General features: G+C 32.9%; 50 protein-coding genes and 2 tRNA genes (2 of these 52 only partly in view). 22 read left to right on the top strand and 30 right to left on the bottom strand.

Annotated elements, in window-relative coordinates; genetic code table 11:
* The 4 genes from D1818_RS11380 to tsaB all read left to right on the top strand — a co-directional run.
* Positions 1-424: the 3' end of an efflux RND transporter periplasmic adaptor subunit gene (locus D1818_RS11380; RefSeq protein ID WP_118459067.1), read on the top strand. It extends 701 nt beyond the left edge of the window; 424 of the gene's 1,125 nt are visible here — the last part of the coding sequence; its start codon lies off the left edge, out of view; it ends in the stop codon at positions 422-424.
* Positions 425-614: 190 nt separating this feature from the next.
* Positions 615-2,060 carry a TolC family protein gene (locus tag D1818_RS11375; protein ID WP_118459065.1) on the top strand — a complete coding sequence of 482 codons (1,446 nt, stop codon included), beginning with the start codon at positions 615-617 and terminating at the stop codon, positions 2,058-2,060.
* A gap of 77 nt (positions 2,061-2,137) precedes the next feature.
* Positions 2,138-3,415, top strand: a complete 1,278-nt coding sequence (locus D1818_RS11370; RefSeq protein WP_118459063.1) for an efflux RND transporter periplasmic adaptor subunit — start codon at positions 2,138-2,140, stop codon at positions 3,413-3,415.
* Between the two features lie 40 nt (positions 3,416-3,455).
* Positions 3,456-4,115, top strand: a complete 660-nt coding sequence (tsaB, locus tag D1818_RS11365; RefSeq protein WP_118459061.1) for a tRNA (adenosine(37)-N6)-threonylcarbamoyltransferase complex dimerization subunit type 1 TsaB — start codon at positions 3,456-3,458, stop codon at positions 4,113-4,115.
* A gap of 373 nt (positions 4,116-4,488) precedes the next feature.
* Here tsaB and D1818_RS11360 read toward each other — a convergent pair whose 3' ends face one another.
* From D1818_RS11360 to D1818_RS11350, 3 genes are all read right to left on the bottom strand, one after another.
* Positions 4,489-5,193: a hypothetical protein gene (locus D1818_RS11360; protein ID WP_147406095.1), complete on the bottom strand. Its 705-nt coding sequence runs from the start codon at positions 5,191-5,193 to the stop codon at positions 4,489-4,491.
* Between the two features lie 571 nt (positions 5,194-5,764).
* Complete coding sequence (locus D1818_RS11355) at positions 5,765-5,965, bottom strand: dodecin family protein (protein WP_118459056.1); 201 nt, start codon at positions 5,963-5,965, stop codon at positions 5,765-5,767.
* 127 nt (positions 5,966-6,092) lie between these two features.
* Positions 6,093-6,998, bottom strand: a complete 906-nt coding sequence (locus D1818_RS11350) for a NifU family protein (RefSeq protein WP_118459054.1) — start codon at positions 6,996-6,998, stop codon at positions 6,093-6,095.
* 242 nt (positions 6,999-7,240) lie between these two features.
* Between D1818_RS11350 and D1818_RS11345 the strand changes: the two genes are divergently transcribed.
* The gene (locus D1818_RS11345) at positions 7,241-8,266 is read left to right on the top strand and encodes a type IX secretion system membrane protein PorP/SprF (protein ID WP_118459052.1); all 1,026 of its coding nucleotides are present in this window, start codon (positions 7,241-7,243) and stop codon (positions 8,264-8,266) included.
* A 54-nt stretch (positions 8,267-8,320) separates the two neighbouring features.
* Here D1818_RS11345 and D1818_RS11340 read toward each other — a convergent pair whose 3' ends face one another.
* Together D1818_RS11340 and D1818_RS11335 are read right to left on the bottom strand one after the other, a co-directional pair.
* A complete protein-coding gene (locus D1818_RS11340) occupies positions 8,321-8,833 on the bottom strand; it encodes a rhodanese-like domain-containing protein (RefSeq protein ID WP_118459050.1) in 513 nt (170 codons plus the stop codon).
* Between the two features lie 15 nt (positions 8,834-8,848).
* Complete coding sequence (locus D1818_RS11335) at positions 8,849-10,024, bottom strand: VWA domain-containing protein (RefSeq protein WP_118459048.1); 1,176 nt, start codon at positions 10,022-10,024, stop codon at positions 8,849-8,851.
* A 222-nt stretch (positions 10,025-10,246) separates the two neighbouring features.
* Between D1818_RS11335 and D1818_RS11330 the strand changes: the two genes are divergently transcribed.
* Both D1818_RS11330 and D1818_RS11325 read left to right on the top strand, forming a co-directional pair.
* On the top strand, positions 10,247-12,484 hold the full coding sequence (locus D1818_RS11330; protein ID WP_233558625.1) for a histidine kinase: 2,238 nt from the start codon (positions 10,247-10,249) through the stop codon (positions 12,482-12,484).
* Between the two features lie 64 nt (positions 12,485-12,548).
* On the top strand, positions 12,549-13,283 hold the full coding sequence (locus D1818_RS11325; RefSeq protein WP_118459044.1) for a LytTR family DNA-binding domain-containing protein: 735 nt from the start codon (positions 12,549-12,551) through the stop codon (positions 13,281-13,283).
* 12 nt (positions 13,284-13,295) lie between these two features.
* Here D1818_RS11325 and D1818_RS11320 read toward each other — a convergent pair whose 3' ends face one another.
* The 9 genes from D1818_RS11320 to D1818_RS11280 form a co-directional block, all read right to left on the bottom strand.
* Positions 13,296-13,820, bottom strand: coding sequence for a hypothetical protein (locus tag D1818_RS11320; protein WP_118459042.1), 525 nt, complete (start codon positions 13,818-13,820; stop codon positions 13,296-13,298).
* Positions 13,821-14,002: 182 nt separating this feature from the next.
* Complete coding sequence (murI, locus tag D1818_RS11315) at positions 14,003-14,791, bottom strand: glutamate racemase (protein WP_118459039.1); 789 nt, start codon at positions 14,789-14,791, stop codon at positions 14,003-14,005.
* An 86-nt stretch (positions 14,792-14,877) separates the two neighbouring features.
* Complete coding sequence (locus tag D1818_RS11310) at positions 14,878-15,387, bottom strand: OmpH family outer membrane protein (protein WP_118459037.1); 510 nt, start codon at positions 15,385-15,387, stop codon at positions 14,878-14,880.
* Between the two features lie 44 nt (positions 15,388-15,431).
* Entirely contained in the window at positions 15,432-16,289 is an 858-nt protein-coding gene (locus D1818_RS11305) for an OmpH family outer membrane protein (RefSeq protein WP_118459035.1), read from the bottom strand.
* A 36-nt stretch (positions 16,290-16,325) separates the two neighbouring features.
* A complete protein-coding gene (locus D1818_RS11300) occupies positions 16,326-18,953 on the bottom strand; it encodes an outer membrane protein assembly factor (RefSeq protein ID WP_118459033.1) in 2,628 nt (875 codons plus the stop codon).
* A 4-nt stretch (positions 18,954-18,957) separates the two neighbouring features.
* Positions 18,958-19,695, bottom strand: a complete 738-nt coding sequence (locus tag D1818_RS11295) for an isoprenyl transferase (RefSeq protein ID WP_118459031.1) — start codon at positions 19,693-19,695, stop codon at positions 18,958-18,960.
* 3 nt (positions 19,696-19,698) lie between these two features.
* Entirely contained in the window at positions 19,699-20,382 is a 684-nt protein-coding gene (locus D1818_RS11290) for a DUF6089 family protein (RefSeq protein WP_118459029.1), read from the bottom strand.
* 100 nt (positions 20,383-20,482) lie between these two features.
* On the bottom strand, positions 20,483-21,367 hold the full coding sequence (locus tag D1818_RS11285; protein ID WP_118459027.1) for an NAD kinase: 885 nt from the start codon (positions 21,365-21,367) through the stop codon (positions 20,483-20,485).
* A gap of 39 nt (positions 21,368-21,406) precedes the next feature.
* Positions 21,407-22,063, bottom strand: coding sequence for a CBS domain-containing protein (locus tag D1818_RS11280; RefSeq protein ID WP_118459025.1), 657 nt, complete (start codon positions 22,061-22,063; stop codon positions 21,407-21,409).
* Positions 22,064-22,160: 97 nt separating this feature from the next.
* Between D1818_RS11280 and D1818_RS11275 the strand changes: the two genes are divergently transcribed.
* The 8 genes from D1818_RS11275 to clpX all read left to right on the top strand — a co-directional run bounded on the left by D1818_RS11275 (position 22,161) and on the right by clpX (position 30,586).
* Positions 22,161-22,874 carry a pyridoxine 5'-phosphate synthase gene (locus D1818_RS11275; RefSeq protein ID WP_118459022.1) on the top strand — a complete coding sequence of 238 codons (714 nt, stop codon included), beginning with the start codon at positions 22,161-22,163 and terminating at the stop codon, positions 22,872-22,874.
* 9 nt (positions 22,875-22,883) lie between these two features.
* Positions 22,884-23,651, top strand: coding sequence for an alpha/beta fold hydrolase (locus D1818_RS11270; RefSeq protein WP_118459020.1), 768 nt, complete (start codon positions 22,884-22,886; stop codon positions 23,649-23,651).
* Positions 23,652-23,772: 121 nt separating this feature from the next.
* Entirely contained in the window at positions 23,773-25,020 is a 1,248-nt protein-coding gene (locus tag D1818_RS11265; RefSeq protein ID WP_118459018.1) for an OmpP1/FadL family transporter, read from the top strand.
* 7 nt (positions 25,021-25,027) lie between these two features.
* On the top strand, positions 25,028-26,611 hold the full coding sequence (locus D1818_RS11260) for a G-D-S-L family lipolytic protein (protein ID WP_118459016.1): 1,584 nt from the start codon (positions 25,028-25,030) through the stop codon (positions 26,609-26,611).
* Between the two features lie 103 nt (positions 26,612-26,714).
* On the top strand, positions 26,715-27,062 hold the full coding sequence (locus tag D1818_RS11255) for a phage holin family protein (RefSeq protein ID WP_118459014.1): 348 nt from the start codon (positions 26,715-26,717) through the stop codon (positions 27,060-27,062).
* A gap of 86 nt (positions 27,063-27,148) precedes the next feature.
* On the top strand, positions 27,149-28,471 hold the full coding sequence (gene tig, locus D1818_RS11250) for a trigger factor (protein WP_118459011.1): 1,323 nt from the start codon (positions 27,149-27,151) through the stop codon (positions 28,469-28,471).
* A gap of 101 nt (positions 28,472-28,572) precedes the next feature.
* Positions 28,573-29,247, top strand: a complete 675-nt coding sequence (clpP, locus tag D1818_RS11245) for an ATP-dependent Clp endopeptidase proteolytic subunit ClpP (RefSeq protein WP_118459009.1) — start codon at positions 28,573-28,575, stop codon at positions 29,245-29,247.
* A gap of 106 nt (positions 29,248-29,353) precedes the next feature.
* Positions 29,354-30,586 (top strand): ATP-dependent Clp protease ATP-binding subunit ClpX, encoded by a 1,233-nt coding sequence (gene clpX / locus D1818_RS11240; RefSeq protein WP_118459007.1) that lies wholly within the window; start codon positions 29,354-29,356, stop codon positions 30,584-30,586.
* Positions 30,587-30,713: 127 nt separating this feature from the next.
* Here clpX and D1818_RS11235 read toward each other — a convergent pair whose 3' ends face one another.
* Entirely contained in the window at positions 30,714-31,058 is a 345-nt protein-coding gene (locus D1818_RS11235) for a hypothetical protein (protein WP_118459005.1), read from the bottom strand.
* A 227-nt stretch (positions 31,059-31,285) separates the two neighbouring features.
* Positions 31,286-32,818, bottom strand: coding sequence for a GH3 auxin-responsive promoter family protein (locus D1818_RS11230; protein ID WP_118463673.1), 1,533 nt, complete (start codon positions 32,816-32,818; stop codon positions 31,286-31,288).
* Between the two features lie 123 nt (positions 32,819-32,941).
* Between D1818_RS11230 and D1818_RS11225 the strand changes: the two genes are divergently transcribed.
* The gene (locus D1818_RS11225) at positions 32,942-33,736 is read left to right on the top strand and encodes a DUF2797 domain-containing protein (RefSeq protein WP_118459003.1); all 795 of its coding nucleotides are present in this window, start codon (positions 32,942-32,944) and stop codon (positions 33,734-33,736) included.
* Here D1818_RS11225 and D1818_RS11220 read toward each other — a convergent pair.
* From D1818_RS11220 to D1818_RS11175, 10 genes are all read right to left on the bottom strand, one after another.
* Complete coding sequence (locus D1818_RS11220) at positions 33,733-35,187, bottom strand: aspartate aminotransferase family protein (RefSeq protein ID WP_118459001.1); 1,455 nt, start codon at positions 35,185-35,187, stop codon at positions 33,733-33,735. The genes D1818_RS11225 and D1818_RS11220 overlap by 4 nt on opposite strands.
* Before the next feature lie 353 nt (positions 35,188-35,540).
* Positions 35,541-36,173 (bottom strand): LysE family transporter, encoded by a 633-nt coding sequence (locus D1818_RS11215; protein ID WP_118458999.1) that lies wholly within the window; start codon positions 36,171-36,173, stop codon positions 35,541-35,543.
* Positions 36,174-36,313: 140 nt separating this feature from the next.
* Positions 36,314-36,760: a hypothetical protein gene (locus D1818_RS11210; protein WP_118458997.1), complete on the bottom strand. Its 447-nt coding sequence runs from the start codon at positions 36,758-36,760 to the stop codon at positions 36,314-36,316.
* A gap of 87 nt (positions 36,761-36,847) precedes the next feature.
* Entirely contained in the window at positions 36,848-38,122 is a 1,275-nt protein-coding gene (locus D1818_RS11205; protein WP_118458995.1) for a hypothetical protein, read from the bottom strand.
* Positions 38,123-38,595: 473 nt separating this feature from the next.
* Positions 38,596-39,036: a hypothetical protein gene (locus D1818_RS11200; protein WP_118458993.1), complete on the bottom strand. Its 441-nt coding sequence runs from the start codon at positions 39,034-39,036 to the stop codon at positions 38,596-38,598.
* A gap of 27 nt (positions 39,037-39,063) precedes the next feature.
* A complete protein-coding gene (locus tag D1818_RS11195) occupies positions 39,064-40,320 on the bottom strand; it encodes a hypothetical protein (RefSeq protein ID WP_118458991.1) in 1,257 nt (418 codons plus the stop codon).
* A 272-nt stretch (positions 40,321-40,592) separates the two neighbouring features.
* Complete coding sequence (locus D1818_RS11190) at positions 40,593-41,027, bottom strand: hypothetical protein (protein WP_118458989.1); 435 nt, start codon at positions 41,025-41,027, stop codon at positions 40,593-40,595.
* Between the two features lie 32 nt (positions 41,028-41,059).
* Complete coding sequence (locus D1818_RS11185; protein WP_147406135.1) at positions 41,060-42,328, bottom strand: hypothetical protein; 1,269 nt, start codon at positions 42,326-42,328, stop codon at positions 41,060-41,062.
* Positions 42,329-42,726: 398 nt separating this feature from the next.
* Positions 42,727-45,357 (bottom strand): AsmA family protein, encoded by a 2,631-nt coding sequence (locus D1818_RS11180; protein ID WP_233558560.1) that lies wholly within the window; start codon positions 45,355-45,357, stop codon positions 42,727-42,729.
* A gap of 78 nt (positions 45,358-45,435) precedes the next feature.
* A complete protein-coding gene (locus D1818_RS11175) occupies positions 45,436-46,143 on the bottom strand; it encodes a queuosine precursor transporter (protein WP_118458985.1) in 708 nt (235 codons plus the stop codon).
* A 109-nt stretch (positions 46,144-46,252) separates the two neighbouring features.
* Between D1818_RS11175 and folK the strand changes: the two genes are divergently transcribed.
* Entirely contained in the window at positions 46,253-47,380 is a 1,128-nt protein-coding gene (gene folK, locus D1818_RS11170) for a 2-amino-4-hydroxy-6-hydroxymethyldihydropteridine diphosphokinase (RefSeq protein WP_118458983.1), read from the top strand.
* Between the two features lies 1 nt (position 47,381).
* Here folK and D1818_RS11165 read toward each other — a convergent pair whose 3' ends face one another.
* The 4 genes from D1818_RS11165 to D1818_RS11150 form a co-directional block, all read right to left on the bottom strand.
* Positions 47,382-48,695, bottom strand: a complete 1,314-nt coding sequence (locus D1818_RS11165; RefSeq protein WP_118458981.1) for a dipeptidase — start codon at positions 48,693-48,695, stop codon at positions 47,382-47,384.
* Positions 48,696-48,775: 80 nt separating this feature from the next.
* On the bottom strand, positions 48,776-49,684 hold the full coding sequence (locus D1818_RS11160) for a hypothetical protein (protein ID WP_118458979.1): 909 nt from the start codon (positions 49,682-49,684) through the stop codon (positions 48,776-48,778).
* Between the two features lie 514 nt (positions 49,685-50,198).
* A complete protein-coding gene (locus tag D1818_RS11155) occupies positions 50,199-50,726 on the bottom strand; it encodes an RNA methyltransferase (RefSeq protein ID WP_118458977.1) in 528 nt (175 codons plus the stop codon).
* Positions 50,727-50,860: 134 nt separating this feature from the next.
* Positions 50,861-52,405, bottom strand: a complete 1,545-nt coding sequence (locus tag D1818_RS11150) for a fibronectin type III domain-containing protein (protein WP_118458974.1) — start codon at positions 52,403-52,405, stop codon at positions 50,861-50,863.
* 380 nt (positions 52,406-52,785) lie between these two features.
* Here D1818_RS11150 and mutS point away from each other — a divergent pair, with 380 nt between their 5' ends.
* From mutS to D1818_RS11125, 5 genes are all read left to right on the top strand, one after another.
* Positions 52,786-55,380 carry a DNA mismatch repair protein MutS gene (gene mutS / locus D1818_RS11145; protein WP_118463666.1) on the top strand — a complete coding sequence of 865 codons (2,595 nt, stop codon included), beginning with the start codon at positions 52,786-52,788 and terminating at the stop codon, positions 55,378-55,380.
* 96 nt (positions 55,381-55,476) lie between these two features.
* A tRNA-Gly gene (locus D1818_RS11140) sits at positions 55,477-55,548 on the top strand.
* A 17-nt stretch (positions 55,549-55,565) separates the two neighbouring features.
* Positions 55,566-55,649, top strand: a tRNA-Leu gene (locus tag D1818_RS11135).
* Between the two features lie 378 nt (positions 55,650-56,027).
* A complete protein-coding gene (locus D1818_RS11130; RefSeq protein WP_118458972.1) occupies positions 56,028-57,143 on the top strand; it encodes a DNA cytosine methyltransferase in 1,116 nt (371 codons plus the stop codon).
* A protein-coding gene (locus tag D1818_RS11125) for an ATP-binding protein (protein ID WP_118458970.1) crosses the window boundary here: on the top strand, positions 57,110-57,671 show its start. Its footprint extends 2,312 nt past the window's final position; the window shows 562 of its 2,874 coding nt (coding positions 1-562); it begins with the start codon at positions 57,110-57,112; the stop codon falls past the right edge of the window. The genes D1818_RS11130 and D1818_RS11125 overlap by 34 nt, the downstream gene beginning before the upstream one ends.

Here is a 57,671-nt window from a genome sequence, read left to right as displayed (position 1 = left end):
TATGCCTCTAAAAGTAAGCCTTGGTGCAATTAGGGATAAAGAATTTGATGCAAAACTTAAATTCATTGCGCCTAAGGGTAACGAAGAACAAGGTGCAGTTCAATTTAAGATTGAAGGAGAAGTGTTTTTAGATGACGAGTATTTTGTAAGAGCAGGTTATAGTGCTAACGCTTCTATTGTATTAGACGTTAAAGAAGATATTTTAGCAATTAAAGAAGCATTATTACAATTTGATAGAAAAACAGAAGAGCCATATGTAGAGATCAAAACAGGAGATCAGGAATTTGAAAGAAGAGAAATAGAGATAGGTCTATCTGATGGGATTAATGTAGAAATAGTATCGGGCTTAACAGAAGATGATGAGATTAAAGTTTGGAATAAAACTGAGCCAATTAAAATAGAACCAGAAGGAAGTGAAAACTAAAAAAGCACTGAAAATTATAATACTTATTTTTGATTTCAGTATAGGTATTTTATAAAAAGGGATTTTTTTCATAAATAAGTGTAACAACAACGATCAATAGTATACAAATAGGTGTTGTGAAATGAACTATAAAGCATTTTATTGTTTTTTGGTTAGTTTCCATCTGACCTCTTAAAATAAAGAAAAACGGATGAAAGTTAAAATTTCGATTATTTGCTGTGTCCTCTTTGGGATACTAAGTACCCAGGCACAAGATAAAAAGTGGACATTAAGGGAGTGTGTAGAATATGCTTTGGAGAATAACATAACGATTAAACAATCTGCTCTTAATTTAGAAGCTGCAGAGATTGATAAAAGTGATGCGATTGGAGCATTATTGCCAAGTTTTAATGCAAATGCAGGAAATACTTGGAGTTCTGGGTTGAGCCCAGATCCAATTACAGGAACAAATAGAACCGCAACATTTAGAAACTCTAGCTATGGTGTTGGTGTAGGTATAACCTTGTTTGATGGATTAAGAAATTTAAAGCAATTACAAAGAGCTAAGATTAATCGATTATTGAACCAGTATAATTTGGGCAAGTCCAAAGATGACATTGCACTTTTTATCGCGAATAGTTATTTACAAGTTTTGCTAAACAAAGAATCATTAAAAGTAATAGAAAAGCAACACGATATTACTTTGGAGCAGCTAAAAAGAACTAAGGATCTTGTGGATGCTGGTGTATTACCACAAGGAGATCTTTTGGAAATAGAAGCTACTTCTGCTGATGAATTAACACGTATCGTTCAGGCCGAAAATGCAGTTTTAATTGCACGAGTTGGATTGGCACAAACACTGTTAATTAAAGATTATGAAAAGTTTGACATCGCAGAACAAGAGTATTTAGTTCCAGAAAGTTCTATATTAAATAAATCTATAGAGGAAATCAGATCTAGTGCTAGAGAAGCTCGATATGAAGTTCAAATTGCAGAACAAAATAAGTTAATTGCAGAAAAGGATTTGGAAATTGCTAAAGGAGCTTATTATCCTACACTTAGTGGATCATTTAATTATGGAACAAGAGAAGTAGGAACGAATACATTTGATGTTATAGGAATTGACCCGGTTACTCCTTTCGATCCAATTGGAACAGTAGAAGGTACAGGAGATACCGTTTTTTCTCTTATACCAAATCCTGTGTTGCAAGAGGCAGGACCAACTCCTTTTATAGAGCAATTGTATACCAATGATGGAATATCTTATGGTTTATCACTAAATGTTCCTATCTTCAATGGCTTTTCTACAAGAAACGCTGTTAAAAGAAATAAAATCAACGTAAAACGTACAGCTTTTCAATTAGAGCAAGCGGAGTTAGACTTAGATAGTAATGTATATCAAGCATATGTAGATGCTAAAGGATCTGCAGAAGCTTATGAAGCATCTTTAGTAGCGGTAAAAGCTCAAGAAAGAGCATATGAATATGCTAAAGATCGATATGACGTAGGAAGAACGAATGCATTTGATTTTAGTCAATCTAAATTTAGATTAGAAAATGCGCAGAGTAATGAAGTACAAGCTAAATTTGATTATATTTTTAAAATTAAAGTGTTAGAACTTTTTTTCGGAATTAAACTAGCAGATATAAAACTATAAATAAATATCAGTGTGTTTGGGCTGTTAACCAAAAGGTTGTAATTTCATCCAATCAAATTAACTTTTTAATGTAAGTCATGAGTAGAAAAACTTTACTAATCATTTTAATCATTGTTGTAATTTTAGTTATTGGACTAGTTTTTGGTAAAAAAGCTGGATGGTTAGGTAAAGATGGAAACCTAAAAGAAGTAGAGATATCTAAAATTGAAAAACTAGATATTATAGAAACTGTTTCTGCTACAGGGAAGATTCAGCCTGAGGTTGAGGTTAAGCTTTCTTCTGAAGTTTCTGGAGAGATAATTGACTTACCTATTAAAGAAGGGCAACAAGTAAAGAAGGGTGATCTTTTAGTTAGAATCAACCCAGATATTATTCAGTCTGGATTAAATAGATCTCAAGCTGCGTTAGAAAATGTAAGAGCAGGATTAAGACAAGCAGAAGCAAGTTTAAAGGAAGCAAAATTAAGCTATGATCGTAATAAGGAGTTATTTGATAAAGGAGTGATTTCTAAAGCAGAATGGGATGGATCGGTTTCAGGGTATGAGGTGGCAGAAGCTGCGAAGCAATCTGCATTCTATAGTGTAAAAAGTGCTCAAGCTACTGTAAATGAAGCAAAAGATAACCTTAATAGAACAACAATCTATGCCCCAATGAACGGAACAATTTCTAAATTGTCCGTAGAGTTGGGAGAGCGAGTAGTGGGTACGCAGCAGATGGCAGGTACCGAAATCGTAAGAGTGGCTAACTTAAGCAATATGGAGGTTGAGGTAGATGTAAATGAGAACGATATTGTCAAGATTTCTTTGGGAGATTCTACAATTGTCGAGGTCGATGCTTATCTCAAAAAACAATTTAAAGGCTTAGTTACCGAAATAGCTAACTCTGCAGAAAGTACACTAAGTGCGGATCAGGTAACTAATTTTAAGGTAAAAGTTCGCATCCTGGAAGAATCATATCAAGATTTAGTAAAAGATAAACCAGAGAGCTATTCACCTTTTAGACCAGGTATGACTGCTACCGTTGATGTCATTACAAATAAAAGAGAAAGCATTATTGGAGTTCCAATTAGTGCTATTGTGATTAAGAGCGATACTTCTAGTAAAGTTAAAAGATCTTATACAAAGGAAAAACTGAAAGAGTCAGACGAAAAGTTTGAGTGTGTTTTTGTGAAAGATGGTGGAGCTGCTAAATTAAGAGTTATTAAAACGGGTATTCAGGACGATAGTAATATCGAAATTACTGAAGGTTTAAAAGAAGGAGAAGAAGTTATTACAGGGCCGTATAATGTAGTTACCAAAACATTAAAGACAGGCGATAAGGTTACTTCAAAAAAGGAAAAAAAGACTGAAGAGTAATTAGGATAATTAAGGGTATCTTTGCGTAAATTTTTTTAAGATGGCCTATATTCTTTGTATAGAAACTTCTACAACTAATTGTTCCGTAGCCTTAGTTAACGATAAGGAGGTAGTTGTGTCTAAAGAGGATTATGATACTAAATATTCTCACGCTGAGCGTTTACATCAATTTATTAATATTGTAGTTAATGAAGCCGGAATAGCTTTTAGAGATCTCGATGCCATATCCGTAAGTAAAGGACCTGGTTCTTATACAGGTTTGAGAATTGGTGTTTCTACAGCAAAGGGATTATGTTACGGTTTAAATATTCCGTTAATTTCTGTGGATACATTACATTCGTTAGCCTTACAGGTAAAAGCTAAAGAAGGTTTTGTGGTTCCTATGATTGATGCTAGGAGAATGGAAGTGTATTCTGCAATTTTCTCTAATACCTATAAACAACTAAGATCTACAGAGGCGGAAGTATTAACAGAGGCTTCTTATGAAACCTATTTACAAAAAAATAAAGTATATTTTATTGGGAATGGAGTTGCTAAATTTGCTGAAATTAACAAACATAAAAATGCAGAATTTATTTCAGACAAATTGCCATCTGCAATAGAGATGGCTACTGTAAGTTACACAAAGTTTTTAGAAAAAGATTTTGAAAATGTTAGTTACTTCGAACCCTATTACTTAAAAGACTTCGTGACGGGTTAGATCGATATTTTTTAAAGCATTGTATTTTGCTACTAACTTTATTAAATCTTCCTTTTTTCTTGACTTTTCTTTTTTGATATACTTTTTTAGCTCATCTTTCTAGTCAGAAAATAAAGCTAATAAATCACTTTTTTTAGTAGGCAAATCAATTATGATCCCATTCTCTTCAAAATAATAAGTTTCTGAGTTGCGCGGAGCCAGTATCTGTATCCATAGATTTTGGTTCTGCAATTATGAGATCGTACTTTTTTGTATATTCAATATTGTTTATTAAGATCTGCAAGAACATAGTATTTGTGTTTGTGTTCATAAAAAAACCATTCGCTGTGGTCGAATGGCTTTTATATATATCCGTTATGTTATATTAAAAGATTTAATTTCTCCTAGATCTAGTGCTAAGTAAACTTCTCGATGGACCACCATCGGTACTTTTTAATGCATTATATCTGGATACAAGTCGTATAAGATCTTCTTCTTTACGGACTTTTATTTTTTCCTTTTTCATATAAACCTTTAACTCTTCTTCTTTATCACTAAGAGCAGCTAAAATTTTCTTTTTATTCATTGGTAATTCCATGATAACACCACGTTCTTCAAGAAAATATGCCGTTTGTATTTGTACCTTACCTGGTGTTGAAGTTCCACTTGCCGAACCTTTTTTATTAGGTTCTGTTATTTTGACAGAATATTTCTTATATATTCTGTAGCGCTCAGTTAGTTCCACTAAAACATAGTAACCAGGTCGCTTTAGACCTCGTTGTGTTTTAAAATTACAATAGTAATAATAATCACCATCTATTCTGGCGTGTGAGGTAGGACTTTTTACAAGTTCAAATAATTTAGAACCCTTTTTATACTGTAACGCATCTGAATAAGCATTATACCTTAGTTTAGTATCAAAGGTACCTGATTTTTCATCTATAACACTTGCATCTTTATATCTAAGATGTTTAAAGATAGAACCATCATATTCATCAAATGTACTTATTCTCTCGGCCGGTTTTACTAAAGATTGCGGAAGTTGCGCAAATAAAACGGGCGACATTACTAAAAACAAAAATTGTAGTATTTTTCTCACGGTGTATTGATTTAGGTGAATTAAATGTAATAAAACGTGAGATTAAATGCAAAAATACAAGTTTTAATACAATATTTTTATCGATTTATCAAAGGATTACCTTTTTTGACAAGGTATTTACGGAAAATATTATGTTTCATTGAAAATATAACACCAGTTTTTTATGGTAAAACAGTAATTTTGATAACGAAAACGTTGTAATTTTGTAAGAATAATCTTCATTTGATTGTTTAACTGCTTGATTTACTTCCCTTCTGGAATATTTTTATACCTATTGTTTACGTAGATAATATAGTAAGGTTTTGTTCTTGAAAAATTTTATTAGGTAGATCGATTTCTGAAACCTAAAATACTTTCTATTTATAATTCATTACATATATACGATACAACAGGATCATAAAGTAAATAAGCTTAAACTATAGATTGCTTATTATGATCTTTATCAATTGTAAAGAATAAAATTATTATGATAACATAGAAATGTTTCACTTTGATGATTTCTAACAGTATTTAAAAACGTAAAAAGCATCCTAATACTATTAAGATGCTTTTTACACTAAGCAATATATTTTTAATTTATCTCGAAAGATATTTTAAGAATAACTCTATATGCAGAAATTTCATTATCCTTAATAATCATTTTTTGATCCGAGACCCACGCAGATTTAATGTTTTTCACTGTTTTACTAGCTTCTTTTATTCCATTTTTTGCTGCATCTTCCCAACCTTTTTCTGAGGTTGCTATTACTTCTATTACTTTAACAATTGCCATTTTAATAATTTTTTGGTTAATATTTTACAAAAGGTTCTCTAATATACGAGATACTTTGGTTTTTATTAAACAATAACTACTATTATTTATATGGTTTTTTCGATATCATTAAAGATAATTCGATGAACTACCCATTTATTGCTTCTACAAAGGCTACTTTATCTTTTAGCATCTCTTTTAGCATATTTTCTATACCGTTTTTTAAGGTAAAGGTAGAAGAAGGACATCCGCTACAAGCTCCTTGCAAAATTACTTTTACTACTTTACTATCTGGATCATAAGAGTCAAACATAATATTACCTCCATCACTAGCAACAGCTGGTTTGATATATTCCTCTATAATGTTTACAATATCCTTTGAGGTATCATCTAATTTCTCGAACGTTGCCTCGGCTTGCTTTTCTACTTGACTTTTGGATACGGTAGCATTTTCTGAAAGTACTTCTTTGCCTTGCTCTAGATATTCTCTCAGAAATTCTCTTATTTCCATTGTAATATCATTCCAGTCTGCCATATCATACTTACTAATAGAAATATAATTCTCATCAATATATACTTCCTTCACAAAGGGGAAATGAAACAACTTTTCTGCAAGAGGAGCTTCTTTAGTATCATCAATACTTTTAAATTCGTGTCCTGTAGCAACTAGTTTTTTATTTGCTACAAATTTAAGTACTGCAGGATTTGGAGTACTTTCCGCGTAAATGGTTATAGGTGTTTTTTTAGTAGATGTAGTTTCATTTATAACCAATTGCCCACTGTTTAAATATTCTTTTATTTGTCCCGCAACCTCTTCTTGTACATCAGCCCATTCTATAATATCATACTTATCGATAGCTACAAAGTTTTGTGCTATAAATACTCTTTTTACAAATGGCAAATAAAATAATTGTTGGGCTAACGGTGAATTTTTAGCGTGATCTATATTTTCAAATTCATAACTAGTATGTTCGGTTAGGAAATAATTAGCTTCAAATTTTATGATACTCGGATTGGAAGTGGGTTCTATTTTTATTTCAAATTTCTTTTCCATGATATATTTTTGGCAAATTTACTAAAAAGTAATTCCACTTTAGAGTAGGGTTTATAAGATTAAGATTGTTTTAATACTAGGGCGAAAAGATATGTTCTGTTAAAAATTAATATATTTGCTCCCGGCAATAAATAATATTTTAATTTGGGAAAAGAAATATTAACGCCCCACAATATAAGCAGAATTAAATAGTTTATATTGAAATAATTAACCTAGTTTTCCTTTTAAATATAATGCCTCTAATGAATTTGAAGAAATACTATTTGTTGTTTGCTATACTAACCTCACAATTTATTTTTTCTCAGGAAGGAATTCCGGTTTATGCAGATTATCTTTCTGATAACTTATATCTGGTTCATCCTTCTATGGCTGGAGCTTCTAATGCGAATAAGATTAGGCTTACGGCAAGGAAACAATGGTTTGATGTAGATAATGCGCCTAATACCCAATCAGCTAATGTTAATTTTAGAACTGGAGATAAAGTAGGTCTTGGAGCAATAATATATCAGGACGAGAATGGTCCTTTTTCTCAGACAGGAGTTTTTGCAACATTCGCATATCATTTGTTATTTTCTCGTGATCGAACCGATCTGAATATGTTATCTTTTGGTATTAGTGGTGCATTTATTCAATCTAACTTAGATACTAGCGAGTTTGACGATCCTTTGGATCCAGATCCTGCAATACAGGGTAGACTGCAAAAAGATGGATATTTTAACTTGGACGTAGGGATGTCTTATCATTACCTAGACTGGTTTGCTCATTTTACAGTAAAAAATATATTGCCAACTACAAGAGGTCTTTTTGATAATTCTAATAACACAATCGTAGAGCCTAACAATCAGAGAAGATATATTTTTTCTGTAGGACACGTTTTTGGATTAGGAAATGGAGGTCCTTGGAGTTTAGAACCGTCGATTCTTTATCAGGCAACTGACCAAACTAAGGAAAGCACTATTGATGGGAACTTAAAAGCGTATAGGAATTTTGGAGAGAGTATAGTATTATGGGGAGGATTGTCTTATCGAAGAAGTTTTGATGGAGCAGAGTTCTCTCAAACAGGTTTAGAAATTGAGAGCCAAAAATTACAATACATCACACCGTTTCTAGGTATAAATTATAGAAAATGGATGGTTGGATATACCTATAGTTATCAATCTAACTCTGTAGTTTTAACTAATGGAGGTTTTCATCAGTTAACATTAGGGTACGATTTCGGAAAACGTAAAGAACGATGGAACTGTCATTGTCCAGCTGTTAACAATTAGACAAGGATATTATCTAAATATAAAATAAAGGCCAGCTTAAAAGCTGGCCTTTATTTATTCTACTTCGGTGCCTGTAAACTTTAGACGCTCATCGCGTATTGGGACTAAAGAGGATAGTTCGTATATGTTTTTATAGCCATAACCGTAAAGATTAATAAATGTTGGGATATTCAACGCTAATGGTATGCTCTTGGTTGGAAAATTAAAAGCATCACCATCGATATTATTATTACAATAAATTAATATCCTGGTTTTTTTATCTGGAATTAGTTTGGCTAATTTTTCTTCAGTAAAATCAGAAAAATTTAAATGAATCGAACCCTTAAGATGTTTTCTCTTATAAGCTGCTTCTGATCGTGTGTCCAATAAAATGGTGCCATTGTCTTTTGCGAAATCAAGAAATTGATCCAAAGGTATTAATCTGTTTTGTCGATATTCCATAACTTCTTCCGTGATTTCTAAAAAGGAATTGTAATCGACTTTAGATTTTTTTAATTCTGATTTTTTTTGAGACAACATGGTTATGGGTGTTAAAACGATTAGCAGAACGATTATATTAGTTTTCATAGTTTTTGTATTTGGTTATTCTTTCCAGCTGAAGGATTTTCTCTCTCCTTGAGTTTTTATAGCTTTAATAAGAGCAGCTTCAAGATTAGAAGCATCTTTTTTGCTATTGTTCTTTATATACGTTATTCGTTTCTTGTTCAATTCCTGAATTTTTTTCTGGACTTCCTTTCGTTCATTACTTTTTTGAGTGATGTATTGTTTTAGCTCGGTGTTAGACTTATTCTTTAATTCTTGAGGTAACTCTTCTTTAGCTACTTCTTCTAGCTCGAAATCTTTATCTTCTGCAGCATCCACTAAATCCCAGCTTTTGTTTTTATAAAACCCAGAACTTTTACTTACAGTTCTGCTAACTGCGTTCGCCGGACTATATGATCTTGCATTACTATCTTGTTCGGCTTGTAGACTTATTTTTTTAGAACCTTCGTTTCCATAATAGATATAGGTGTTGTTTAATTTTCGATTTAATTGTAAAATGATATCATCATAAGGCGTTGCTATATGTATAGTTTCCCTATTATGATCAATAGCGCTATATTCTCCTTTAGTTAAATCCGCTCCATCTTTCCAGTTCGTTTCAATACCTTGTTTGTAGTTTCCACAAAAGATGGTATTTATCGTAATATCCTTTTCTATAGCATCGGTAGCAGCATCTTTATAGTTTACAGGACCTTGCGTAAAAGGTTCGTTCCCTGCTATAAAGATTAGTTTTAGATGATCATTGTTTTTTTTCCAATCTAATTGGTTAATAGAAGTGTTTATTACTTTTCCACAATATTCGTTTCCGCCATTAGTAGTTAAGGCAAAAAGCTCTTTCGAAATCTCATCAAGGTCGTCAGAAAAGGGTAGTACCTGTCTTATATAACCTTCCTTTGATGGTAAAAGATCATTACCATATTCATATAAAGCAATCTGTAGTTTTATTTTATAGTGACCACATTTTGCATAGGATAACTCATTTACGATTTCCCATAGTTGTGCTTTTGCTTGGTCAATTAAACCGTCCATACTATTGCTTGTATCCAATAATAGTGCTACTTGAATATTTTTGGTGTCTGGATCTGTCTTAGATGTGTAAATCTGATGTGAATTTTCCGTTTGAAAGGCTAATTCTGGACGGGAGTTATTTTCCGCTTTACATGAAACAGGAATCATTAGCAAGCATAATAAACTCCATATACATACTGTCTTCATAATTGTTACTTTTTTTATAATTTAAGCTAAAACTAACAGGAACTTTTTTAGATAAAAACTATGGATTAGGAATGGGTTGTTATGAATGAGTGAAAAGCCTTTTTCAGTTAGGGAAGTAATGTTTTATGATATTAATACTCCGAAGAAAGCAACTTATGAGTAATTTCTGATTTTATTATCCCATATAAATGGATTAAGTTTACCTTTCTTATTTAGTATATGATGAATAGATTTTGTTTCATTTTATTGTTTATGTGGTTGTTACCCAGTACTTTTTTTGCTCAAGATGATGTAAGAAGAGCGACTGAGGCTGATATAACCATACGAGGTACTGTAAAAGAAGATAAAACACTAAAACCCATAAGAGACGTAGAAGTTCGGGTAGAGGGAATAGGAGATAAGGTATACTACACTAATAGTTTAGGTGATTTTAAAATACAAGCTAAGATTGGTGATAATATTATTATTAAACATGATAGTTTTAATACAATTTATTATACGATTACAAGCCGGGAAAGAATAGATGTTAAAGTTCAGGAAAACCCATCGGTAACGAATGTTCAGAAGGTTGAAAAACAAAAAAGATCTTCTGCCGCATACGGAGCTAATCTTGCCGCTGCAAGAAATTCTTTGAAAAAAGATGCCGCAACAAGTATTGACTATGTTACAAAGGCTTTGGAAACAATAGAGGAAGACGACACTTTTGGTGATGAGAAGAAAGCTGAACTTTTTGAAACTTTAGGAGATATTTATGCTCACTGGAAACAGCCGGATCTAGCAGAAAGTAATTATGCAACTAGTCTTACTAATAAGTATAGCGCCGATGTAAAAATAAAATTAGGTATTGCTCAATTACTTAGTGAAAATTACGAGACTTCATTATTAACCTTTAATGAATTAGAGAAGTCTAGACTTAGCTCCTTACAGAAGGTGAAGGTGTATCAAGGACTAGGAGATAGTTATAAAGGACGTAACGATAATACTAATGCAATAAATAGCTATAATAAGGCATTATCATTAGCACAAAAAAAGAAGTATGAAGACATTATTGTTGAGTTAAATTCTAAGCTTGCTGAAATACTTCAAAGACAAGGAAATCTAGATGATGCAGAAGAATATTTGGGCAACTCAGTACAACTTGCTAGTAGGAGAAGTAAAAAATCATCTGCACGACAGAGAGCAAAAGCAGCGGATTTTTATAATAAGAGTAATAGTTTTGATAAAGAGATTGAATTAAGAAAAGAAGCACTTGAGGATATTCAGGATATTGAACGAAAAGAGGAATTCAGCACAACAGTAAAGGATACTATTGCATCTGCACCAGCTAGTATAGATGATCGTGCTATTACATCGCAGGTGCAGAACTATAAAATAGCGAATGCCTTTGCAGCGCAAGCTGAATATGATGAAGCGATACCCTATTTAAAAGAAAGTATTAAAAAAGCAGCCTCAGAAAATGATCTAGTTGTTCAGAAAGATGCTACAAGAAAATTAGGAGAAGTGTATCGTGAAAAAGGCGAACTTAAAAAAGCTTCTGAAGCTTTTGAAGAATATGAAGTAATTATTGATAAACTATATATTCAGAAAGAGCAGGAGATATCCCAAGCAACCAGATTTAGTAGAGAATTAGCATTAAAAGCAAATCGCATAGCTACCTTAGAAAAGGATAGAGAACTTAATGAAAGTAAATATAAACTTGCTTTTGCATCTCAGGAACTAGCTGGACAGCAAAAAATAATTATTTATTCCTTACTTGGATTATCTGTATTGTTGTTCCTTGCTGCGTATTTAATGTATCGCAATATAAAACAACAACAATATGCTAACAATTTATTAGCATTAAAATCATTGCGTTCTCAGATGAATCCGCACTTTATTTTTAATGCTTTAAACTCGGTAAATACATTCATTGCAACTAGTGATGAAAGAGCTGCGAACAAATATTTGACTGACTTTTCATTGTTAATGCGATCGGTTTTAGAAAATAGTGAAGAAGATTTTATACCATTAGAAAAAGAAATAGAATTGTTAGAATTGTACGTACAGTTGGAACATTTTAGATTTCAGGATAAATTCGATTATACTATAGAGGTAGATCCAGAAATTGATATTAAAGAATATATGATTCCGCCAATGTTGCTTCAGCCCTATGTAGAAAATGCTGTTTGGCATGGATTACGATACAGGCCAGATAAAGGGCTATTGTCCATACATTTCTCTAAAACATTCGATGATACAATTGAAATAACGATTTCTGACAATGGAATCGGAAGAGAAAAGTCTAAAGCATTAAAAACCCTGAATCAAAAGAAGCAAAAGTCGCAAGGGATGAGTAACATTAAAAAGAGGATTAATATTCTAAATACGATGTACAAGGATAAGGTAGATGTCTTTATCTCCGACCTAACTGGTCAGGAAGAAGGTACTCTGGTAAAGTTAGTACTCAAAAAAGATAAATAACATCTTATTTTTTATGCTATTAAGCATATATATGACTTATAAGTAATTAATAAATCTGATAACTGTGAATTTAACAGCAATTGTAGTAGATGATGAGGCTAATAGCCGAGCAATCTTAAAAAATTATCTTAATAAATATTGTCCAACGGTAGAAGTGTTAGGAGAAGCCGCAAGTGTTCAAGAAACATTAACGCTATTAGAATCTAATAATCCCGACCTTTTGTTTCTAGATGTAGAAATGCCATACGGTAATGCTTTTGATTTGTTGGAACAAGTGCCAGACAGAACTTTTGAAACGGTTTTTGTAACTGCCTATGACCATTATGCTGTAGACGCGCTAAACGCTCAAGCGACATATTATTTATTGAAACCAATAGCAATAGATAATCTTATAAAGGCTGTAGAACACGTAAGTCATATAAAAGAACGTGAAAAAGAATTGCAGGATAAGGTATTAACACCAAAAGTGTCTGCTGCTGCCGATGGAAAGATTACCATACCGCAACAAGATGGTTTTGAGGTATTGAAAATATCCGAAATTTTGTACTGTCAAGCCGATGATAATTATACCAAAATATTTCTCAATCAAGGACAGAAACTAGTTAGTAAAACCCTAAAGTATTTTGAAGATTCTTTGTCTGATCAAGGGTTTGTTAGAATTCATAAAAGTTTTTTAGTCAATGTAAGTACCATTGTGCGATATAAAAAAGGCAAAGGAGGCAGTGTTCAGTTATCCTCAGGAAAAGAACTTATGGTCTCCTCCTCTAAGAAGGGAGCTTTACTAGATTATTTTAAATAAGAAAGAATAATCCTAGTTGGCTAAATGATCCGGTCTGCTGTATGAATTAGTATAGGCAACCGTTTTCCTTCTTTTGTATAGAGGAGAATCTAGAAAAAGTGTCTTTACTTGATTATCCCAGTCCTTGACAATATCAAAATAACTACTGTTAACCACAGCCATTATTTTTCCGCAATCATCACAGATATGTTTTTTGTATTCTAGGAAATAATGCGCAAATTCGTGGAAAGCAACTACCTTTAGTATTTCCTCATCCAGCAAGGCTACCCAGTTAATCACTATATTTTCTACTTTGTTGTTTTTGTCTCTTGTAAGCATTCCTAAAGTGGATCCTTTTGGAGAAACGGTAAGTGTATCAACAATATCGATGTTTTTTAGTTCAAATAGCTTATCATAATATTCAATATTATATTTTTTACAATACTCAAAGAATTTATCTAAATGCGGTTTTAATCTTCCGTCTATTTGCACATTGTTTTGTGCTACAGAAAAAGTCACACAGAATAATCCAAAAAGCGTTACAATGCTTTTTTTCATAACTACAGAATTAGGGGTAAAAGGTTTAATAGTATCTTCTTTACTGTAGGAGCTTAACAATCAAGAGATTATCAAATAAAAGAAAAAAAGTACACAAACAGAGATAACGAGTGTTAAAATTCGTTAAAGAGTATTTTTTTAACATGTAATTATAAAAAAAGAAAGTTAATTCTTACGTATAGCTAAAATGCTAACATTTTTGAAATGGAAGGGATATTACTTTTTTTTAGAATCTCTTGTAGAATATGTAATGACCCATTAGTAAAAAAAGTATGTATTCCCTGCTGTGAATTAGCACTTAGAAGATCGTTTTTGGAAAGAATCACTTTAGTTTGTTTAGCTACTGCTTCACCAGAATCTATGATGTCTATATGATTGGGAAGCATTTTTTTTAAGATCGGGATGAGGTATGGGTAATGACTACAGCCTAAAACAAGATAATCAATATTTTTTTCAATCAAAGGCTGTATATATGACTCTAATAGAAGATGCATTTCTGGAGTTTGGATTTTTCCCTCTTCTATAAGTTCTACCAATCCAGTTCCAATAACTTCAATAACCTCTATTTTGTTTGCATAGAGATCTGATGTTTTAGCAAACAATTCACTGGATAATGTACCTTTTGTAGCTAAAACACCAACCTTTTGAGTTTTTGTGTTAAGAGCGGCTGGTTTTATAGCAGGTTCAATACCGATGAATGGAATATCAAATTGTTCCCTAAGTACTTTTATGGCATTTGTAGTAGCAGTATTACAAGCAACAACAATGATTTTGCAATTTAGTTCAATAAGCTTTTTGGTGTTCTTAATACTTAGTGATATAATTTCATCGGTACTACGTTTACCATAGGGAGCATATTTACTATCTGCCAAGTATATTGTATTTTCATTTGGCATTGCTAAAGCAATTTCTTTCCAAATGGAAGTTCCACCAATACCTGAGTCAAAGATGCCTATTGCTTGTTTATTCATTTTGTGAGATAGTAATGTTCCAAAAATAAAAAAAACAGTGAGTCTAGACTCACTGTTTTTTATTTTATTCTATGAAGGTATTTTTTTTAGATACCTAAATCTTTTTTTACATCTGCCATTAGATTTTTTCCGTCAGCTAGAATAACTCCTGTTCCGGTTGTAGAATCTAATACGTATTCAAATCCTTGTGCTCTTGCTACTTTTTGTATAGAAACACGTGCGCTTTCGTAGATAGGCTTTAATAGTTCAATTTCTTTCTTCTGAAGATCTTGTAAAGCATTCTGTCTGTAGTCTCCGATGCTTTTCTCTGTAGTTTGAACTTCTTGTGCTCTTTTAGCATTTTCTTCTTCAGTTTTGGTAGGAGCTTCGGCCTGATACTTTTTCATCGTATTTTGCAATTCCAAAACCATATTCCTGATTTCTGCTTCATACGTTTTGTTTAGCTTGTCAATTTCGCTTTTGGCAGCTTTAAAAGCAGGCATTGCTTCCACAAGTTCCTGCGAAGCGATATGTGCTACTTTAGATTGTGCATTTACAAAGCTTGATGCTCCTAGGATGAATGCACAGGCTACTAATAGGGTTCTAAACTTTTTCATTTCAAGTAATATTAAGTGTGTTATAAATTTAAAAATTAATTTCTCTAATTATCATCATTTTCCTTCGTCTCACCATCATCATTATTAGAAGGTGTATCGTCTTTCAATTGCTCTTTTAAAGCTTTTATTGAATCTTTCTTTCTTTTTTGAGCTTCTATTAATTTAGCTCTTCTTTCTTCAAATTCTTTTTTCTTAGCAGCTCTGATCGAATCTCTTGCAGCTTTTCTTTCTGCAAGTAATTGTTCTCTTTCAGATTGTTTACGGGATGATGCTTTTTCTCTATCCGTTACTTCTTTTTCCTGTTCAACATTTCTTTTTTCAGCACGCTCTAATGCTTTTTTCTCTTTCTTACTATTAACTTGCTTTCTTTTGGAAGCTCTATTAATTCTTAATAATATTTGATCACTTATATCGTATCTATCAGCAGAATATAGCATTACTAGGTCTGCAGATTTATCAAATATAAAATCATATTTTTTATTTTTTGCTACTTCTTGTACTGCAACAAAAACTTGATCCTGTACAGGTTGTACTAATCTCTTTTTTTGAAGAAATAAGTCACCATTAGGTCCAAATCTCTTTTGTTGATATTCAAGAATTTCTTTTTCCTTAAAGAAAATATCTTCTTCTCTTTCTTCAATAAGCTCTTTAGTCAGCAGAACACGTTCATTGTTGAGGTCTTTCCTCATTTGTTCGACTTCCTTTAATTCAGCTTCAATTTCTACTTTCCACTTTTGTACTTTGGTTTCCAGGTCAGCCGAAGCTTCATTATATTCAGGTACATTTTCTAAGATATAATCCATATCTATATAACCGACTCTTATACCTTTTTGAGCTTCTGCTGTGTTGGAGAAAGATAACCAAAGGATAGCTGCTAATACTAAAAGAACTTTTGTTTTCATGATCCTGTTTTGTTTATAGAAATAATCGTGCCAAAATTAAAATTGTTGTCCAATGATAAAGTGAGTCTCCCATCCATTATTTCCTGTCGTACCTGGAATTGGGTCAAAACCATACCCAAAATCAATACCCAGCAATCCAAAGGCTGGCATAAAGATACGTAAACCTGCTCCAGCAGAACGATTTAATTGAAACGGATTGAATCCTCTAAAGCTATCATAAGATGCTCCACCTTCTAAAAATGTCAGCATATAAATAGAGGCTGATGGTTTTAGAGTAATAGGATAACGAAGCTCTAACGAATATTTATTATAAATTGTTGCCCCATCTTCTACAAAATCTGGGTCATTTGCTCTACTTAATGGAATTAGTGATTGGTTTGGATACCCTCTAAGGGCTACAACTTCCCTTCCGTCCAAGGCTGTTGCTCCTAATCCATCTCCTCCTAGGAAAAATCTTTCAAAAGGAATATTTCCTCTATCATTGTTGTAGGCTCCAAGAAAACCATACTCTGCTCTGGTTCTCAACACTAGCGGTTGTTTGCCTATTTTAGCTAAGGTAGTATACCAAGTAGCATCAAATTTAATTTTGTAATATTCTAACCAGTCAAATCGTTCTTGATCAATCTCACCTCTTTCAGTTGATAGAGCCTGAAGTTCATCGGCACTTAATCCCGAGTTTGGATCCTCTAATTGTCCTTCGATATCAGATCTTCTTTCTGCTAATTCGCTGTAGTTCGTACCGTCCCATAATGAATATGGAAGAGAAAGTTTAGCGATAAGATTAAACTCTGATCCAGAAGTTGGGAAAATTGGATTTATGGCTGTATTATTCCTGTTAATTCCTATGGTGTATGCAAGGTTATTAGAAGAACCATTACCAAAGGTAAATAATCTGGTATTATAGTTTTTAAGGTTGTAGTGCTGAATACTTATTGCCTGAGATAGGGTAAAGTAGTTATCAGGCCAGTTTAACCTTTTCGCAATACCAATAGATCCACCGGTAATCAAAAACTTACTGTCTCTATCTACATCTCTAGTTCTGTTATTGAATAAGAACTGAATCGTATGAGAAAAAGATGTAGAAAGTTGGAATGGTCTTTTTCCACCAAGCCAAGGTTCAATAAATGATAAGCTATACGTTTGGAAAAATTGACTAGCTTGAGCTCTTACACGAAGCGTCTGACCATCTCCCATTGGTAAAGGACTATATGCTTCTTTATTGAAAATGTTTCTGATCGAAAAGTTACTGAAGGCTAAACCTAAGGTTCCAACAAAACCTCCACCACCAAAACCACCTTGAAGCTCAATCTGACTAGCTCCCTTTTCTACAACAGGATAATTGATGTCTATAGTTCCAGCTTGTGGATCAGCATTTTTAAACTGAGGTTCTAATTGTTCTGGATCAAAGAAACCTAATTGACCTATTTCTCTAACCGTTCTTACAACTAAATCTTTACTATATACTTGACCCGGTTTAGTTCTTAGTATTCGATAAACAACATGATCATTTGTTTTATCATTACCAGTAATTGTAATATGATCAAAATGAACTAGTTTTCCTTCTCGGATTCGTATTTCAAAATCAATTGTGTCATTCTTTACATTTGTCTCTACCGCATCAATGTTAGAAAATAAGTATCCATTATTTTGATAAAGATTGGTAAGGTCATTTGCATCAGGCTTAGTGTTGTCAGCAATCTGTTTCTCAAGAAGGACACCATTGTATACATCTCCTTTCTTGATAACTAGCTGTCTGGCTAATTGATTATCCGTATAAACACTGTTTCCTAAAAAATTAATATCTCCAAAATAGTACTTATTACCTTCTTCTATCGCAAGATTTAAAGATACGCTATTGTCATCTTCTACAATTAAAGAATCAGTAGTTATTCGAGCATCTCGATATCCTTTTTCTTTGTATTTGCTAATAATATTTTCTTTGTCTTCCTGATAATCATTCTTTATATATTTAGAACGTTTCCAGAATCTCCAGAACTTTTTCTGTTTGGTATTTTTCATTGCTGACCTCACCTTGCCGTCAGAAAATTGTTCGTTTCCGTTAATGTTAATCTTATCAACTTTTACACGATCACCTTTGTCAATACGAACTAGCATATTAACCTTGTTGGTAGGAACAGTGTCCTTAACAGGAGTGGTGTTAATAATAACTTTGGTATTAAGAAAACCATCTTTACGATATTTATTGGTGATAAAGTTACGTGTAGTAGTAATTAGATTTTCTGTAACCTTTGCTCCAGGGGTAAGACTATTATCTTTAATCAAATCCTCTGCTTTACGTTTTCTAACACCTTCTATCCGGGCTTGGTTTAATTCAGGAACCTCTTGGATGTTAATCTCAAGATAGGCGGTATCACCTTCAACTTTGGTGATATAAAAATTTATATCGCTAAATAATTCAAGATCCCAAAGTTTCTTTATAACCTGGCTGATGCGATCGCCTGGTAATGAAATTCGTTGACCATTCTTAAGACCTGTAAAGGTGATAATAGTATTTTTACTGTATGTAGATATTCCTGTTACCTCAATATCTCCAATAATATACTCTTTTCCGCTAGTACCTGGTAAGTTTTGTGCCGAAAGTAATACTGTATTTAATAAAAATGCAATAAATGCAAAATACGTAATAGGTAATTTTTTTGTCATCTTTTTAACTAAGCTGCTCACTAGTTTTTCCAAATCTTCTTTCTCTTTGTTGATAATTTAAAATGGCTTCAAATAAATCTGTTCTTTTAAAATCAGGCCATAATATTTCAGTAAAATATAATTCTGCATACGCAATCTGCCATAATAAGAAATTACTAATACGTTGTTCTCCACTGGTACGTATTAATAAATCTACATCTGGTAGCGTTTTGGTATACAAATGCTCATTAATGACTGCTTCATTTATAAGATGTGGCGAAAGTACATTATTTTTAACTTTATTGCTTATTTCTTGAATAGTTTTTATTAGCTCTTCTCTGCTGCCATAACTAAGAGCTAGGGAAAGCGTCATATGCTTGTTATCCTTAGTCTTTTCTATAACTTCCAGTAATTCCTTTCTTGCCTTTTCGGGTAGTGCCTGTAGGTTTCCGATGGCGTTTAGACGGATATTATTTTTTTGTAGTGTTTTTATTTCTTTTTTTAATGAACTTACCAAAAGTCTCATTAAAGTTTCTACTTCTAACTTAGGTCTGTTCCAGTTTTCTGTAGAAAACGCATACAATGTAAGATACTTTATTCCTATTTCTGCTGCTCCTTCTACAACTTCTCTAACGGCTTTTGTTCCATTTTCGTGGCCAACAGCTCTAAAGAATCCTTTCTTTTTTGCCCATCTGCCGTTACCATCCATAATGATGGCTATATGTTCCGGAATGTTAGAATTGAGTTGTTCTTTATTAATCATTTTTTAGAATGCACAATAACATGGGATTCTACCCCACGTATAGGATAATGTTATACCGGTAAATACATACCAATCATTATTATCCAAATTACCAAATCCTGTTCCAAACGCACTGTCTGGATCACTTCCATCTAAATTATCGGTGAATGTATATCTCGCACCAATCTCCGCTCCTAATACCCAATGACGTCCAATAGTTTTCTTTACACCGACTACTATTGGGATAGCGGCAGTCCATTTCTCACTATAAGAGCTAATTTGATTGCCATTATTAGGGTCAACCGCTTTGGCGCTATAGTTAAAACCAGTCAAGCCAGTGTATAAATATGGAGTAAATTGTGGTTCACCATCATATAAATACCATTCCCAGAAATTAAATTCTAATCCAGCAGATAACTCTTTTACCGAATTATTGAAGCTAAAACCTCTTTGAACTCTTCTGTCATCTCCTCTAGAATCATTTGATTTAAGGTTGGCGTATAAAAAAGATGCTCTAAACGCATGTCTTTTACTACGATTCCACTTTCCGATTGCTCCAATAGCAAAGGAATTAGGTGAAATATAGTATGTAGAACCTACATCTCCAATATAATTAGAACCACCAGCCATCAGTCCGACCTCGTAAGTTTGTGAGGTGATAGATTGCCCAAAAAACAAAATTAATACAAAGGATGCTAAGTATCTCATAGATTTTCAAAAGTTTGCAAATATAACAATTAACTTTAGTACACAAGAATTTGAGTAAAATAGTATGAATTAAAAAACACTTTTTAGTAGATTTTATTGTCTAATTACGTTTATCTTCACCCCAAAGCATTTTTTTTCGCAATGTTTTTAAGAAACTATCGCCTTCTAAAACAACCATATTTATTTTAAAAGGAGCTTTTTTAATAACAACTGTTGCTTCATTTGGTAAAGTGTGTATTCTTGAATCCAAAGAAACTAAATAGGTGTCTTCTCTTCCAGAAACTTGTAACTTGATTTCTTTATCATCAGGAATAACTAGTGGTCTTGCATTAAGGTTATGAGGCGCAATAGGTGTTAGTACCATGCTTTCTGCATCAGGCATCATAACAGGGCCGCCGCAACTTAAGGAATACCCTGTAGAGCCGGTTGGAGAAGAAACAATGAGTCCATCTGCCCAATAAGAAGTCAGAAATTCATCATTAAGACTGGTATGTACTGTTATCATAGAAGTAGTATTTCTTCTGCTGACAGCGATTTCATTCATTGCAAAATTTAGAACTCCAAACTCTTCTGTTGGTGGAACCGTATCTATAGTTACAATGGTTCTTGGAGAAATATGAAATTTTTTATCCAGTATAAGGTTGATTGTATCTTTTATTTCTTCTTTTTGTATAGTTGCTAAAAAACCTAGTCTCCCAGTATTGATTCCGGCAATTGGAATACCTAAGTCTCTAACATAGGTGATCGTTTTTAGGATAGTTCCATCTCCTCCAATACTAAAAAAAAGGTCATAGGAATCATCTAACTCCTCAAAAGTGCTAAAATGAGAGTAGCTTTTGTCAATATCATCATGAAGATTAATAAGCTCGAGAAAGTTTTTCTCGATTACTACCTCAATGTTATTTTTGTCCAGCGCTTCTAATAATTGTTGGATATATATTCCAGATTTTTCGTGATAGAACTGGCCGTAAATACCTATCTTCATTATGATTTAATTTGTTTAGGTGTTGGTTAATATTATTTCCTAAATATTAAGGTATTTTTCTAAATACTGAGACCTTTCTTTAAGATTGTTTAAAAATGAATCTTCATGGTGCTTAGAGACAATATTGTAACTATATCTTCTAAATGTTTGAACAATATTGTTTATATCGCTATCATTTATTTTTAATGTTATTTGAATTACATCATTTTCCATATTAGAGATGAAAAGACCAAGAAGTTTAGCGTTATTTGATTCTACAATTTGTGAAACTTCACTAAAAGAATAATCTAAGACACCTTTTTCTACAATTAAAATATTACCCGGTTCGCTTAAAAAAGGAGTTTCGTTAAAAAGATTCATAATATCTCTTAATTCAAAATATCCTTGGTAGTTGTTGTCATCATCAAGAACTGGTAATATATTAGAATGATTTTGAGCAAAAGATTCTAAAATATCTAGCCAGTTAGCATTAGTTCTAACAAAAAAACCTTCTAAAGCATAAAGATAGGATTCTAATATTTTTTCAGTTTCAAAACATCTAACGTCTGCCTCTGATATACATCCTACATAAATACCGTCTTTTAAGACAGGGAAATGAGTATAGGTGAGTTCGTTAAATAACAATTGTGCGTCCGCAACCTTAGCAGTTGTGGACAGTGGATCTATTTCGTTTATTATATATAAGCTTGTCTTCATATTCCCGGGGCTTTTTATGCAAATTAATCAAAAATATGTAACCGAGGCACTATCAAGTTCGTATTTTTGCTTTTTATTAAAGGTTATATCAAAAACTATGACAAAATTAAGTGTTAATGTCAATAAAATAGCAACGCTACGTAATTCAAGAGGAGGTGATACACCGAATTTGCTTAAGGTAGCTGCTGATATTCAGGATTTTGGGGGAGAAGGAATTACGATCCATCCTCGGCCTGATGAAAGACATATTAGGTATCAGGATACTTATGATTTAAAGCCAGTAGTTCATACGGAATATAATATAGAAGGAAATCCAATACCAAAATTTATTAATCTTGTGAATGAGGTTAAGCCAACTCAGGTAACGTTAGTTCCCGATGCGGTTGATGCTATTACTAGTAACTCAGGTTGGGATACTGTGAAACATAAAAATTTTTTAAGTGAAGTGATTTCGGAGTTTAAGAAAAACGGTATAAGAACTTCAATTTTTGTGGATCCCGTGAAAAAGATGGTTGAAGGAGCTAAAGAAACTGGCGCTGATCGAATAGAATTGTATACAGAATCTTTTGCATCAGAATATGCTAAAGGGAATTTAGATTCGGTCCAACCGTATGCAGAATGTGCTAAATTGGCTTTGGATTTAGGGATAGGTATAAACGCGGGTCACGATCTTTCGCTTGATAATATTAAGTTTTTTAAAGAAAATATTCCTGGATTGTTAGAAGTTTCTATTGGACATGCATTGATAAGTGAATCCCTGTATCTTGGATTAGAGAACGTTGTCAATATGTATTTATATAGACTTAAATAATGAAAGCATATGAGGTTACACGCTAACGTTTTTGGAGAAGGAATGCCATTTTTGATTTTACATGGTTTTCTTGGTATGGGCGATAATTGGAAAACCCTTGCTAAAAAGATATCGGAATCCGGATATCAAATGCACTTGATTGATCAAAGAAATCATGGTCGCAGTCAGCATAGTGATGCATTTAACTATCAACTTTTAGCTTCTGATTTGTTAGAGTATTGTGATAGTAATAATCTGAAAGATGTAATACTATTAGGTCATTCTATGGGAGGTAAGACGGCTATGTTCTTTTCTGTGAATTATCCTGAATTGCTTAAAAAATTGATCATCGCTGATATCGGACCAAAATACTATCCATTACATCATCAAGATATTCTCGATGGACTTAGTTCTTTAGACTTTGATGTATTAAAAAGTAGAGGAGAAGTTGATAAAGCTTTAAGTGCATATGTCCGGGATATAGGTGTGAGAATGTTTTTGATGAAAAATCTATATTGGAAGGATAAGAACGAGCTTGGATTGCGAATGAATTTGGATAGTTTAATACAAAATTCTTCAGAAATTGGAGTCGAACTTCCGGTAGACACTATGTATAAAGGAGAAACACTTTTTCTTAAAGGAGCGAAGTCTAATTATATTCTGAATGAAGATGAGGGTCGAATTATAGGGCAGTTTCCTCGAGCACGAATCAATGAAATTTCTAATGCAGGGCATTGGCTGCATGCGGAAAATCCCGCCGAATTTTTAGGATCGGTGTTAGAATTTATCAAAAATTAAACAAAAAATGCTATGTATGCATAATATTTTAATGATTTAGTTGGATAATTGGTATTTTCTGCTAAATTTGGTGCATTATTTTTTCAATATTCTAAAAAAACAAAAACAATTCTAATTTATTATGAAAAAACTACTATTATTAGTTCTATTCGCCTTCGTGACTTTGGTCACTTATGCTGGTGGATATAGAGTTAGTGTGCAAGGGCAGAGAGCTATGGCTATGGGGCATACAGGTGTTGCTGTGGTGAATAGTGCGGAACTAGTATTCTTCAATCCTGCGGGACTTGTGTATTTAGAAAACAAATTAAACATCAGTGCTGGTGCCAGTGGTATTTTCACAGATGTGATTTATCAAAACTCGGATTTTGGATCTTCTTCGGAGACAGATAGTTCTGTTGGTACACCACTTAATTTATATGGATCTTATAAAGTTAATGATTGGTTAGCTTTAGGTCTTGGAGTATATACTCCTTATGGTAGTGAGGTAACTTGGCCAACTGACTGGGCAGGTTCTCATCTAGTTAATAATATTGAATTAGCTGCGATTTATATTCAGCCAGTGGTTTCTATAAAGCTTTCTGATCAGTTTAGTATAGGTGGTGGTCCTATTTATGTTACTGGTTCTGTTAATTTTAATAGAAATGCTAATAGAACATTAACTGATATTGATGGTAATCGCTCTAATATTACTGTTGATGATTCTGGAGTTAGTAACTGGGGATGGAGTGTAAGTGCTATGTTTAATCCTACTGAGAATTTTAGATTAGGGTTTAGTTATCGTAGTGAAATTATTTTGGAAGCTGAAGGTGGTGAAGCTACTTTTAGTAATTTTCCGAATTCTCCGGCAACACCTGCCAACGGAACTACAACATTTGATGCAGAATTACCATTACCTGCTGAGTTAACGATTGGACTTTCATATCAGTTTCACAAAAAATGGTTGTTTGCTTTTGATTATAACAGACAATTCTGGGATGTATACGAATCTTTAGATATTCAATTTGGAAATGGTTCAACTTCATTAAACCCTCGTAATTATAAAAATTCTTCGGTTTATCGTTTTGGATTACAATATGATGCTACTTCCAAAATTTCTCTGAGAGCGGGATACTATTTTGATGAATCTCCGGTGCAATCAGGATTTTTTGCTCCAGAAACACCTCGTAATGATTCTAATGGGTTTTCAGGTGGTTTTAGCTTTGCAATCACTCCTAAGTTAGCAATTGATGCTTCATTCTTTTATTTGAGATTTGAAGAAATTAATGAATCCTATGATTCTTATCAGGAAAATGGACAGGATGTGCCTTTTGGAGGGACTTATAAATCAAGCGCATTTGCGCCAGGACTTGGTTTAACTTATAAATTATAATTTGAAGATGAAAAACAATATAAAATATTTAGCAATTCTGGCATTAGGTTTAGTGGCTTGTGAACCAGAGTTTGATAATCCAATTGATGAAGCTGGAGTATATTCTAGCGGAGAGGCTGACTTCTCTAATTATGTAGCTTTAGGGAACTCACTTACTGCAGGTTTTGCAGATAGTGCTTTGTATATTACTGGACAAGAAAATTCTTATCCTAATATATTATCTCAACAATTTGCTCTTGTAGGTGGTGGAGAATTTACGCAACCGCTAATGGCGGATAATACTGGTGGTGCTTTGTTAGGAGGAACGCAGATTTTAAGTAATAGATTCGTATTGGCGTTTGATGCTGAAGGTAATCCTGGTCCTGCTATCTATGCAGGTGCTTCGCCAACAACGGAAATATCAAATAATTTAGGTAGTTTTTTTAACAATATGGGAGTACCTGGAGCTAAAAGTTTTCATTTAGGAGCGCCGAATTATGGAGATGTTGCAGGGGTAGCTGTTGGTACAGCAAATCCATATTTTGCAAGATTCGCTTCTTCTGCAGGAACTTCTGTTATTGCTGATGCTGCTGCTCAAAATCCTACGTTTTTTAGTTTGTGGATAGGAAACAATGATATTCTTAGTTATGCTACTTCTGGTGGTGTAGGTGTGGATAGAACTGGAAATCCAAATCTTGCTGATTATGGGAGTAATGATATCACTGATCCAGGTTTGTTTAACTCGACATACCAAGCATTAATCGGTGCTCTTACTGCTAATGGAGCAAAAGGGGTAGTACTTAATTTACCGAATGTATCTACATTGCCTTTCTTTACGACTGTGCCATTTGCACCTCTAAGTCCGTTAGATCCTAATTTTGGGCCACAAATACCAACGCTTAATGCAACTTATGCAGGATTAAATGCTGCTTTTGCTTTTGCAGGTGTTCCAGAAAGAGCAATATCGTTTTCAGCCAGCGCTGCTAGCCCTGTTGTTATTAAGGATGAATCTTTAGAAGATGTTTCAGCTGATTTAGCCATAGCCTTAGCGGGTACATTTGGTCCTTTAGCTCCAATTGTTGCTGCACAATACGGACAGGCAAGACAGGCAACAGCTAATGATTTATTAGTTTTAACTAGTTCTGGTGTTATAGGTCAAGTAAATGAGGCAAGATTGGCAGAATTAATAAGTTTTGGTTTAACACCAGAGCAAGCAGGTCAATTTTCAGTTAATGGTGTAAGCTATCCAATGGAAGATCAATATGTATTGACTCCAGCGGAACAATCCTCAGTGGAGAATGCTCGTCAGGCTTTTAATACTTCGATTGCTACTATCGCTTCAGAGAATGGTTTGGCCTTTTATAATGTTGCAAATGATTTAGCACAAGCGGCAAATGGAGGAATTCTATTTGATGGAGGAGTGATAACTTCTGATTTTGTAACTGGTGGTGGATTCTCTTTAGATGGTATACACCCTACGCCTAGAGCACATGCTTTAGTAACTAATGGTATTTTGAATGCAATAGAGATTGCGTATGGAGCTACTTTGCCTTCTGTAAATCCAGGAGATTACGGAACAGTTACACTTAGTAATGAAGTAGGTGCAAACTAGTATCAAAGTTTTATAATACATTTTAAAAACCTGTTAAGAGATTAGCAGGTTTTTTTATTGCATTGTTTTTAGTTACTTTGATAATCAATCTAAACCTGTACTTATGAAATTCTTATTAAAAATGATTCTTAGTGCTGTTGCCGTTTTGGTATTGGCAGAAATTTTACCTGGAGCTAACGTCGATAATTACGTAAGTGCTCTTATTGTGGCGGTCCTTTTGGCGATTCTTAATGCAGTTGTTAAACCTTTATTGGTTATATTAACATTACCTGTAACGATCGTTACTTTAGGGTTATTTTTGTTGGTTATTAACGCAGCAATCATACTAATGGCGGATCACTTTGTTTCAGGTTTTAGCGTTAATGGTTGGTTATGGGCACTCATATTTAGTATTTTGTTATCCGTGTTTCAATCTATATTATACTCTATTTTAAAGAAAGATAAAAGCTAACTGTTTTTCAGGAAGTTAAAACTTTGTTGAGTTGTAAAAAAGTATTACTTTTGCAACCCGATTTTTAGTACAAAAAAGTAGAGATAATGAATATTTCAAAAGAGCAATTAGACGATTTAAACGCTGTAGTAACAGTAGATATTGCAAAAGAAGATTATAGCGATAAAGTAGAGAACATTCTTAAAGATTATCGTAAGAACGCCAATATTCCTGGTTTTAGAAAAGGTCACGTTCCTATGGGATTGGTTAAAAAGCAATATGGGAAGGCAGTTTTAGTAGATGAAGTTAATAAACTATTGCAGGATGCTCTTAATAAGTATCTGACAGAAGAAAAACTTGATGTTTTAGGTAATCCATTACCTAAAGAGCAAGATAATTTCGATTGGGATACTGATAATTATTCTTTCGAGTTTGAATTAGGTTTAGCACCAAAATTTGAAATCAAACTTAATGGTAAAAAAGCAATCACTCATTATAAGATTGTTGCTACTGATGAGATGATTGATAATCAAATCACCACCATCCAAAAGCAATATGGTAAGTTAGTGCCAAAAGAAAGTGCTGAGAAAGATGATTTAATCAATGGTACTTTTGTAAATGAAGAAAAAGAGATAGAGAATCAAGCAACTATTTCTTTAGATAAAATAAAAGGAAAGAGAAACTTAGATAAGTTTATTGGTTCTAAAGTTGGAGATGTTTTAACATTAAAAACGAAAGGATTATTTTCTGAGGATCACGATTTAGTAGATGCGTTAAAGATTAGTCAAGATGATGCTAAAGGTCTTGATATCGAAGTAACCTTTACTATTTCTGAAATCAATAATCAAGAACTAGCTGATTTAGATCAGGATTTATTTGATAAATTATACGGTAAAGATGGCGTAAAATCGGTTACTGAACTTAAAGAAAAAATCAAAGAAGATGCTGCTCGTCAGTTTGTACAACAATCCGATCAACAGTTGCTTAATGATGTAACTGAGAGTGTTCTTGAAAACACTAAATTTGATCTGCCAGCAGAATTTTTACAAAAATGGATTCAGGCTACAGGTGAGCAGCCTTTGTCAGAAGATCAAGCGAAGGATGAATATGAGAAGAGTGAGAAAGGATTACGTTTTCAATTAATTGAAGGAAAAATAATCAATGATAACAACCTTCAGGTTACTTTTGAAGAATTAAAAGAATTCGCGAAAGATTTGATAAAAGGACAAATGGCTCAATTTGGTCAGATGTCACCAGAAGATAAAGAGCTAGAAGATATTGCAGCTAGAATTTTATCCAATCAAGATGAAGTGAAAAGAATTTCTGAACAACTTATGAGTCAGAAATTACTTGCCTATTATAAGGAGAATGTTAAATTGAAAGAAAAAGAAGTGAGTTTTGATGATTTTGTAAAAGAAGTTTACAAATAATCAACATAAACTAATAAGGAATTTATACTTATATTTAGGGCGTTAAACCAAGATCGGATTAACGCCTTTTTTATAAAAATAAAATTTCAGAAAAAGAACATATGAATTACGGAAAAGAATTCGAAAAATACGCTACACAACATCATGGTATTAATAGTAATTACTATGATAAAATTATCAGTAGTATGTATCCAACTGGGATGACTCCTAATATTATAGAAGAACGTCAAATGAATGTAGCCATTTTTGACGTATTTTCTCGTTTAATGATGGATCGTATTATATTTTTGGGTACTGGGATCAATGATCAGGTAGCTAATATTATACAAGCTCAGTTATTGTTTTTAGAAAGTGTAGACTCTTCAAAAGATATACAGATTTATATAAATTCTCCTGGCGGTAGTGTATATGCAGGGTTAGGTATTTATGATACGATGCAGTTTATTAAGCCTGATGTAGCAACAATATGTACAGGGATGGCAGCATCAATGGGAGCGGTATTATTATGTGCGGGTGAGAAAGGAAAGCGTTCTGGTTTACCACATAGTAGAGTGATGATTCATCAGCCGCTTGGCGGTGCTCAAGGACAAGCTAGTGATATAGAAATTACTGCTCGCGAAATATTAATATTAAAAGAAGAATTGTATAATATTATAGCCAAACATTCAGGTCAGAGTTATGATAAAGTTTATGAAGATAGTGATAGAGACTATTGGATGAAAGCGGATAAGGCTCTTGAGTATGGAATGATTGATGAAATACTGACTAGAGAATAATTTATAGTAAAATAATAATAGCGGATGGAAGATCGTCTGCACCCCTAGAAATAAGTCTATCAATAAATAACACATAGGTAGACGAGTTTTGTTGAAATAGATAATTATGCCGAAAGAAGATTTAGAATGCTCGTTTTGTGGAAGAAAGAAGCCGGAAACTAATTTGCTAATTGCTGGGTTAGATGCGCATATATGTGATCGCTGTATTGTTCAGGCTCATGGAATTGTTGTAGAAGAAGCGAGAGATGAGGAAACAGGAGAACTTAGCTCAGAATTAATGCTTCGTAAGCCTATGGCTATAAAGAAATTTCTGGACGAATATGTGATCGGACAGGAATTTACTAAGAAAGTTATGTCTGTTGCTGTATATAACCATTACAAGCGTTTATTACAGCCTACAACTGATGATGATATCGAAATACAAAAGAGTAACATCATTATGGTAGGACAAACAGGAACGGGTAAAACTTTGATAGCAAAGACCATTGCTAAAATGCTTAATGTTCCTTTAGCTATAGTTGATGCTACTGTACTTACTGAGGCGGGGTATGTAGGAGAGGATGTAGAAAGTATTCTTACTCGTTTATTACAAGCGGCTGATTATAATCTTGAAAAAGCTCAAAGAGGTATAGTGTTTATTGACGAGATTGATAAAATTGCCCGTAAAAGTGATAACCCAAGTATTACAAGAGATGTTTCGGGAGAAGGAGTGCAGCAGGCTTTATTGAAGCTATTAGAAGGAACCGTAGTGAACGTTCCACCAAAAGGTGGGCGAAAGCATCCGGATCAAAAATTTATTGAAGTAAATACCGAAAATATACTTTTCATAGCAGGAGGAGCTTTTGATGGTATCGAAAATGCGATACAGAAGCGTCTAAATATGCAGGCAATGGGCTTTAGTGCTTCTAAATCTGAGGATGTCATAGAAAAAGACAATCTACTACAGTACATTATTCCTAAAGATTTGAAGGATTTTGGATTAATTCCTGAGATAATAGGTCGTCTTCCGGTATTAACACATATGAATCCATTGGATAACAATACGCTGAGAGCTATTTTAACTGAGCCTAAAAATGCAATTATAAAGCAGTATAAAAAACTTTTCGAAATGGATAATGTAGAGTTTACTATTACACCAGGAGCTTTAGATTATATAGTAGAAAGAGCTGTCGAGTATAAGTTAGGAGCAAGAGGGCTACGTTCTTTGTGTGAAGCAATTCTAACAGATGCAATGTATGAATTACCGGAGAGTGATGAAACAGAGTTGAGAGTAACGAAGGATTATGCTGAAAAGAAACTGAATAAATCGATAATAAATAAGCTGAAAGCAGTTTCGTAATTTCTAAAGGTTATATTTAAAAAATAAACTCCTTAAGTGTATAAAGCTTAAGGAGTTTTTATATTTAAAATACTTTTTATGAAAGCAAAAGTATCGATGTTATTTTAAAATTTTGAATGAATCTCGGTTAATCTTCTTCCGAGTATAATATCTCTTCTATTTTCTTGGAAATGATTTCTTCTGTATTTCTTATTACCAAATCTTTACTGTCTTTAAGGTTTATTTTAAATCCATTTTTAGCAATCAATACTTCATAAAAAGCAACTTTAGAAGTTTCTCCATAACAAACCTTGTTTATATCCATAATTGTATTTTCTGGATTAGATATAAGAGAAGAAGATTCTTTAGAAAGAGTCTTGTTTGTAGAAACATTTTCTTCAGTGGTACTGTTATTAGAAATAGTAGCTATTTCTTGAGCATTAACAGCTGCAGAACAGGAAACAAAAATAAAGATGAGTAAAAGATTTTTCATATTTGGGACGCTTGTTAAATCATAACTTACTGGTATCAAATTTAATACGAAAAGAAGGTGTGTGAAAGATATTTTTTGTTTTTTAGTTCAATCGTTTTTTTTAACCGATGAACTACACAATTTTAACGAAAAAACAAAATTTCTTACGTAATTTTTTTACGTAAAAACCGTATTTTTAAAAACACAAATGGGGAATTTTGCTATTTTTTTGATATAGTTTTAGTCAATTAAAGCGAATATGAGCCAATTTTGTTTAATATAAGTAACTCATCAAGATATTTTCTAGAGTTAGAGAGTCTAGGTATTTTGTGCTGGCCTCCAAGTTTATCATTTTTTTTCAACCAATCATAAAATAAATAAGGTCTGGCATTATTAATCTGTAGAATATTCAATGTGGTATTGTTGTATCTTTTTGCTTCATAGTCGCTATTAATGTCTTGAAGATTTTGATCAAGAATATTGGCGAAATGATCGAGATTCTTAGGGTGTTTTTTAAACTCAATCATCCATTCATGAGCGCCTTTTTTCTTTCCTTCCATAAAAATTGGCGCCACTGTATAATCAATGATTTCACTATTGGTTTCTTTTGTAGCTTTCCTAAGTGCTTCTTCTGCATTTTCAATAATAAGTTCTTCTCCAAATACGTTGATATGATGTTTTGTTCTTCCAGATACTTTTATTCTATAAGGATTAATAGAGGTAAAACGAACAGTGTCCCCAATTTTATATCTCCATAAACCGGCATTGGTAGTAATAATAACAGCATAATTTTTACCAATTTCTACATCACTTAATGGGATCACTTTTTCATCTGTTCCTCCGTATGTATCCATAGGGATGAATTCATAAAAAATGCCATAATCAAGCATTAATAGCAGTTCAGATGATTCATTACGATCTTGGATTGCAAAAAAACCTTCGGATGCATTGTAAATTTCGTAATATCTAAAAGAATCTCGTGGAAGGATCTTTTTGTATTGATCGATATAGGGTTCAAAACTTACTCCTCCGTGGAAGTATACTTCAATATTCTTCCATATTTCAAAAAGATGTTCTTGGCCTGTTGTTTCCAATACTTGATTTAATAGAACGAGCATCCAGGATGGCACTCCGGCAAGGCTTGTAACATTTTCCTGAACAGTTTCATTTACAATTGCCATCATTTTTGTTTCCCAATCACTCATTAAAGAAACTTCGTTACTTGGGGTAGAACTGAATTCTGCCCAAAATGGCATATTGTCAATGATAATTGCGGACAAATCACCGAATGAGGTGCCATTTTCCTTATATAACTCTTTGCTTCCTCCTAGGCGCAAGCTTTTTCCAGTGAAAAGTTTAGAATTTTCATTGTTATTGAGATACATACATAAAAGATCTTTTCCTGCTGCATAATGGCAATCTTCCAGTGATTCTTGACTAACAGGGATAAATTTACTTTTAGCATTCGTAGTTCCACTAGATTTGGCAAACCATTTAATGGGAGTAGGCCAATATATATTATGTTCTCCCAATCTGCTGCGTTCGATCATTTCTTCATAATCTTCATAAGAACGAATAGGAACACGCTCTTTAAAGGTTTCATAACTATATATTGATGTAAAATCATAGGTCTTGCCTACCTCGGTATTTTTGGCCGTTTCTAATAAAACATGTAATAGCTCGAGCTGCACTTCATTAGGGTATTTTAGAAAAAGCTCCATCTGATGAAAACGCTTTTTTAGAAACCAGCTAGCGATAGAATTTACTAAAGGAATTGGCATTTTTTGATGTATCTTTAGGCCGTAATTAGCATTAATATGATTGTGTGGTTGACTTTCTTCGGAAACTAAAATAATAAAAATAATATCATTCTTTTTATAGATTAACTTATAACTGAACTTTTTATGCAATATCAAGGAGTATTAACCAAAATGCAAACTGAGGTAGCGAGCCCAATTCAATACTATTTAGTTTTTGATTCTGATTTTATTCATATGAATCAATTACTAAATAAAACTCTGAGTATAAAATTTGTTGGTTATCAGTGTTTAGCTTGTGGCGAAAACAAGAAAATATATAGACAAGGATATTGTTATGATGATTTTTATAACCAACCTCAGGTGGGAGATTGGGTAATGCGCCCTGAGCTAAGTAAAGCACATTTAGATATCGAAGATCGAAATTTGGATTTTGAAAAGAAAGCACAACTTCAGCCGCATATTGTTTATTTAGCTAATTCGAGTAACATTAAGGTTGGCGTTACTCGAAAGACACAAGTTCCTACCAGATGGATCGATCAAGGAGCTCACGAGGCTATTGAAATTGTTGAAGTACCTAATCGATATCTTGCGGGGATCACCGAAGTAGCTTTAAAAGATCACGTAGCTGATAAAACGAATTGGCGAAAAATGCTCAAAAATGAGATTGAAGATGAAGATTTAACAACATATAGAGATAAACTTAAAGCATTTATTCCTGACGAAGTAAAAGAGTATTTCATAGAAAATAATAAAGAAACCGAACTTGATTTTCCTGTATTGGAGTATCCTAGTAAACTAAAGAGCTTGAATCTGGAAAAAACACCCGAATATTCGGGTGTGCTAAAAGGTATCAAAGGACAATATTTGATTTTTGAAGATGATACTGTTTTTAATGTTAGGAATAATGAAGGATATGTAGTTCAGTTAACTATTATTTAATTAACGTTTTCTATTGCTAATATTTCATTTCCGTATAATTCACATTGTTCGATAGTTTCTTTAATATGATCTAAAGTTGTTCTGGGGTTGATTAGACACATTCTTAATACTACTTGACCTAAAAGTACTGTAGTGACTAATAATGCTTCTCTAGAGTGAATCATTTTTTCAGAAATCTTCTGATTTATTATATCAATCTCCTTTTCTGAGAAATTTTTATCAATAGGGTTATATCTAAAATTTATGACTGCTAAGGTAGCAGGTGATATGACTTCCCATTTAGGACTTTTTCTTAATAAACCTTCAGTTTGGTCAGCTAATTCTATATTATATTGAATTGCCTTTTTAAAAGAATCCAAACCAAATGTCTTTAGTGACATGTAAAACTTTAATGCTCTAAACCGTCGAGTTAATTGAATACCGTGATCATAGAAGTTAATTTCTGATTCGTTACCTTCTACGTCTCTTAGGTATTCTGGTTTTTCGCTAAAGGTCCCACTAAGCCAATTATGATTCTTGACTAATAAACAGCCCATTTCATAAGGTTGGAAAAACCATTTATGAGGATCTACTGTTAGAGAATCTGCTTTTTCAATACCTTTTAATAACTCTTTTCCGTTATTGGCTAGTATAGCAGCACCGCCATAAGCCCCATCAATGTGAAACCATAATTTTTCTTCTTTACAAATTTTAGCCATTTCATCTAACGGATCGACTGTTCCTGTATTTGTAGTCCCAGCAGAGGCGATTAGGCAAAAAGGTTCTAATCCTTGAAGGCGATCCTTAGCGATAGCATTTTTTAACTTATTAAGAGATATTTTGAATTCCAGATCGGTAGGTATAACTCTTATTTGACTCTTTTTAAAGCCTATTACTTTAATCGCTTTTATATTAGAAGAATGTGCCTGGTCTGATAAATAAATTACTGCTTTAGAAAAATCATCACCACATTTTATTCTTCTGGCGGTTACTAATGCAGTAAGGTTAGCCATGGATCCTCCACTTGTAAAAATACCTCCTCCTTCTTTGGTACCAAATCCGAAAATTTCTAATAGCCAGTTCATTGTAAGAATTTCTAATTCTGCTGCTCCTGGAGATGCTGCCCAGCCACCAGAGAAAATATTAAACCCAGTAGCAATGGTATCTGCCATAGCACTGATGTAGTTACTTGGACCTGGTACGAAAGAAAAGGATTTAGGGTGTGATACAATAGTGCTTTGTGGAATAACATTTTCCATTACAAAGTTAAGAACCTCATTGGCTCCTGTCGGATGATGTGGTATACCTTCCGCTAACAAGCTGTCCATTTCTTCTCTGGTCGCTATTGCAACTGGTTTTTTGGAGTCTTGAGTATCAAAATGTTCTACGATATGATCTATAATTGTATAGCCATACTGTTTCATATCATCTTTAGATAACTCTAATTTAGCGTTGAGGTCATTTTCTTTCATTGAGATTTTTTTTACCTACTTTAATTTGCAAAAATATGTGATTTTAAGTAGTATCTACTAGTATAAATTTATTAAAAAAAGGTATTCTCCTTTTGTAATGAAACAATAAAAGGATTCTCAATTTCACTGCCGTAATAGGAGCATAGGCAATTGCACCGTTATTAAGATTGTGTTGATATAATAAAAGTACGTTAGTATTTTTTAATAAACCTTAGTGTTTGGGTATGATAGTGTGAGAATGTCGTTAAATTCCGGTTAGCTGTTTTTTGGTTACGTTTTACAGCTTTTACTTAGAAAAAGAGTGAAACTGATTAGTGGGATGTATATAAACTGCTTTAAGCAAAAATAGATAATTATGCTACTAAGAATTTTACTCCTTGCACAAAAGAAATAGCTATGAGCGCAACACCAATAATTTTAAATAATTTAGTTTTAGAATCATTGGATTTTTGAGCCATTTTGTTTCCCCATTGACTGTATAGGTACAATGTGCCGATTTTACCAAGGTATATCCCTGAAAAAAAGAGAAATAAAGCAATTATTGGAGTATAAAGTGTAAGTTCGAAAAGATGTTTGTTTGTTAAAGATATTGCTACTATCCAATAAATAATTACTGGGGGATTTAAAAACGCAAGAGAGAAGCCCGTTAGGAATTTAGATTTTCCCAACTTGATTTTAGGCGCTTTCGTATTCATTTCTTTTTTGTTTTTTCGGACTAAAAAATAAATACCAATTACTAAAAATATGGAAATAATCACTAACTGAATCCATCGGTTATTTTCGAAAAAACCTGTGAGCTCCATACTACAATGTAAAGCAAACAAGGCCAATAATACTTCTCCAATACCAGCTGCTAAAGCGATACGAAATGCTTTTCTGGTATTTTCTTTAATTGTTGTGTTAATTACTGCAATGTTTACTGCTCCCAGTGGTAAAGCACCGGCTACTGAAGTTAAAATTCCTAGGATAAGATAGAATGCGATCATAAGGCTTTAGTAGTAATTTTATAATTACCCTTACATTTATCAAGAGGATTATGCGTAATTAAAAAGAAGCGATCATTTTTATATTATCGCTTCTTTTCGTGATGTTATAATAGTTGTAGTTTGTGTGTTAAAAATTTGATTTAAAAACTTCTAGTGACTCCGATTCTCATTTTTTTTATGATTTCCTCGTAATAAAGAATCGTTAGTATAATTTTTTCGGTGTCGGCATAAGGCACAAGCTCTTCAATAGAGGTTTGTGCTGTATTTATAGCTTCTTTAGTAGCTTCTGAACTTTTCTTAAGTGATTTTATGTGACCAGAATCTTCTTTGATTCCTAAATCGCCTAATCGAACTCCAGGTTCATTTGTTAGTGATAAAAATGGAATAACCGTTACAATTTCTCTAACTCGATCCTGATATAATTTGATGAGTTCTCCTTTTTTTAAATTTTCGAGATCATTTATAGTATGAAATTTCGTGATTTGATCTCTCTTAGCAAAAAAAATGGCTTCATCTTTTTCCTGAGCATTCGTGTATTGGAAAAATAGAAAAAAGATGAAACCTATTAATAATTTTGATTTAAGCATAATTTAAACTGTAGTATTAAAATTCATTTGATGGATTTAAGGGATCCGGAACAAAAAAAAGTATTTTTCATTATTAAAAGGTGCTATTTATTGCATTACCATATAATTATTCATAGCCTTTTTAAGTTGAAATTTTGGAGCCGATTTGCTAGTAGGATCTTCAAAAAGATTATCTACGCTTACAAAATCTTTAGTGAATCTATTATACTTTAAAACATTCATCACACCATTACTTGGTTTATAGCTCACTTCTACACCTTCTCCGTGAATGTTAAAAAAACTATTGTCCATTTTAAAAGCTCTTTCGATAACCGCTAGAGACGTATAAGAGTCATCGAATTTTACTACGTTTAAAAAACCTGATATTTTGGAATTGTGTAAATACACTAAAGCAGAGTTTTTTGCCGAAATAGCTGATGACGTATGTATATAATTGGTATTGTCAGAAAGGTTTACAAAAGTAGAATTAGTAATAGTAACATCTGTAATAGCATTAGGTTTCAAGTATCCTGAATTTTTATCATACCCATCAATCTCTATTGCATAAGATCCCTTTGGACTATTAATATATGGATGACGTATTGCCATTAAATAATCCAGATCACCTTTAAAACCTTCAGAAATTTGAAAATCATCATCCTCTGCTTTGTATGAAAGCATATTTCTCATATTATTATTTCCTCCTGTCCAATTAAATGAATCCTGACCAGAGTAGCTAACCATTACATGATCTATTATTGAGGCTGTTCCTATTCCGAATAGAGATAACCCGTTAGAGTTTTTGATTCTTTTCGATTTATTACCTGGAAATTCTATTCGAACAAATCTCAAAATTGCAGTTTGTTCATCTTGATCATTTCCCCCATATACAGAATACTGAGGATTAAAATTTCCTTTAATGACACCATTACCAGATACGGAGTTTACTTTCCCCGAACCAGCTATTATTATTCCACCCCAATCTCCACTTGCTCTTGATTTAGGAGCTTTGTTGGATGTGAAAACAATAGGATAAGCTTCTGATCCAACTGCTATCAATTTAGAACCTCTTGTTATAATAAGATTTGCAGGATTTTCATGATCTCCTCGGATTACAGTCCCTTCTTGAATTGTTAGTATAGCATTACCGGTAACATAAACGTCTCCAGAAAGTAAATACACTTTATCATTATTTAAATAAGTGTCTTCTGCTATAATATTTGGAAGTTTTTCATCAGCTTCAGGGTAGTTTGTGGTATTAGGAGTAAAGTTGGTCCAGCCTTTTATCCATTTACTATCGTTACCATTAAAATCTTGTGCGTGAGAGGTTAGAAAAGTGATAGCTAGTAGGAGACATGTAGTCAAGGCGCATCTTAGTTTCATAAAAGTTTTATTTTGGGGTTATAAATTAGGAAGAAAATTCTTTCTTCCTTTTTCAGGTTACTAAGTTAATATACTTTTGGAAGAGTAGGTTACGGGTTTTCCGTAAAATATGTACGTTCGTCGTTATTTTAGGTTTAATTAGCAAAACATTAAGAGTATAATTCCTACTTATTGTGATTTTATATTGTTGATTATCAATAATTTAATATTTGTTTATTTATATTTAAAAAAAGGTAAACAAAATAACTTTTAATTCTTAATTATTTTTTTGAATGAGAACTTTTTTTTATTAAAACATTGTTTATTAGTGTTTTATGTATTTTTGCTTTTCTGTGGTTTTGCCGCAGATTTTGGTGTTTTATAGAAAGCTTTTGCTTTTTGAAAAGAAGAAAGACACAAAGTGAAAAAGTCATATGACAGTTTTTTTGTGTCTTTAGTCGATTTTTTTAATTATTATGTGTCGGAATGTAGATTCAGATATTTCCTTCCTTACCTAATCGCATCTTTTTAATCATCTCTTCAAAATACAATACAGCCCAGATAATCTTATCTGTATCAGAGTAAGGAACTAGTTCTTTTATAGTGTTTGTTGTATAAACAAATGCTCTATCCGCTATTTCATTATTTTTCTCTACTATTTTGATTTTATCAGAATCTTCTTTGATGCCTGCATCACTAAGACTGGTTCCGGGTTTATTGGTTAAAGATAAATAGGGTAGCACTACAAAAATTTCTCTAGCACGTTCTAGATATAGTTCTATTAATGCTCCTTTATTAAGATCTTGTAATTCATCAATTGTATGAAATCGGTTAATCAGTTTGTCGTTATCAAAAAATACTCCCTTTTTCTTTGTTTGTGCGCTTATGCTACTAAATGTAAGTGTTATTAGCAATAAAGTAATTATTTTTTTCATGATGTTAGTTTTTGATGCAATTGTAGCTTATTGAACTACCATATAATTGTTTAATGAATTTTTTAAAGTAAAATTTGGATTAGCTTTGTCTAAAGGATTACTAAAAACCTCTTCAGGCTGCTGAAAAGCTTTAGTAAATCGATTATATTTAAGTAAATTGAATGTGTCACCGGTTATATTATGATAAGTAATAACACCTTCACCATGCACATTAAAAAAACTGTTATCGAGCTTAAAAGCTGTTTCTATCATTTTAAGAGTAGAGAAAGACTTATCTAATTTAACTACATCAGAAAAACCTGATATATTAGAGTCATTTAAGTATAATTCTCCAAGGTTGTTTAAGGATATTGCCGCTCTAGAATGATGATAGTTACTTTCATTCACTAAGGTAATTAATGTTGCACCTGTGATATCAATACTAGAAAGTACCTTAGAATTCTCGAATCCTAAATTTTTATTATAACCATCTACTTCTATTGCGTAGGATCCGTTATTGCTTGTAATATAAGGATGTTTAATAGCGAGAATATTTATAAGTTCACCTCTATATCCTTGTGTAAAGTCAAAATCATCATCATTAGATTTAAAAGAAATAAGGTTTTTAGCTTTAGATGCTCCTCCATGCCATTCGAAGGAGTCATCTGCAGAATAACTCACCATAATGTTTTCTACTATAGACTGATTTCCCAGAGTATATAACGAAAGCCCATTTGTAGATTTACCTGCGTATTCAATTCTAACGTATCTTAAAACTGTAGTTTCCTCTTCAATATTGTTTCCACCAAATATGCTATACAATGGATTGAATTTTCCTTTTATAGTTCCTTCTCCTTCTATAGTGTTTGCCTTACCAGAACCTATAATAGTAATTCCGCCCCAATCACCACTTTTTCTAGAGTTTCTGGATTTGTTAGATGTAAATACTATAGGTAGTGCTTTACTACCATCAGCAATTAGTTTAGCTCCTTTGGTAACAATTAGATTAGTAGACTTTTCTGTATCTGCTTTTATAAGAGTTCCTTCTTGTATTGTCAATGTAGCATTGTCAGTTACATATACGTCTCCAGACATAAGATAAACAATATCACTTCTTAGGTAGGTGTCCTTGTTTATAATATTAGGTAATTGTTCATCGTGGGTAAGATAATTGGTTTTGTTTGGTTCAAAATTGGTCCAATCCCTGGTCCACTTCATATTATTAGGATTAAAGTTGCTTTGAGATAATCCCGAAATTGAAATTGCAATAAATAAAAATATGCTTAACAGTTCTCTTTTTTTCATAACTTCATTTTTTTAGTCTCACACTTTGTTAAACCCGATTGGATTGTTCATCCAAAAAATTAAAATTTGTTTGTAATACACGGTTTAGTTCGGTGGAATAGGATAAAGATTACAAAAAAATGATTTATTAACATTTTTTTTGTAAAAGTTGAGATGTTAGTAAGCTATAAGATTTCACTCTTTTTGTGTGTCTTAACTGTTGTTTTTTATAGGTATAAGCAAAAAAAAACAGCCATATGTGGCTGTTTTTATATATTTAAGGGATGTGAGTTTTAGAAATTCCCGTTTACCCCTATTCGAATTTTTTTAATCATTTCTTCATAGTATAGAATAGACCATACGATTTTTTCTGTATCTGCATAGGGTATAAACTCGGTTATTAAATTACCAGTACTTTCGAATGCTTCGGTAGTGGTTTCATGATGTTTCTTTAAGAGTTTTAGATTATCGGAGTTTTCCTTAATTCCAATATCAGAAAGACTTACATCAGCCTCGTTAGTAAGTGCTATATAAGGTAGTACCGTAATAATCTCGTTCGCTCGCTCTATATATAATTTAACAAGTTCTCCTTTTTTTAGATCTTCTAATTCATCAATAGTATGAAACTTAGTAATTAAGGTGCTTTGATCAAAAAAGACATTCTTTTTAGTTTGAGCAAAGCCTGTAGCGGTAAAAAAAATAGCTAGGAATATGGTAATTGATTTCATTATAAAGATATTAATTAAGGTAAAATTTAATTTTATTGCATGACCGTATAAGTGTCACGTGCTTGTTTTAACGTAAATTTTGGGTTTTTAGCATCTAATGGTTTTTCAAAGAAATCAGATACGTTTTTAAATTGTGTAGTGAACATATTGTATTTAAGAAGTCCATGTACCTCATTTTTCGGTTCCAATGGGACCAATACATTGGTGTCGTGGACATTAAAAATACTGTTTTCTAAAGAAAACGATGTCTCTAAATTAGTATAAGATATATAAGATTTGTCAAATTTTGCTACATTGGCAAAGCCAGATATTCTAGAATCTGTGACATGTAGCCGCGCTAAATTTTTAGAAGAAATAGCAGCTCCAGTATGTTGGTAATTACTGCTGTCTGATAAATTGATTAAAGTAGCATCTTTTATATCCACATTAGATAATTCTAGAGACGTCATACCTAATTTTTTATCATAACCGTCTATTTCGATTGCATAAGAACCACTGATATCAGAAATGTATGGATGTCTAATCGCGATAATATTATATAGTTCTCCTTGGTAACCTAAAGTAAAATCATAATCATCATCTTTAGCTTTATATGAAATAAGATTGTTCATATTTACAGTACCGCCAAAAAACTCAAAAGAATCATCAGCAGAATGACTTATCATAATATTATTAAGGATTGATTTTTTTCCTAACGCATATAAAGATAGACCATTTAATTCTTTTGATTGATTGATTTTTTTTCCTGCGTACTCAATTCGTACATAGGTCATTATAGTAGTCATCTCATCATCATTATCACCTCCATAGAGAGAGTATTGTGGGAGAAAATCACCTTCTATAACACCAGCTTTGGATGGAGAATTGATGATTCCTGATCCTGCAATGATAACTCCACCCCAATCACCACTTTTTCTCGCTTTTGGTGACTTGTCTGAAGTGAATACAATAGGTTGCCCTTTTAGACCTCTGGCAATTAGTTTAGCTCCTTTACTAACCACAAGACTTGTTTGGGTTTTGGTATCACATCGAATAATCGTTCCTTCTTGGATAGACAGTGTAGCGCCATTAGTCACATATACAATTCCAGTCAGAAAGTATACAGAATCATTTGTTAAGTGCGTGTCTTGATCAATTATCGCAGGGATGTCTTCATCTGATTCTGGATATGCCTCGTGATTCGGATCGAAATTAGCCCATCCATTGATCCATTTCATGGGATCATCGTTAATTGTATTTTGGGACAATACGATAGATGGGAAAAATATCAGTATTGTTAGGGATAAAATAGTTGATTTCATAACTGTTTTACGGGGGTTTTATATTTTGGGAATAAAATTATAACTATAAGTGTTCTACCTATTGTGTCTAACTTTATTAAATAGTTAATCCAATTTTAATAAATTTATTGTGTTGCGGTTACTATTTCTTTGATGAAATAGTCGCAAACGACAGCGAATGTTGTTTGTGAAGTTTTAATATTTTGATTTTAAATGGTTAATATTCGTTTTCGAATCCAATTAAAATCCTATACTTTTTCTGAGTTATCCCAGCACTAATGTAATAAGAAATCAGGTTAAAAAAAATTTATTACTAGTAGAAATTCACAAGAATTGGAATTTTTAGACAAAGTGTAGAAATCTACCATTTCAACTTGTAAAATGACAAAGACTAGCTGGTCTACGCTATGTAAATCTGTTTAGTTTTTGGTTTTTGTAGTGTCTTTTTTCTTTTTCTTGCCAAGAAAACCTCCAAAAATATCTTTGGCAACGTCTTTTAATTTGTCTTCAGGCTTATCCGAAGTTGTCTTAGTAGAGTCTTTATCTTTTTTAGAACCTCCTAATAAATCAGTAAGAACTTTAGTGCCTTCTCCCACTATTTTATCTTTCGCTTTTTCTTTTTGCTTATCGATGATTTGTTGCGTGAGTTGAGTAACCGCTTGTTTGGTGTTGAGATCTATTTTCGGGTTAGAAAAATTCCCTGATATGCCAATTGGTAATGCAACTTTCATTTCGTTTGCTTCTTGATCGCTAAGTTTAGAAATCAATCCGCTTGCATCACTGCCCAAGTATCTTGCAGGTACATCTAATGAAACATTGTAATCCATATTCATGTCAAAACCATGACTACCTCCTGCGGTTATCTTGATTCCTTTAATATCAAAATCAAATGGCTTTACGTTAATTTTACCATCATCAAAGGTGAGCGATGTTTTAAGATCTTTTAGATTAAGTTTATCGAGGTCTAAAAAATTTAGCTTGCTATCCAATTTAGATAGTAATGGTGTTTGGGCTGTACTTATCTGAGCATTTAATATTTCTGCCAAAGCATCCCCTTTTACAGAATTTAAAACTGGCGTAAGGTCATTTTTTAGATTGCCATTTAAGTTGATTTGTGTAGTCAATGCACCTGTTAAGGCTTTAGCAATAGGAGCTAATCCTTGTAGTAACTCTAGACTCGAAAAAGATTTGACAATATCAATTTTACTTAAGTCTAGATTCATACCAAAATTAGGGGTTTCTGATTTTGTAGATACTTTACCATTAAAGGCAAGTCCTCCATCAAAAAGATTGGATGTTACATTTTGTAAATAAGCTGTTTCATCATTTATTTTTACACTTCCCTTGGTGTTTCGTAATTCTAGATTATCATAAATTACTTTTTTTGCATCAAAATTTAAGGTTGCATCTATAAAAGAAGGGATTTTGAGCGGGTCGTTTGTTGCTTTTTCTTCAGTTTGCTCTTCTACTGTTTCATTTTCAGCTACCATAAAATCATTTACCGCAAAAACTTCAGAACTAACATCAAAGGTTCCTTTGAGATCTTGTTTTGAAAATAGAAATCCCATTAAGTTATTTATAGTTCCCTGAGCTGAAAGATCTGATTTACCCGTGGTAACTTCCATTTTATCTAAGGTAATGGTATTTGGCTTAAAATTCACATTGGCTCTTTCAATATTTATCTCACTAGGTAATTCTGGTGAAGCGTATGTGAATTTATCCAAACTAATTGTTCCAGCACTTTTTACGTTTTGATATTCTTCTTTTTCTAAAGATTGCATATCAAAATTGGTGTTTACATTTGCTTTAAGTATTCCATTGAGTTGTTGCTCTAATTCTAAAGGATATGCTTTATCTAAATTAGCAAGATTCAGGGTTCCGTTTACTGCCATATCTACGATCATATTTGTCGTTATATTTCGTAAACTACCTTTGGCTGCAAAGGTATCCTGATCTATTCTGAAAGCAAGATTTCCGATGTTTATATACATGTCATCGGCTAAACCAGTGTCGTTTTTGATTTGCGTATCTATGTTAATATTCTGAACACTTTTTGGTAAATCAGGGTATTTAAAAGAAGCATTATGCGATGCAATTTTAATATCCATTTTTGGGATATATACATCATCAGTTTTTCCCTTGATGATTCCATTTACAGAGAAATCTCCAGTGGTTTGAACCCCATCTAGATTTTTGGCATATACTTCAGGTATAACGGCTAAGAAATTTTTAAAATCCGATGAAGGGGTTTTAAAACTAAGATCTACATCTGTGTATTTTTCAAAAAGCTGTACGAATCCCTCAAATTCTAGAGGAAGTTGATTTATAAAAGCCTTATTTTCTTTGAATGTGTATCGCTGATTTTCGAGGTCTAATTCTAATTCGGCTTCAAGTTTCAGTGAATTTTTATTGAGGTATTTGGTGTTGTCTAAACTAAAAGAAACTTCAGAGCTGGATGCTGTGTCTAATACTATATTTTCTCCGGATAAAGATCCATCACCGCTATGATTTACATTAGTCATAAGTAAAGCGATCTTGCTGATATCATTCTGGTATAAAAGCTTACTATTATTTATTTCATAATGATCTAGTTCGAAGGTAAAAGAACCACTTTCTTCTTTAGTCGCTACTTCTGTTTGTTCTGATGCTTTAGCAATGTCAAAATTAGAATTCCCTATTGAGTCAGTCTTAATTCCAATGTTTGCTTCGTCTATGATAAATTTTTGAATACTGATAGGTTCTTCAGCATCTTTAAATAATTCGTTTATAGACATATCTAGCGATATCTTTTTAGCATAAGCTAACGTATCACCTTCAAAAGGAGCAAAATTAATGATCGAAAGTTCATCAATGATAACAGACGCCTTTGGGAAACTCCTAATCAAGCTAATATCTACATCGGCAAAATCAACTTTAGCATTTACATGCTCATTAGCTAAATACCGTATTTTGTCTTTTATTGTTCCTCCAAATAAGAGCGGTATCGAAATGATTACTATAATTAATAGAGCAACAAGAATTCCGAAGATTTTAAGGGCTTTTTTGATCATTTTAATGCTTTTATGTAAAGTAACGCATTACAAAGGTACGATGTTGCTATTTTTGAGTTAACTATTTGTTAGATTTTTTTAAATTTCAAGAGCTAATTCACCTCCCTGTTTTAGTCCAAACCTTTTTCTTAAGAAATAAACAGCTATATACAGCAGCGGAGTGTCAAAAGCCGCAACCAATACTTTGAATAAAAACCCATTGAGTAATAATACTCCAAAACGATCCCAATCAATAACTCCAGTAGCGCATAACAATAATAATACGGTAAAAGTATCTATAAACTGAGAAGCAAAAGTAGAAAAGTTGTTTCTGATCCATAAGTGTTTCCCTTTCGTTATTCTTTTCCAAAAATGAAAAATCTGAATGTCGATATACTGTGCAAAAAGATACGCCATCATGGAGGCAAAAACCGCTACCACAGTTGCACCAAAAACTTTGGTAAATATTTCATCATTAATAGGAGACCAGCTCGTGGCAGGAACTTCTTTAGAAACGTATATAATTAGTAAAGAAAAGAATGATGCGAAAATACCAGCAGTAACAATTTGATTGGCTTTTCTTTTTCCATAGATTTCACTAATAATATCCGTGATTAAAAAAGTAATTGGATATGGCAAAATTCCAACAGAAATTTCGAAAGTATACACTCCAAAAAAATCCCAGTAAAAAAATTTCTGGAAAATAAGATTTGATGCTACAAGAGAGGAAATAAATAAAGCTCCAAGTATCAAGTAAATCCTGTATGCCGTTATTTTATCTTTAAGATTTAGGGAAGTTTTATTCAAAATATAATTAGTTCATAATACTTCGCCCAAAAATAAGGTGAAGTGGTTTTGTTTTCCTTAATTTGTTCTTAAAAATACGGAGTTCTGATCAGAATATAAATATCCTCATTTGAAAACATCAAATCATATACATATTTCGTTAGGAAGTAATATAGGCAATCGACTGGATTATCTTCAGCAAGCTTTAGAAGCAATTTATGAAACTGTCGGAAATGTAGTAAGTGTTTCTAGTGTTTATCAAACACCGGCTTGGGGATTTAGTAGTGATGATTTTTATAACGCTTGTATTCTTGTGAAGACGTTTTATTCTACTTCAGAAGTATTGGATAAGCTTTTGGAAATAGAAAATTCTTTAGGAAGAAGTAGAAAAGATGGGGAAGGATATGAAGCAAGAACGATCGATCTGGATATTGTTTTTTCTTCAGAAGGAATCATAGAAACCGAGAACTTGATTGTTCCTCATCCATCTATGCAAGATCGAATTTTTGTTTTGAAACCTCTTGAAGAAATCGCAGCAGAATTAGTGCACCCAATATTAAATCAAACTGTACATCAGTTATTAGAGAAAACTGCAGATGTATCCGTGGTGACTAAGCTGTCTGAAGTGATGCTAGGTCCTAAGGCGAAATATTCCTTATCGACTTTTCAATACCTTACTATTGAGGGTAATATTGGAGCTGGTAAAACAAGTCTAGCACGTCTGATAGCAGAAGAGTTTAATGCTAAGTTGGTGTTAGAACGTTTTGCAGATAATCCTTTTTTACCCAAGTTCTATGAAGATATGGAACGATATGCTTTTCCGCTAGAAATGTCATTTTTGGCAGATCGTTATCAACGATTACAGGATGATATTGGTCAATTGGATCTATTTAAAGATTTTGTGGTAAGTGATTATGATGTGTTTAAATCATTGATTTTTGCTCAGGTAACATTGCAAGAAGATGAATATAAACTGTACAAAAAGGTTTTTGATATAATGTACAGGGATTTACCAAAGCCAGGTTTGTACGTGTATTTGTATCAAAATACAGAGCGGTTGTTAGAAAACATAAAAAAACGAGGTCGAGACTATGAACAGAAAATCCCTGCAGAATATCTGAATAAGATTAACAAAGGGTACTTGCAATTCATTAAATCACAAGCACACTTTAATGTAAAGGTTATTGATATATCTGAAAAAGATTTTATTTTAAACAGAGCAGATTATATTTGGATATTGAGTCAGTTGACCAAATAATCTATCCTTTCTGAAGCTCATTAGCAACTTTTTGAACTTCATCCAAAACACGAAGTAAATTACCGCTCCAAAGTTTTTCTATTTGTTCTTCAGTATATCCACGTTTTACTAATTCTAAGGTAACATTGAAGGTTTCTGAAGCATCACTCCAGCCTTCGATTCCGCCACCACCATCAAAATCAGAACTAATACCAACGTGTTTAATGCCAATCTTTTCAACCATATAGTCAATGTGATTTACAAAGTCCACCACATCAACAGCAGGAGGTAAGTCGGTCATTTTTTTGACCTTTGCCCGTCTTATCGCGGCCATTTTTCCTAAAAAATCATAGTAGGTTTCTTTTTCTTCAGAACTAAGTTTCATAACTTCTTCTCGTTCTAACCAAGTAATACCCATAGAATCCGCAATTTGTTTTCCTATTTCTACTTCTTTTACAACTCTCTTTTCGAATTTTTCAGTATTTAAGTAAGAAGTAAAAGCGACTGTTTGCACGACACCTCCATTTTCTTTTAACCATTGTAATTGTTCGTCATCTAGATTTCTACTATGATCACATAACGTTCTTGCGGAAGAGTGTGAAGCAATAATAGGCGCTTTAGAAAGCTCGATCATCTGACGCATGGATTCCTTAGATGGATGAGATACGTCGATCATCATACCCCATTTATTCATTTCGGCCACTACTTCTTTTCCTAGATCACTTAATCCATTATGTAGCCATACATCATCCGCTTCACCTGTATTAGAATCACAGAGTTGGCTATGCCCGTTATGAGATAATGACATATATCTTCCTCCTAAATCATAAAACTTTTTTACATTATTGATATCGGTTCCCACTGGATAGCCGTTTTCAATCCCAATCATCGCTACCTTTTTACCGGATTTATGAATTCTACGTACATCTTCAGAAGTTAACGCTAATTCAATCTGGTTCGGAGCAATGGTGTCTACTAATCTGTGAATTGCATCAAATTTAGACATAGCAATCTTATGAGCTTTGTCAAACCCTTCGGTGTTCAGTGAATCTTGTCCTGTATACACAATAAACCAAGCAACATCTAATCCACCTTTATTCATTTTTGGTAAGGTAATCTGAGAGTTTAGATCTTGTGTGTAATTAATAGAATCTGTAAAGTTTTTAATATTAATATCGCAATGTGTGTCTAGTGTAATAACGTTTTTATGTATTTTTTTTGCTTTTGCGATCAGTTGATCTTCTGTCATAGATGCTTCTTTTTTAGCTTCTGTTGTTTTTTCGTTACAACTTATTAAAGTTAGACAAATGACCAGTATTGCAGAGATGTATTTCATTATAAGAATAGTAATTGAGTTAGTTAGCCTTAAACTTACAAAACAAATCTTACAATTTAATTTATAGGTACTGTAAATAATTATGATACGGTTTCTGTGTGTTGTTTAATATTAAGTAATTTATTTTTAAAGAAAGAAATTTCTGGTCGATCTGCTACTATGACAAATAAAGGGATCAATGCATGTGGTAAACGTATTAAAACTTCCCAAGTCCATTGATTAAATGAGTTTCCTAAAAACTCAATATGAAAATGTCCTACCAAACGAGCTAAGGCAGTGAGTCCTCCCCATATAAAAGCATAGACCAAAGCAGGATAAGAAATCTTTGGGATAAAAATGGCAATTGCAACCACAAAATCTAGAATACCAGCAATTTTTAATAGCATATGAGCACTAGGTTCACTGATAGGTAAGGTGTTTAAAGTCATGTCGATGAAATTACCTGGTCTTGGATAATACCCTATTGCATAGAGACCATGACAACTAAAGGTGAATGCGATAGCTATTAGTGCTATTAAACGGATTTTTTTAAACTCGACGGTTGTAAACAATGCTAAATACAATAGAACGGGTGACATAAATTGAATCATATATTCAAAAAATTGCCCTACGTGAAGAAATTTTTGTTTGCAATACAGAACAGCTAGTATAAAGAGTCCAAAACTACCGCCCAATAAAAAAAGTTTACCTACTTTTTTCATATTTGGTTTAATGATTAGAGCAACAATGGCACATGCTAAATATAATACGCCTATGACTTTTGTCATTGTGTTTATTCCATTGTCAACCGCACCACTTGTTACATATTCATTCCAGGAAGTATTGAAAATGTTTTCTATAATACCTTGTAACATAGATTCATCCCATAAAAATGTACGATAAGGGGCATCCCATACTATATGCTGATAAGCTCTTCCTAAAAAAATCAAAAAAGCGGATATTTTTAAAATAGAAATAAGCCTTGGATTGATTGTTTCTGAATTATTCATTGATGCCTTATATAAATTAGTTGAGTATTATTAAAAATAGATAAAAATGAATTATTATTTTACGAATGGAAATTAAATCTTCAATATTTTTCTGTTAAGAAAAATTGATTTGAGACTTTTTAGTGTGAAGTGTAAAACTACTCGAAAGAAAATTCAAGCAGTTAACAAAATTGATACAAATCTTGCTAGGTTTTGTTTATTTTTAATGGATTTTTAGGTTTCATTAGTAGATTAAGAGTTTAGGTTAACGTTTCCAAAATCAGTTTCTAAATATCATTTACGTTATGATTTTGTCAAAGGGTAATTTGATACTGATCAGCCTAATAGTTAATGCAAATCAAGATAATTCTAATATTGTAAATTTTGCTTTTCGTTGATAGCCATTTTTTCTTTTTTTGAATATCAAAAATGATTTCAGATGGATGAATAGCAACCTACTTTTGGTTGAAGTTAAAAGTTAAATAGAAATTTGTAGAGCCCCTTTTTGTTAGTAAGCTAATTTGTTTAAGATTTTTTATAATTTCGAAAACAGATCCCAAATTACAATTCCAGTACTTACAGAGATATTTAAGGAGTGCTTGCTTCCATATTGAGGAATTTCAATAACTTGATCACTTGCAGAAACTACTTCCTGTTGAACTCCTTTGACTTCATTTCCAAAAATAATAGCATAGGTTTGATTAGGTTCTGGGCTAAAAGTATTTAGCATTGTAGCGTTTTCTGCTTGCTCAATAGATAGGATTTTGATGTTTTCGGATTGGAGTTTGGTAACCAGATCTATTGTATTTTCTGTATACTCCCAATCCACAGTATCAGTAGCTCCCAACGCGGTTTTCTGAATATCTTTATGCGGTGGAGTAGCGGTAATCCCACAGAGGTATATTTTTTCGATCAAAAATGCATCAGCGGTTCTAAAAACAGATCCAATGTTATTAAGACTTCTGATGTTATCTAGAATAATAATCAAAGGTGTTTTTTTAGCCGTTTTGAACTCTGTTATGGTTTTACGATCAAGTTCACTGTTCTTTAGTTTACGAGCCATTATTTTGCGGTAGCAATTTTATTAATTGATGATTTTATTAAATAATGGGTCAAAGGTATAACTTTCTAACACATAATTTCGGACCACCTTTTTAGGATCCCAAAAGTTGCTAAAAGTAAAGTAATAAGAAAGTGCTACCCCTTTATAAATCTGTAGCTTTTGTTTCCTTTTTCTGTAGTGACATTCATAAAGTATACACCAGATCTTAAATGATCAGTATTGTATTTAGTGATTTTAGAGGTGAAATCAATTTTCTCAATAACCTTACCTAGAATATCTCTAATAACGGCACTATTATTTTCTGTTTCTGAATAATTAGTGTTGTTAATAGTCAGTAATCCTGATATTATAGGATTAGGATATATGCTGAAATTGGAAGTTACATTAACATCTTCTGTACTTAATACGTTTCCAGTGTGTGGATTCTCAATGTTTACTACTGTTCCTCCATTTGGATTCCATAGATCAATATTAGAAGGGAGTGTAAATAAATTAGTATCATTTAACAGTCCAACTTCATCAGCGTTATCCACTTTTATAGTTCTTAGTTCGATCTTTTCCTTATCTATCCATAACCATTTAAATTGATTAAAAGAACCAGAAGCCTTTGTCCAATCTTTCGAATCATTGGCGCTTCTGGTAGGAGCTCCCCAGCATCCTTCTCCTACATAGATAGCACTATTGGGATCTGTATCTGCTCTAATGAAACCTTCATCGCTACCATTTCCTGTAGAAGGTTTGATTGGCCAGGTACGTTTGACTACGTGGGAATCACTTTCCATTACTAACTGCACGGCGTGGTCATAAAATGGTTTAGACCAAGCTTCATATTGATCATTCTGCTCTGATTTTCCGGATTGATGAGGTCGGGTAGCTCTATGATATTGAGCTACTGCCCAGAAGTGATTTGCTGCATTTGCAGTTAGATCATTCTGTAACCAATTGCCTTGGGTGCCTCCAGGAGTCACTTCCGTGTTAAGTGTATAAGTCCTTATTAAATTACCTCCAAAACTTAATGCATAGTATTCCCCTCCAGCATCTGTAGGGATATCAAATAAATCTCTAACGTTATTAGAGTCTTCATGATTTCCTCTAGCGGCTACCACAGGAATCATTCTACCATCAGATCCAATAGTTAATTGCCAGTCATTAAACCAGTTTTGCCATTGTGAGTTTGTAGAGTCATCTGTCATATCACCTCCAAATAACACCGCATGTGGCCTCAGTTTAGAAACTAGCTTATTAGCATTTTGTCTTGGAGTTCTATTATTTCTAGAATCACCTCCTGCAACAATAGATAATCTGGTATTAGGATCATTTGGAGCAGTTTTAAACCAAAATCGATCAGAGACACCTTCACTATCTTTAATTACAAAATAATATGCGGTATCCGGTTGTAATCCTGTTAATCTTGCAAAGTTATTATCCATACCTTTTCTAGAAACTGTTCTGTCGACAGTTTTGTTATTTGGATAAGAATTATAATTAGTTCCAAAATCTTCGATTCCATAATAAACTACAGGAGAATTGCCACTGATCTGATTCCATCCTATAACCATTGTGGTTGATGGATCTGTTCTCCAAGTCAGACGATATTTGTCTGTGTTTGCTATAAGACTTCCTATAGTTGTTATAAACAGAAGTATTAGTAGAAACAATGATTTCTTACTTGTTTTCATGATTTTGAGTAGGTTTATGAGTTTACAGATTTTAAAATTAAGGACTTATTATTGTTTAACTTTAGATATTTATCAAACAATTTATTGAGATTTGTCAACTTTCATAAACGCTGTCTAAAAGGATATTAATAAAAAGTCATTTTTTTTATAAACGTTGAATTTTACTAAATCATATGTTTTTTACAGAGTAGAATCAATAAAAAGGAAGAAAGGTATAAATCTGATAATGTTCTCGTTAGATAGTTTGGAAAAATTGTGAATAAAAATGAATAACTCCTTTTAACTAGGTTTCAAAAAAAAATGGAGAATACCTACTTTAGCCAAATTAGAAAAATCATATCCTTTTGGCAGCAAAAAAAGAAAAAAAAGTAACCCCATTAATGAAGCAATACAATGCGATTAAGGCTAAATATCCTGACGCATTGTTGCTGTTTAGAGTAGGGGATTTTTATGAGACTTTTGGCGAAGACGCTATTAAAGCAGCAGCAATTCTTAATATTGTGCAGACTAAAAGAGGTAATGGTAGTGAAAACGAAACTGCTTTAGCTGGATTTCCGCACCATTCTTTAAATACATATTTGCCTAAATTAGTAAAGGCTGGAGAACGAGTTGCCATATGTGATCAGTTAGAAGACCCCAAGCAGACCAAAACTATTGTCAAAAGAGGAGTAACAGAGTTAGTAACTCCAGGAGTTGCACTAAATGATGAGGTTTTACAGAGTAAAACCAATAATTTTTTATGTGCTTTACATTACGGTAAAAAAGAATTAGGAGTTGCATTTTTGGATGTTTCTACCGGAGAATTCTTAACGGCACAAGGAGATGTGGCACAGATGGATAAGTTGCTACGTAATTTTAATCCAAGTGAGGTTTTAATTCCTAAACCAAAAAAGCAAAACTTTCAGAATGATTTCGGCAATGATTTTCATACATTTTTCTTAGAAGATTGGGTCTTTAAAACAGATTATGCAAATGAGACGCTAAATACTCATTTTGAAACTACTTCTTTAAAAGGATTCGGAGTAGATCACTTGCAGGAAGGTGTTATTGCCGCAGGTGTAATTCTTCATTATTTAGGAGAGACACAACATCATAAATTGCAGCATATAACTACGATACAACGTATTGCAGAGGATGAATATATATGGATGGATCGTTTTACAATTCGTAATTTGGAGTTGTATAATCCTAATGCTGCTAATGCCGTAACGCTAATAGATGTAATTGATAAAACAATTTCTCCGATGGGAGGTCGTACCTTAAAACGATGGTTGGCATTACCGCTTAAAAATATTGCAAGTATCCAAAAACGCCATGAAGTAGTACAATACTTTTTGGATAATGGGGTGTTACATCAGAAGATTCAACATCAAATTAAGCAGATCGGGGATATAGAACGTTTGATTTCTAAAGTAGCTACTGGAAAGGTAAATCCTAGAGAAATCATTCAATTAAAAAATTCCCTGGAAGCTATAGTGCCGATTAAGGCGCAAGCAGCTAATAGCGATAATGAAGCATTAAAAGTAATCGGAGATACACTTCACGATTGTGAATTGTTACGAAATAAAATTAAAGAAACGCTTAATGAAGAGGCTCCCGTAAATATTCTAAAAGGAAATACTATAGCAGATGGATATCTGGAGGAGTTAGATGAGTTGCGGTCTATAGCATTCTCTGGTAAAGATTATCTGGATAAAATGCTGGAACGTGAAACGGAAGCTACAGGGATTACTTCTCTAAAAATAGCTTCTAATAATGTTTTTGGGTATTATATTGAAGTAAGGAATACTCACAAAGATAAAGTTCCTGAAACTTGGATCCGCAAGCAGACACTGGTTAATGCTGAAAGATATATAACTGAAGAATTAAAAGAATATGAAGCTAAAATTCTTGGAGCCGAAGAAAAAATTCTATCATTAGAACAACAATTGTTTAGTGATCTGATTGTATGGATGAGTGAATATATCAAACCAGTACAGCTAAACGCTACTTTAATTGGTCAACTAGATTGTTTGTGCTCATTTACTCAGTTAGCCAAAGAAAATAAATACACACGTCCTATTATTGATGATTCTCATCATCTGGAAATTAAAAATGGACGTCATCCAGTAATTGAGAAACAATTACCTCCAGGGGAACAATATATTGCGAATGATGTTTCTTTGAATAGAGAAGATCAGCAGATGATTATGATTACAGGTCCTAATATGAGTGGTAAGTCGGCCATATTAAGACAAACAGCGTTAATTGTTTTATTAGCACAAATGGGAAGTTTTGTTCCTGCAGATGAAGCGAAGATAGGAGCTGTAGATAAGATATTTACTAGAGTAGGAGCGAGCGATAATATCTCTATGGGAGAGTCTACTTTTATGGTAGAGATGAATGAAACAGCAAACATTCTAAATAATATATCGGATAGAAGCTTGGTGTTACTTGATGAAATAGGTCGTGGAACCAGTACTTATGATGGAATTTCTATTGCTTGGGCCATTAGTGAGTTTCTCCATGAACATCCGGCAAGACCGAAAACGTTATTTGCGACACATTATCATGAGCTTAATGAAATGTGTGAGACTTTTGATCGAATCAAAAACTACAATGTAGCGGTAAAAGAATTGAAAGATAATGTGCTTTTTCTGCGGAAATTAGTTCCTGGAGGAAGTGAGCATAGTTTTGGTATTCATGTGGCTAAGATGGCAGGAATGCCTCAGCAAGTGCTTCATAGAGCTAATAAGATGCTTAAGAAATTAGAGAAATCTCATAGCAGTGAAGAATTAACTGATAAAATAAAGGGAATCCAAGAAGAAGAAGATGAATTACAATTAAGTTTTTTTAATCTGGACGACCCTTTATTAGAAGAAATTAAGGATGAAATCGTAAATATTGACATAGATACGCTTACTCCGGTAGAAGCTTTGATGAAATTAAATGAGATTAAACGTATGTTAACCAGGAAGAAAGCTTCTACAGTGTAAAGTTTTTTATTCTTTTTTTAGAAAAGACTTTGGTATTACTAGAAATGTTTTAAATTTGCATCCGCAATAACACATTGCGAAGTTCATAAAATTACTGCGAAAGTAGCTCAGGGGTAGAGCATCACCTTGCCAAGGTGAGGGTCGCGAGTTCAAATCTCGTCTTTCGCTCTGAGGAAATATACCACGCTCGGGTGGTGGAATTGGTAGACACGTTGGACTTAAAATCCAATGTCCATTAGGACGTACGGGTTCAAGTCCCGTCCCGAGTACATAAGCAAACCCTTTGATTTTCAAAGGGTTTCTTTGTTTTTAGACGTTTCCTATTTTGTTTTGAAACTGTTTAATTCTCTGCTGGTTTCAACATAGTTTCAACATTTATTCAATGTCTTGATACTATTTTGATAGTAAGACTAATTTTAATTTTTTAATTTTTCAAGTTATTAAATAATAGTTATTTATTGAAAAACATATAGGTTTCAAGTTTGTTTGTGTCTTCGGTATTCATAAAACCGAACTTGTGTTTTTTGTAAATGTTAATAAAGTTTGCAAAACTATACCCCAAATTGATTTTAAATATTTCGTAAATAATATTAAATTTCCCCTAATTCTATTTTTATTAAATAGTTTTCCTTAAAAAAACAAGTTATTTGAATTCAAAAGACAGTAATACACTTTCAGGAAACGTATTAAAAGCAGTAGATTTCTTCTGTGGAGCGGGTGGAGTCACTTGTGGTTTTTCTAAAATTGGTATTAAAGTACTCGGAGGAATTGACATCGATCCAAAGTTTAAAAAAACCTATGAGGAAAATAATAAGACAACTTTTATAAATGAAGATGTTTCTGAATTAAGTTTGCATCCAGAAAGGTTAAAGGAATTACTCCCAATACAAGAAAATGATGACAATCTTATATTTGTAGGTTGTAGTCCTTGTCAGTATTATTCTAATTTGAAATCAGACAAAACAAAATCGGAAGCTGGGAGGTTATTGTTAGACGACTTTAAGGAATTTGTTTTATTATATAAACCTGGTTTTGTTTTTATTGAAAATGTTCCTGGATTAGGAACGAAAGATGGAAGTCCGATAGATAGATTCAAAAAAACTTTGAAAAAAGAAGGGTATACTTTCGATGACGGTGTTCGGAATGCCAAATATTTTGATGTTCCTCAAAATAGAAGACGATATGTACTTATCGCGTCCAGAGTTATTGATGAAATTAAACTTCCAGAAGAACAAAAGGAGAAAAGCAAAATAATAACTGTACAGGAAGTAATAGGGGATTACAATAAGTTTCCCCCTATCCAAGATGGGTATAAGGATAGTTCAAAATTACAACATTCCGTTGCAAAGCTTTCTGATTTAAACCTTAAAAGAGTTAAGAAAATACCTAAAAATGGAGGGACGCGTAAAGCTTGGGAAAATGATAAAGAATTGCAATTAGAATGCTATAAAACCCACAAAGGTCATTATGATGTTTATGGGAGATTGTTTTGGAGCAAACCTTCACCAACTATAACTACACGTTTTATATATACAAGTACAGGAAGATATTCACACCCCGAACAGGATAGAGGACTCTCTTTAAGAGAAGGAGCGACATTACAGTCGTTTCCGCTGGACTACCATTTCTATTCGTCTAATCAAGGAGCAATTGCTACTATGATTGGAAATGCAGTACCCCCTAAATTAGCCGAAAAGATAGGATTATCAATAAAAAATCAATGGGATAAATGGCAACATTCAAAGCAAAAGCACGTGCTGTAGAACTACTTGGAAAAGGCCAAATAGCAGATTTACCAACGGCAATTACTGAATTATGGAAGAACGGTTATGATGCTTATGCTAAAAACTTAACTTGTAAGCTTTTTCTAGATTCTTACAAGGATAATCAAAGACCTATTTTTTTACTTTCAGATGACGGGTTTGGTATGTCTGAATCTGATATTTTAAACAGATGGTTTGTACTTGGAACTGACTCTAAAGCTAGGGGGCAAAGAATCCAGCCTCATTTCGGTTTAAAGGAGAGAACTCCCATGGGAGAAAAAGGAATTGGTCGTTTATCTGTATCCTATTTAGGAAGCCAGATGCTAATGTTGTCCAAAAAGGAAGGTGAAAAAGCTAATGCTATGATAATGGATTGGCGGATTTTGGATAATTATGATTTCTTCTTAGAGGATTTAAACATTCCATTATTTTCTTTTGACACGATAAAAGAATTCAATTCTGAATTATCAAAAGCTAAAAAAACCTTTCAAGGAAATCTCAAAAAAGAAAAATGGGAAGATCAGAAAG

Source organism: Aquimarina sp. BL5 (assembly GCF_003443675.1).
Classification (GTDB): Bacteria; Bacteroidota; Bacteroidia; order Flavobacteriales; family Flavobacteriaceae; genus Aquimarina.
Note: the sequence above shows the minus strand (reverse complement) of the source record. Positions and strands in the feature narration are given on the sequence as shown.

Excerpts from the sequence above, each read along its gene's own strand:
- D1818_RS11185 (WP_147406135.1), bottom strand. The coding sequence starts at position 42,328 with ATGAAATCAACTATTTTATCCCTAACAATACTGATATTTTTCCCATCT.
- D1818_RS11265 (WP_118459018.1), top strand. The coding sequence starts at position 23,773 with ATGAAAAAACTACTATTATTAGTTCTATTCGCCTTCGTGACTTTGGTC.
- D1818_RS11335 (WP_118459048.1), bottom strand. The coding sequence starts at position 10,024 with ATGAAGACAGTATGTATATGGAGTTTATTATGCTTGCTAATGATTCCT.
- D1818_RS11305 (WP_118459035.1), bottom strand. The coding sequence starts at position 16,289 with ATGAAAACAAAAGTTCTTTTAGTATTAGCAGCTATCCTTTGGTTATCT.
- D1818_RS11165 (WP_118458981.1), bottom strand. The coding sequence starts at position 48,695 with ATGAAATACATCTCTGCAATACTGGTCATTTGTCTAACTTTAATAAGT.
- D1818_RS11345 (WP_118459052.1), top strand. The coding sequence starts at position 7,241 with ATGAATTTGAAGAAATACTATTTGTTGTTTGCTATACTAACCTCACAA.
- clpP (WP_118459009.1), top strand. The coding sequence starts at position 28,573 with ATGAATTACGGAAAAGAATTCGAAAAATACGCTACACAACATCATGGT.
- D1818_RS11300 (WP_118459033.1), bottom strand. The coding sequence starts at position 18,953 with ATGACAAAAAAATTACCTATTACGTATTTTGCATTTATTGCATTTTTA.
- D1818_RS11150 (WP_118458974.1), bottom strand. The coding sequence starts at position 52,405 with ATGAAAACAAGTAAGAAATCATTGTTTCTACTAATACTTCTGTTTATA.
- D1818_RS11225 (WP_118459003.1), top strand. The coding sequence starts at position 32,942 with ATGCAATATCAAGGAGTATTAACCAAAATGCAAACTGAGGTAGCGAGC.
- D1818_RS11290 (WP_118459029.1), bottom strand. The coding sequence starts at position 20,382 with ATGAGATACTTAGCATCCTTTGTATTAATTTTGTTTTTTGGGCAATCT.
- D1818_RS11155 (WP_118458977.1), bottom strand. The coding sequence starts at position 50,726 with ATGGCTCGTAAACTAAAGAACAGTGAACTTGATCGTAAAACCATAACA.
- D1818_RS11260 (WP_118459016.1), top strand. The coding sequence starts at position 25,028 with ATGAAAAACAATATAAAATATTTAGCAATTCTGGCATTAGGTTTAGTG.
- D1818_RS11190 (WP_118458989.1), bottom strand. The coding sequence starts at position 41,027 with ATGAAATCAATTACCATATTCCTAGCTATTTTTTTTACCGCTACAGGC.
- D1818_RS11370 (WP_118459063.1), top strand. The coding sequence starts at position 2,138 with ATGAGTAGAAAAACTTTACTAATCATTTTAATCATTGTTGTAATTTTA.
- D1818_RS11275 (WP_118459022.1), top strand. The coding sequence starts at position 22,161 with ATGACAAAATTAAGTGTTAATGTCAATAAAATAGCAACGCTACGTAAT.
- D1818_RS11285 (WP_118459027.1), bottom strand. The coding sequence starts at position 21,367 with ATGAAGATAGGTATTTACGGCCAGTTCTATCACGAAAAATCTGGAATA.
- D1818_RS11310 (WP_118459037.1), bottom strand. The coding sequence starts at position 15,387 with ATGAAAAAGTTTAGAACCCTATTAGTAGCCTGTGCATTCATCCTAGGA.
- D1818_RS11355 (WP_118459056.1), bottom strand. The coding sequence starts at position 5,965 with ATGGCAATTGTTAAAGTAATAGAAGTAATAGCAACCTCAGAAAAAGGT.
- D1818_RS11195 (WP_118458991.1), bottom strand. The coding sequence starts at position 40,320 with ATGAAAAAAAGAGAACTGTTAAGCATATTTTTATTTATTGCAATTTCA.
- D1818_RS11220 (WP_118459001.1), bottom strand. The coding sequence starts at position 35,187 with ATGAAAGAAAATGACCTCAACGCTAAATTAGAGTTATCTAAAGATGAT.
- D1818_RS11230 (WP_118463673.1), bottom strand. The coding sequence starts at position 32,818 with ATGCCAATTCCTTTAGTAAATTCTATCGCTAGCTGGTTTCTAAAAAAG.
- clpX (WP_118459007.1), top strand. The coding sequence starts at position 29,354 with ATGCCGAAAGAAGATTTAGAATGCTCGTTTTGTGGAAGAAAGAAGCCG.
- D1818_RS11330 (WP_233558625.1), top strand. The coding sequence starts at position 10,247 with ATGAATAGATTTTGTTTCATTTTATTGTTTATGTGGTTGTTACCCAGT.
- D1818_RS11235 (WP_118459005.1), bottom strand. The coding sequence starts at position 31,058 with ATGAAAAATCTTTTACTCATCTTTATTTTTGTTTCCTGTTCTGCAGCT.
- D1818_RS11295 (WP_118459031.1), bottom strand. The coding sequence starts at position 19,695 with ATGATTAATAAAGAACAACTCAATTCTAACATTCCGGAACATATAGCC.
- D1818_RS11215 (WP_118458999.1), bottom strand. The coding sequence starts at position 36,173 with ATGATCGCATTCTATCTTATCCTAGGAATTTTAACTTCAGTAGCCGGT.
- D1818_RS11255 (WP_118459014.1), top strand. The coding sequence starts at position 26,715 with ATGAAATTCTTATTAAAAATGATTCTTAGTGCTGTTGCCGTTTTGGTA.
- D1818_RS11180 (WP_233558560.1), bottom strand. The coding sequence starts at position 45,357 with ATGATCAAAAAAGCCCTTAAAATCTTCGGAATTCTTGTTGCTCTATTA.
- D1818_RS11375 (WP_118459065.1), top strand. The coding sequence starts at position 615 with ATGAAAGTTAAAATTTCGATTATTTGCTGTGTCCTCTTTGGGATACTA.
- D1818_RS11205 (WP_118458995.1), bottom strand. The coding sequence starts at position 38,122 with ATGAAACTAAGATGCGCCTTGACTACATGTCTCCTACTAGCTATCACT.
- tsaB (WP_118459061.1), top strand. The coding sequence starts at position 3,456 with ATGGCCTATATTCTTTGTATAGAAACTTCTACAACTAATTGTTCCGTA.
- D1818_RS11210 (WP_118458997.1), bottom strand. The coding sequence starts at position 36,760 with ATGCTTAAATCAAAATTATTAATAGGTTTCATCTTTTTTCTATTTTTC.
- D1818_RS11350 (WP_118459054.1), bottom strand. The coding sequence starts at position 6,998 with ATGGAAAAGAAATTTGAAATAAAAATAGAACCCACTTCCAATCCGAGT.
- D1818_RS11340 (WP_118459050.1), bottom strand. The coding sequence starts at position 8,833 with ATGAAAACTAATATAATCGTTCTGCTAATCGTTTTAACACCCATAACC.
- murI (WP_118459039.1), bottom strand. The coding sequence starts at position 14,791 with ATGAATAAACAAGCAATAGGCATCTTTGACTCAGGTATTGGTGGAACT.
- D1818_RS11320 (WP_118459042.1), bottom strand. The coding sequence starts at position 13,820 with ATGAAAAAAAGCATTGTAACGCTTTTTGGATTATTCTGTGTGACTTTT.
- D1818_RS11270 (WP_118459020.1), top strand. The coding sequence starts at position 22,884 with ATGAGGTTACACGCTAACGTTTTTGGAGAAGGAATGCCATTTTTGATT.
- tig (WP_118459011.1), top strand. The coding sequence starts at position 27,149 with ATGAATATTTCAAAAGAGCAATTAGACGATTTAAACGCTGTAGTAACA.
- D1818_RS11160 (WP_118458979.1), bottom strand. The coding sequence starts at position 49,684 with ATGAATAATTCAGAAACAATCAATCCAAGGCTTATTTCTATTTTAAAA.
- D1818_RS11280 (WP_118459025.1), bottom strand. The coding sequence starts at position 22,063 with ATGAAGACAAGCTTATATATAATAAACGAAATAGATCCACTGTCCACA.
- D1818_RS11200 (WP_118458993.1), bottom strand. The coding sequence starts at position 39,036 with ATGAAAAAAATAATTACTTTATTGCTAATAACACTTACATTTAGTAGC.
- mutS (WP_118463666.1), top strand. The coding sequence starts at position 52,786 with ATGAAGCAATACAATGCGATTAAGGCTAAATATCCTGACGCATTGTTG.